The organism is Bradyrhizobium macuxiense (assembly GCF_007993935.1).
Lineage (GTDB): Bacteria > Pseudomonadota > Alphaproteobacteria > Rhizobiales > Xanthobacteraceae > Bradyrhizobium > Bradyrhizobium macuxiense_A.
The window spans coordinates 57,672-114,466 of record NZ_VITY01000017.1 but is presented as its reverse complement, the minus strand read 5'-3'; the positions used below and the strand labels follow the sequence as shown (position 1 = coordinate 114,466).

Here is a 56,795-nt window from a genome sequence, read left to right as displayed (position 1 = left end):
ACGGGCCAAGGAGTGGGGATTGGTGCGCGACGTCGTCGACGACGCGAAGCTGCTCGACGAGGCAAAAGTGCTCGCCGGTCGCCTCGCCGATGGCCCGACGCGGGCGCTGGTCGCGACACGGCAGCTGCTCGAGGAGAGCGAGCACGCGAGCTACGCCGAGCAGTTCCGCCGCGAGATCGAGCTGCAGTCGATCATCCGCGAAAGCGCCGACGCACAGGAAGGCCGCAATGCCTTCGTCGAGAAGCGCAAGGCCCAGTTCACGGGGCGCTAGAGTTTGGCCGCGCCGATACTACCCGATCGCAATCGCGATCTTGCCGAAATGCGCGCCGCTCGCCATGTGAGCGAACGCGTCCTTGACCTCATCGAACGCGAACACCTTGTCGATCACGGGCTTGACGCCGTGCATGCTGATGCCGTCGCACAGCGCCTGCAGATCCTCGATCGAGCCGACGGTGACGCCCTGCAGCCGCTGCTGCTGCATCACCATCAGCGGCAGCCGCGAGTCGGACGAGGCAGGACCTGCGAGCACGCCGATGAAGGCGATGGTGCCGCCAATTCGTGTTGCGCGGATCGACTCGTTCAACGTGCCGACGCCGCCGACCTCGACCACGAGATCGACGCCGCGCCCGGTCAGCTCGCGCGCCTTCTTGCCCCAGTCGGGCGTGGTCTTGTAGTTCAGCGTGACATCGGCGCCGAGCTGTTTCAGCCGCGCGATCTTGGCGTCGCTGGAAGAGGTGGCGATGACGCGGGCACCGCACATCTTGGCGAATTGCAGCGCGAACAGCGAGACGCCGCCGGTGCCCTGGGTCAGCACCGTCTGTCCCGGCTTGATGTCGCCGAGCTTGACCACCGCGCTCCACGCCGTGAGGCCGGCGCATGGCAGCGCCGCAGACTCGATGTCGCTGAGATGGTCCGGCGTGCGCACCAGCGCGTGCGCCGGGAAGACCCGGTACTCGGTCAGCACGCCGTCGACGCTGCCGCCGAGTGCTGCGCGCATCCGCGCCTCGCTCGGCTCGCCGCCGAGCCAGCTTTCGAAGAAGCTGCCGGTCACACGATCGCCGGGTGCGAAACTTCTTACTCCGGGGCCGACCGACTCGACCACGCCGGCGCCGTCGGAGACCGGTACCAGCGGAAATTTCTGCCGCGAGCCGTAGCCGCCCTTGACCGTGAGCAGGTCGCGATAGTTCAGCGTCGCCGCCTTCAGCCGCACCAGCACTTCGCCGTGGCCGGCCTGCGGAACCGGCTTGTCGACCAGCGCAAGCGCGTCGACGCCGCCGGGGCCTTGCAACTCATAGCATTTCACGGGACGTCTCCTGGATGTTTTTGTCCTGGGCAGCGGTTCCGGCGCTGCCGCACCTGCACCGAGCATATGTCATGGCTGCCGCGGGTGGCCATAGCGCGGTGCCCACGCCCGAACAACTTGGCGCTGCCGAAGATTACCGCCAATCTGTGCCGTTGATGAAGTGACCGGGCGGAGGTGACCATGGCTGCCTTGCTTGAGACGAAACGCGATCCGATCGCCACGCTCGCACGCAGCGTGGTCCGCGTGCTGCTCGCCGCTGCGTTGACTTGTTGCGGTATCGTGATAGCGGCCGCCGACGACAGCCTCTACCGTGCGCAGACCGTCGTCACCGGCCAGGGCGAGCCGAACCGCATCATCGGCTTCGGTGCATGTCTGGAGGACGTCCTGATCAAGGTTTCCGGCCAGCCGATGCTGGCAAGCGACCGCCGTCTCGCAGGCTACAAATCCAGGGCGAAGGAGTTCGTCAGCAGTTTCGACTATCACGACCAATATGCCGGCAAGCCGCATCATGACGAGCAGGGCACCCGCGACCGGCCCTACGACCTGACGGTGGCGTTCGACGAGACCAAGATCGACGGCATTCTCGGCAAGCTCGGGCTCAGGCCGTGGCGATCGCAGCGCCCGGTGCTCGGCGTCTTCGTCGAGATGCAGCACGGTCCGAAGGACACCATCGTGACATCAGACGGGACGCAGTCCGATTTGCAGCGCGATGCACTCGCGGCTGCGGCCGGCAAGCGCGGCATGCGCTTCGTGCTGCCGGATACGGCCGCGTTGACGCGCGCCAGCGTCACGGCCGCGGAGCTCCTGAAGGTGCCGCCCGCAAAGCTGAGTTCGATCGTGGCGCCGCAGGGCGGCGAGGCCATTCTGATCGGACGGCTGCTCTGGGATGACAACGATCTCGGCTGGGCCACGCAATGGCGGACGGCCTGGCACGGCCGGGACTACAAATGGCAGTTCCGCGGCGTCACCTTCGATGAAGCCTTCCGCCGCGGTATCGGCGGCGCCGCGCAGGTGCTGTCCGGCAATGGCGATCCGGGGCGATCGAAATGAGCCGCGCGGTCTAGCCGGCGTAACCAAGCGTCTGCGACGGGTATTCCCCGAACATCGCGCGGTAATACTGCGAGAAACGTCCGAGCTCGATGAAGCCCTGTTCGATCGCAACCTTGGAAACGGTGGTCTGCTCCGGCCGGCTTTCGCGCAGGATCGAACGGATCATGCAAAGCCGCTTGTAGCGCAGGAACGTCACCGGGCCGACGCCGAACACCTCGTGGAAGGCGCGGTGCAGGCTGCGCCGCGACAGCCGAAGCTCGGTGCAGATTTCCGAGACATGGACCGGACGGGCGCCCGCGGCGTGCAGGTAGTCCTCGACGTCGCGCACCAGCTTCATCGCCGACGGCAGATAGCTGGTTCCGTCCGGCGGCAGCGACGTGACAACCGTCGCGGTCACGCAGTCGATGATCGCGCGCTTCCAGAATTCGGCCGACGCCTCCGACAGCGCGTCCGGATACTGGGCGAGATGCGCGATGATCTGCGGCAGCCGGTCGGCGGCGCTCATGCCGATGGCGGGGTCGGCACGAAAGTGGTTCTTGGCCTGCCATGCTTCGGCATCGGCGAGCCGCGGCTCGCCGCCGAACAGGTCGGGAAGATCGGCCATGTCGAAGCGGATCGCCGCATAGGAGGAGGCCTTGTGAAAGACCCCGTCATGCTCGACCGATGGAGGGATCACCAGCACGTCGGCCGGCTGCATGTCGAATGCCCAATGCGTGACCCGATCCGTCGCGTTCAGCAGCATTCCGATGATCAATTTTGGATCGGTCGAGATGCGCTGGGTCCGGACCCCGACATTGAAGGCGCCGATGCTGAGCGAAAAATCGCCGATCCCGACATGGGACAAGGTGCCGCGCAGCTTGCCGCGCTCGAGCTGCATGACTTCGACATGCGAGCCTTTGACGGCGTCGTGAAGTCCCTCGAAGCCGTCAAGCTCGCCGGTGTGAACCGACAGGTGCTTGCCCATATCCACGCGTCCCACGGCTGAATCGTGAATGGGATTCTTGCCGGTTTTGCTCGGGAAGGCAACGCGGACGACAGCGCGGAATTGAAGGGGCGGGGACGCTGTTTTGGCAGACCGCGCGCACCTTCGGGGCGGGACTGGCACAAAGTGCATATCGCCCGCTGCACGGTGGGCAATCGTTTGATCTTAAAGCGAAATGCGCAGCTTCTGGCAGCGGCGCGCCGGCGGTCAGGCCGCCATCAAGTGCTCGAGCGCAACCGCTTGCTCGCGGGTCTGGAATGCAATGGCGGTGTGCGTGAAACCGGTCGAGGCCTGGGTCTGCGCGATGTGATTGAGCACCTCGTTGCCCTTGACCACATGAAGGTCCATGCCGGGGCCGGCCGGGAAAATGCCGAGCACGACGTCATAGGCATCGACGATGGCCTTCAAGGCGCCGCCCTTGTCTTCCGATGCGTCGATGAAGATACGAACATCCGCGGCGATACTACGAAGTTCGTCAAAGTCGATCACTGGAAGTCTCCCATACGCAACGCACTGATCGATCCTAGCTACAACTTGCTTACTGAAACATAAATTACGCCCGGTTCCCTCGCGCACTCACCGCCACGTGACGCGTATTTCGAGCTGCGCGCTCGCCGTCTCGTCGGCCTACCGCTTTCAGGCGCCGCTCGGCGGCCTCCGTTTCGCAATCCGCTTGACCGGTGCGTGCGCCGGCACGGCATCTCCGGACTGGTCGGCCATGTGAGGAATGCGGTGCTCGATGTGATCGACGACACTGAAGAAAGCATCGAGCATCCTGGCGTCGAGGCCGGCCGTGAGGTTGCTGTGCCGGCGCAGGATTTCGTCGAGGCTGCGGTCGAGCAGCGCCACGCCCTGAGCCGTCAGGCGGATCTCGGTCCGGTTCCGGGCACTGCCCCTGACCGGGGTCAGTTCGATCAGACCCTTTTTCTTCAGCGAGGTCGTCTCGCGGCTGACGACGGCCTTGTCGAGCTGCGCATTGGTCCAGATGTCGTAGGCGCTTGCGGGCTCGTGCTCCCTGAGGAAGGACAGCACCCGCCATTCCGCGAGCGACACGCCATAGGCCTGCGGGAAGAACGCGTTGGCGTTGGCGCGGAGCTTTGCGACCAGGCTCGACAGCACCGTCGGCACGTAACGCTCGAAATCGATCACCAGTTCGGAGCGGGCGTCCTCTTGCGGGGCGCGACGCGGGGCAGTCGCCTTGGTTCGGCTTGTGGCAGTCCGGCTTTTCATTCTTTTACGAGCTGAGAGCGGGCGATCAAGACCAGGACCGCCGCGAGGAGGAGGACGCCTGTTACCACGAGGAACCCGATGGTGAAACTGCCCGAGGCGTCCTTGGCGCGTCCGATCACGATCGGGATTGTCGCGCCTCCGATGCTGCCGATCATGCCGACCAGGCCGATCGCGCCCGGCGCGCTCTGCCGCGACATGTAGGATTGCGGGATGGTCCAGAACACGGCCTGCGTGCCGTAGACGCCGACATTGGCGACCATGAACCCGATGATGATCCAGATGGGCGATGTCGAGAAGGCGGCGATGGCAAAGCCCGCGGCGGCGATCACGAAAGTCGTCGCCGCATAATAGAAACGCTCGCCGACATGATCAGAGTGCCGCGACAGCGCGATCATGCCGATCAGGCCGGCGATCGGCGGGATCGCGGTGACGAAGCCGACCTGTGAATTCGGCAGGCCGAACGACTTGATGATCTGCGGCAGCCAGGGGAACAGCGACGCCAGCCCGCAGAACAGGCCGAAATTGCACAGGCCGAACAGCAGCACCATCGGCTTGGTGATGGTCCTGAGCACGCCCTCGGCATGCACCACCCCGGTTGCCTTGGCGTCACGCTCCAGCGCGCCGGTCAGCCAGTTGCGCTGCGCCGTCGACAGCCATTTCGCCTGCTGCGGGCGGTCGGTCAGATAGAAGATGCCGACGATCCCCAGGATGATGGGCGGCACGCCTTCGAGGATGAACAGCCATTTCCATCCGGAGATGCCGAACGTTCCATTCAGCTCGAGGATGGCGCCGGAGATCAGCGAGGCGAAGATATAGGAGATCGGCACCGCATAATTGAACATCGCATTGTAGCGGGCGCGGTAGCTGAACGGAAACCAGAGGCTGAGCAGCAGCATGACGCCGGGAAACAGGCCGGACTCGGCAAAGCCGAGGAAGCCGCGGAATGCGTAGAGGCTGAGCGGGCCCTGCGTGAAGGCCATCAGCACCGTGGCGATGCCCCACAGGATTGCGATCCGCGTCAGCGTGATGCGGGCGCCGTACTTGCTGAGGATCAGATTGCTCGGAATCTCGAAGATCGAGTAGGTGAAGTACATGATGCCGACCGCGATGCCGAACATCTCGGCATTGAGCCCGAGCTCCTTGTTCATCTGCAGCGCGGCAAAGGAGATGTTGCCGCGGTCGAGAATGGCGAGAAAGTACATCGCCATCACGAACCACATCAGGCGCAGCGCAACCTTGCGGATCGTGATGCGTTCGATCTCTGCATCAGCGGTCGTTATCGCCGCCTTGTCCATCACGACTTCGGTCATCCCAGTTTCCCCCGATTTTTGGTTTTCTCGTTGGTTGGATTATGCGGGCAGGCAGACTTCCAGCCTGTCGCCTGCCGCGCGGACCGGATAGGTCTGAATGTCGATCTCGACCGGGCTTGACAGTGCCTCACCGGTCCGGATGTCGAAGCGGCCCATATGCAGCGGGCATTCGATCTCGCAGCCGTCCAGCATGCCGTCGGACAGCAGCGCCTCCGCATGGGTGCAGATATTGCTCGTGGCGTAATATTCATTGCCGACGCGATAGAGCGCGATGTGATGATGGCCGATCTCGATGCCGTACGGCTCGCCTTCGCTCAGCGCGCTGAGTGCGGCCGCGTCGTGCCAGGTTCCCTGATCCGTCATGTGTTCTCTCAGATGCTGTAGAAATCGAGCACGGTCGGAACCCGGTCGTTGACCAGCGTGATGACCTTGCGCGCGATCTTCCAGGTGTCGCCTTCACGTCTCAGGGTGTGCTGATAGCGCCCGTGACGCAGATGCTCCTTGGCGACGCGCGGGTCGTAGACGTGAATCGAGAACACCGAGTGACAAATGATTTCGTCAGGGCCGGTCTCGGAGGCTTCGAGGTTCGAGATCTGATGTACGGTGCGCGGCAGCGGCAGCGCGGTGATCGATTTGCGCGACTCGATGCGCGCGATCCGCTCCTCCAGCCCGCGCCGTGCATCGTGATAGAGCAGCGAGACCTGCGTGTTGGGGTCATTGGTGGTCGTGTATTCGTCGAGCCATGCCGGCACCCAATAGACGGCATCCTCACTGTACATCGCGACCCAATCGGCCCATTCACCGGTGTCGAGCAGGCGGGCCTCGCGGTAGATGGTAGCGGCAGCGATCGCGTGGACATCTGCTTGTTCGATTGCGCTGCCAGCCATCACACCGTCTCCCCCGCAGCGCGCTGCAACAGCCTGCGCCATTCGCGATAGCCGGGGTGGAAATTGGTCTCGCCGCCGAAGCTCGGGGGGCCGAACGACCATTCGGACGGGGTTACGCCGAGCTCGCGCGTATGCGCGCTCTCGCCGCGGCCGACGTCCGCGACGCCGCGCAGATAGCCTTGCGTCGGCGCTGCGGTGGTCGCCTCATAGCCGGTCTGGCAGAATTCATACATGACGTTGTCGTCGGAGCTCGCGAGCCCCGAGGCGTTGAAGAAGTCCTCGTAGTTGCGAATGCGCATCGTCCGTGCCGCGGCGCTTTCGCCGACCGGTGCCAGGCAATGCGACACCATCTCGGTCTTGTCCGGCGCCAACGGCCGCCAGGTCCGCACCTGCGCCGACAGGATGTCGATGACCTGCAGGTTCGGAAAGATCGTGAGGTTGCGTTGCCGAAGCATCCACTTGGCGCGGGTGCTGCCGACGCGCTGACGCACGGCATCGAGGCGCGCCGGATCCATGCCGAGCGGACGGCCATAGAGCTGCGTGCGCTTGATCGACCAGTTGACGGCGTGGCCATGGTCGAAGCTGAAGCTGCCTTGCCCTTCCTGCTCGCCCTCCGGCTCCGCGGTAAAGCCCGCGTCCGGTCCGGCGGTCGTGTTGCGCTTCTTCAGGATGTCGACGTAGGAGCTGTGGGTGGTTGCGAAATGATAGTAGTCGAGGCCGTTCTCGAACTGCAGCTTCCAGTTGGCGTCGAACGTGTAGGTGCTGGCGCCGGGCACGAATTCGACTTCACCGCTGTCACTCTGATCGATGATGAGGTCGAGGAAGGCGCGGGTGTCGCCGAGAAAATCCTCCAGCTGCGGAACGTCGGCCGAGAGGCTCGCGAACAGGAAGCCGCGATACGAGCCGAGCCGTGCGACCGGGAGCAGATCGTGGTTCTGGTTGGAGAACGACGGCGGATACTGTCCGCTCGCTTCCTCCGTCACCGAGATGTTGCGGCCGCTCGAATCGTAGGCCCAGCCGTGATAGCGGCAGACGTGAAACTTCTGACGGCCCTGCTTGAAGGGGCAGACGATCGTTCCGCGATGCCGGCAGGTGTTGAGGAACGCACCGACCTTGCCCTCGGCGCTTCGCATCACGAGAATCGGATGCCGGCCGATATGGGTGGTGACGAAGTCGTTGGGGCGGGCGATTTGGGATTCGAGGCCGACGAAATTCCACGTGGCCTCGAAGATATGGCGCAGCTCGGCGTCGAACACCTCGGGATCGGTGAAGATCCGGCGATCGACTTCGAAGATGCATTCGCTGGGCCGGTCGTCAATCAGCCGGGAAATCTCCCGCAGCCGAGCCGCGTGGTTCTGCGAAGCAGCGTTCATCACGTCCTCCCTTCGACTTGCCGCCGGCTGTGCAAGGCAAACCCCAAGGTCGCCCGCAGAGCGATTGCCGCGTCACGGCTCTCGTCCGTCCTTGGGGAAACAGCCGGCTTGATCGCCAATCTTGGAATGACTCTATAGTTGTCATGACAACTATGGTCAAGACGTTTGGTCGACCGGAAGGGCGGAGCGGGAGAGCGTTCAGACCTTGCGCGACGGCGCGGTCAGGATAATTCCCTCATCGATCAGCGCGCGGCAGATCTTCTTCAATACGGTAATCGCCTCGCGCGTTGCGCGGCTGACCGGCCGGCCGCGCGGCAGCGCCAGCACGCGGTCGGCGTGCATCCATGGCAACAGCGCTGCCGACAGCGCTCCGGTAGTCACCTCCTGGTGAATGCCGGAGAACGGCAGCAACGCGTAGCCGAGGCCCGAGGCCACCATGCGCTTCATCGGGGTGCTGTTGTCGACCCGCACCGCGCAGAGCATGGTCGGCGGGAACGGGTTGCGGCTGAGCGGCGCCACGGCGGATGGCAGGGCATCGAACTCCTTGCGGGTCAGCCTGCCGCGCTTCAGCAGCGGATCGCGCGGCGGTCCGATCACGAACACCTGCTCGACGACGAGCATCTCATAGTCGAGGTGATCGTTGGGGGACGGGGTCGTCACGATTGCCAGATCGAGCTCGCCCCGCAACAGGCGTTCGGACAGGTTCTCGGTCAGTCCCTCACTCAACTCGAGCCGTACGCGCGGAAACTGCTTCACGAATGTCTGGGCCAGCGGCGCGTAGATGACATCGCCGAGGCTCGGCGGCGCGCCGATCCGCACCGTACCGCTGGGCTCACGATTTTCCGTGCGCACCTCGGCCTTGATGTCGTCGATCGCGCCGAGCAGCCAGCGCCCGCGCGCGAGCAGCACCTTGCCGGACTCCGTGACGGAGACGCCGCGTGCGCCGCGTTCGAGCAACGCGCCGCCCAGTTCGTCCTCGAGCTCCTTGACGTGGCGGCTGAGCGCCGACTGGGCAACGTTCAGCGTGCTGGCTGCGGCGGCAAAGCCGCCGCGCTCGGCGACGGCGACGAAATAGCGGATCTGTCGCAGGTCCATGATGCCGGCTCCATCTCAAATCGAGATGGAAACCATATCAAACATATTCTTGTGAGATAGCAAAAAGAGAGCAGTCTCCGCTCAACGATCAAACCGAGGAGACACGAGCATGGGCATCGCCAGCGACGAGGCACGCCAGACGTCCGTATTCATCGCCGGCGGCGGGCCGGTCGGCCTTGCGATGTCGCTGCTGCTCGACCGCTTCGGCGTCGACTGCGTGGTGGTCGAGAAGAGCCCGACGACGACGGATCATCCCAAGTCGCGTGGCTGCTGGGTCCGCACCATGGAGATCTTCCGGCAGTGGGGCATCGAGCAGGCGATCCGCGATCGCGGCCTGCAGGACAATTCCGACATGTTCGTGTTCCTCGACAGCATCGCAGGTCACGAGTTCGGCCGCACCCGTCCCGAACCGAATGTCGGTCATACGCCGGCCTGGAAGAGCCTGGTCGCCCAGGACGCGGTCGAGGAAGAGATCCTGCGCGTGGTCGAGAAGTCCAAACACGCCACGGTCCTGTTCAACACGTCCTGCGAATCGTTCGAGGAGACCAACAGCGGCGTCAACGTCACGACCCGTTGCGAGAAGACCGGCGAGGTGACTCATTGGACGGCGACCTATTTGATCGCCGCCGACGGCGCCGGCAGCCAAACCCGGCGCAGCGCCGGGATCGACATGGTCGGGCCGTCGACGCTGGCGGTGATGTCGAACGAATATTGGCGGGCCGATCTGTCGCGGCTGCCTATCGCGCGCGAAGCCGCCGGCTTCATCATCGTCCCTGAAAGGCCCGACCTGCCGCGCGCCGGCATCCTGAACACCAACGGCCGGGATCGCTGGCTGACCGTGACGCAGATCGGCCTGACCAAGGACGATCGCGAGCGGCCGTGGACCGACCAGGAGTTCATCGAGATCGCGCGCGGCCATGTCGGCATTCCGGATCTCGATGTCACGCTTCTGAACCGTTCGATCTGGCGCGTCAGCATGCAGGTCGCCGAGACCTTTCGAAAGGGCCGGGTGTTTCTGGTTGGTGACTGCGCGCACCGGTTTCCGCCGACCGGCGGGTTCGGTCTGAACTCCGGCGTTCAGGATGCGCATAATCTCGCATGGAAACTCGCCTTCGTGCTGAAAGGCCTCGCGGATGAAAAGCTGCTCGACAGCTATTCCAGCGAACGCCGCCCGATCGCGCAGTCCAACGCCAATTTCAGCTACGGCAACCGGCTGCGCTTTGGGCTGACCGACGATGCCGTGCGATCGCGCAATCCGGACCGGATCAAATTCTGGATCAACGACATGGACAATCATCTGCACAGCATCGGCCAGAACCTCGGCCACAATTACGAAGAGGGCGCAGTGATCCCCGACGGCACCGTCGCGAAGGCGTTGAACTCCCGCTACTACACGCCGACCGATCGCCCTGGCGCGCGCTTTCCGCATATGTGGCTCGAGCCGTCGCGCAAGAAATCGACGCTCGACTGGTTCGACAAGGAATTCACCGTCGTCACCGGTCCGCTCGGCAGCGAGTGGCTGGAGGCGGGCAAGCAGGTATCCGAGAAGACCCGCCTGCCGCTCTCGCTGAAGCAGTTGCCGTCAGCCGACCCGGCGGACGGCTTCCAGCTCGGCATGCGCGGCGCCGTGCTGGTGCGCCCCGATGGACATGTGGCGTGGCGGATGCCGTGGCTGCCGTCGGATCCGGCGAAGGAGTTGGCCGGCGCGCTCTCGACGTTGCTGCATTGACGGGGGCTCCGATGCAATCATTCGAATCGAACGGCGTCGTTACAGCATATGAGAAATCCGGACGCGGCGAACCGATCGTGCTGCTGCATGGCGGTGAGGCCGATCACTCGATGTTCGATGGCCTTGCACCGGTGCTGGCGGCGCAGTTCACCGTGATCGCCTACGACCAGCGCGACTCCGGCGCCACCAGGAATCCCCCGTCGTCCTATTCGCTGGCCGATCTGGCCGACGATGCCGCCGCCTTGATCCGAGGGCTCGGCTACGATCGTGCCCATGTCTTCGGAACCTCGCTGGGTGGGCAGATCGCGCAAGTGCTGGCAGCGCGCCATCCCGGCAGCATCGACCGCCTGATCCTGAGCAGCACCTGGAAGGTCAACAGGAGCCCGCTGGACGTCAACGCGGATGCCTTCCGTGCCCTCGCGTCGTACCGCGGCGACACTGCAGGCAACGCACCAAAGATTGCGGAGTTCTTCTTCCCGCCGGCGTACCTGCGCGCCCGGCCCGAGCTGATCGAGATCTTCCGTGGCTCCAGCCGCGACGAGGGCCAGAAGGCGCGCCGCGGCGCGCTGCTCGCGCAACCTGTCGCCGCCGACCTGGCCGGTTTCGATCGCCCGACGCTGCTGCTCGTGGGCGGCGAGGACCGGCTGATCCCGAATGCGGAGACATTCGCACTCGCCCGCGATCTTGCCCACGTCGAAACCAGGACGATCGCAAACGCGGGCCACGTTGCCTCGATCCAGGCCCCCGAGCGGGTGGCGGAGGCGGTGGCGGCATTTCTGAATTCAAAAAAGAAGGCGGCTTGACAACAACAGGGGGAGACCATGGCAGAGCAAACGAACGCGGTGCCGTTCGACGAAGCGCCGGTGACGACGCGCTATTGGCTATCGATCATCATCTTCGCCATCTCCGGCGTGGTCGATTTCTTCGATTTCTTCGTGGTCGGGTTTCTGGTCTCGGTGCTGGCGCCGAAATGGCACCTGACGTTCGGGCAGACCTCGATCATGCTGATGAGCGCCGGGATCGGGGCGATGCTCGGGGCGTTCGCCGCCGGGATCCTCGCCGATCGTTTCGGGCGCAAGCCGCTGGCGGTGGCGGGCGTCATGCTGTGCGGCCTGACCTCGGGCGCGATCGCGTTCATTCCGGAGGACGGCTGGATTGCGTTCGCGGTCCTGCGCTTCTTCGTGGGCTTCGGCCTTGCCGCGGGCGCGGCGGCGGCGGTTCCGGCCATCGTCGAATTCGCTCCGACCCGTCATCGCACGCTGGTCACGAGCCTCGTGGTCGTGCCGGTTGCCTTCGGCGTGCTGTCGGCGTCGGTGACGGCGAGCTTCCTGTTGCCGCTGGTCGGCTGGCGCGGACTGGCGGCGGTCGGCTTCCTGCCGATCATCCTCGGAATTCTGACCATGATCATCATGCCGGAATCGCCGCGCTGGCTGATCAGCAAGGGCTGCGTGCGCGAAGCCCAGGCGAGCATCCGGAAACTCTATCGGGTCGGCGGCGATGAATTCGCGTTGCCCACGCTGCCGCAGGCGAGTTCCGCAACATTTGCCGATATCTTTGCCGAGCAGCGGCGCTTCTGGTTGACGGTGCTGATCTGGTTCGGCGCCAGCACCGCGAACTACGGCGTGTTCCTGTGGGGGCCGACCATCGTCGCGCTGCTGCTTGGCGTCGCGCCGCAGGAGGCGGCCAAGATGTTCATCTATGTCAGCCTCGCCGGCGTCCTCGGCCGAACCGGCTTCGCCTTTCTGGCGCATCGGATCGGCCGCAAGCCGTGTGGCCAACTGATGGGCTATGGCACCGCGGTTTCGCTGGCGCTGGCCGCCTATTTCCACAACGACTTCGCCGGCTCGGTGCCGCTGTTCCTGGTCTTCCTGATCGTCGGCGCCGTGTTCTTCGATGGTGGATTTTCCAACATCGGGCCGTATCCCGCGGAGATCTTTCCGGTTCAGCTGTCGGGACGCGCGGTCGGCCTTGCCCAGCTCTCGAACGGGGTCGGCAAGATCGTCGGGCCGCTGTGTCTTGCATTGATCGCCGGGGCCGACAATCTCGTGCATCCAAGCGCGACCGCCGCGGCGGTGATGCCGGCGTTCTGCTTCCTTGCCGGCGCGGGCCTGTTGATCGGGCTCGCCTTCACGTTCCTTGGCGTCGAGCCGCACGGCCGCCCGGTGGCCTTGTTCGGCGAGAACGCAGGCGCCACACCGAAATCGTTGGCCGCGAAAACCGCAAGCTGAGAAGACGAAGGATCATACCATGGACAACGCGTTCGACACCATCGCAACAACGGCGCCGTTCGATACCGCGAAGCTCGATCGGCTGATGGATGAGGCGCGGCTCGACATCCTGATCGCAACCTCGCGTCACAACGTGCAGTATCTGCTCGGCGGATATCGTTTCTTCTTCTTCGACGTCATGGAGGCGATTGGCACGAGCCGCTATCTGCCGGTGTTCGTCTACCAGAAGGGACGCCCTGAGAACTCCATCTACATCGGCAACCGCATGGAGAAGTTCGAGCAGGAGCTCGGACGGATATGGACGCCGCTTGTCAAGACAGGCAGCTGGGGAACGATCGATGCGATGGCCCTCGCGATCGATCATGTGAGAAGGCTCGGCGGTGCGGCGAGGCGTGTCGGTATCGAGGCGGGCTTCCTGCCGGCCGATGCGAGGGATCATCTCCGTGCTGGATTGAACGATGCCGAATTCCACGAGGCCCATTTCATGCTCGAACGCCTTCGCGCCGTGAAATCTCCTGCCGAACTCGATCTCATCAGGGAGGCTTCCGAACGCGTCGTCGATGCCATGATGGCGACGTTTAGAAGCTGCGCGCCAGGCATGACCAAGAACGATGTCGTCGCCCGCCTGCGCCGTGAGGAGCAGGAGCGCGATCTCGTCTTCGAATACTGCCTGATCGCCGCCGGCAAGAGCCATAACCGCGCGCCGTCGAACCAGCGTCTTGCGGAAGGTGACGTGATTTCGATCGATTCCGGCGGAAACTACCGGGGCTATATCGGCGACCTCAGCCGCATGGGCATCCTGGGTGAGCCCGACAGCGAATTGCGGGAGCTGCTGCAAGAAATCGAGGACATCCAGCAGGTGGCGCGGCGCGCGATCCGGCCGGGCGCCATGGGTGGCGACATCATTGCGGGGGGCGAGGCTGCGGTCAAATCGTCGCCGCATCGCGCGGTGCTCGACTTCACCGCCCACGGCATAGGGCTCGTCAGCCACGAGGCGCCGCGCCTCACCGCAACCGGCCCGGTGCCTTATGCGCCGTATGACGCCGACCGGCCGCTCGAGCGCGGAATGGTGATCTCGATCGAAACCGCGCTGCTGCATCCGGCGCGCGGCTACATCAAGCTCGAGGACACGCTGATCGTCACCGAGTCGGGCTGGGAAGCACCCGGCGACCATGGCCGGGAATGGAATTCATCGCGTCTCATGGCGTGAATCGGTCAGCGCCTGGACGGCATGTTTGGATGGGCCACCGATTGGCTGTGGCGTTGGAGGCGTACGTCGGCCTATTTCGGAATATTAGAAATATATCCCTGAGTTGCCCGACGTGTCAAGTTGCCGGCCGCCACCAGTTGCTTTGCATGGGGTTGTTTTCGATATTTTGGCAACGCCCCCCTGCCGGCGGTCTTTGCTTCACTCGCGCCTCCGGTCATGCGATGCTTCGAGCTGGATGCAGCGGCGGTTCCGTGCCGTCTGCTCGCCAGGTCGGCGCCGACGATGGGCAGGTGCAACCGATAAGGATTGCGTCCCATCGACAGAAGCGACCCGATGACCGCCAACGCGCTCCGCGACTATGCCCAAAGCATCCTGACCGCCCGGGTCTACGACGTGGCGGTCGAGACGCCGCTCGATCCGATGCCGCGGCTCTCGGAACGCTTGTCGCGACGTGTGTTGCTGAAGCGGGAAGACTTCCAGCCGATCTTCTCGTTCAAGCTTCGCGGCGCCTACAACAAGATCGTCAGGCTGCCGGACGCGCAGCGCAGGCTGGGCGTGATCTGTGCGTCGGCGGGCAATCACGCGCAGGGCGTGGCGCTGTCCGCGCGCAAGCTCGGTATTCCCGCGACGATCGTGATGCCGCGGACGACGCCCGCCATCAAGGTCGAAGCCGTCCGCCGTCTGGGCGGCGACGTGGTCCTGCATGGCGACACCTTTGACGATGCGCAAACCAAGGCCAGGGAGATCGAGGTCGCGCGCGGCCTGACCTTCGTGCATCCGTTCGACGATCCTGATGTGATCGCCGGCCAGGGCACCGTCGGGATGGAGATCTTGCGGCAGCATCCCGATCCGATCGAGGCGATCTTCGTGCCGATCGGCGGGGGTGGGCTGGCGGCCGGCGTCGCCGCCTTCGTGAAGTTCCTCAATCCGTCGATCAAGGTCGTCGGTGTGGAGCCGGCAGATGCTGCGTCGATGGCGGCGGCGCTCGCCAAGGGAAGCGTCGTCGCGCTGGATCAGGTCGGACTGTTCGCCGATGGTGTTGCCGTGCGCAAGGTGGGAGCCGAGACATTCCGGCTCTGCCGCGACCTGCTTGACGAGGTCGTCACCGTCGATACCGACGCGATGTGCGCGGCGATCAAGGATGTCTTCGACGACGTGCGATCGGTTGCCGAGCCCTCCGGGGCTTTGGCGCTCGCGGGCCTCAAGGCCTACGCCGAGCGCGGCGCGCTGAGCGACGGCAGCCTGATCGCCGTGAACAGCGGGGCCAATCTGAATTTCGACCGGCTGCGCACCATCGCCGATCGTGCCGAGGTCGGTGAGCATCGCGAGGCCTTGCTTGCGGTCACCGTGCCGGAGAAGCCGGGCAGCTACCGGCGCTTCATCCGCATCCTCGGCTCGCGCGCCATCACCGAGTTCAACTACCGCTTCAACGAGACGACCGCGCCGGCGCAGCTCTTCGTCGGCATCGCGCTGAGCCGCGGCGAGGCCGAGAAGCGGGAGGTCATGGAGTTGCTGCGCCGCGAGGGCTATCCGATCCTGGACTTAAGCGAGAACGAGATGGCCAAGGACCATGTGCGCTACATGGTCGGCGGTCGCGCACCGCTGCTCAGGGACGAAGTGATCTACCGCTTCGAGTTTCCGGAGCGGCCCGGCGCGCTGCTGAAATTCCTCGAAAGCCTGGCGCCCGACTGGAATATCTCGCTGTTCCACTACCGCAACCACGGCGCCGACTACGGACGCATCCTGGCCGGCATCGAGGTCAAGCCGCAGGAGCGCGCCCGGTTCGTCCAGGCGCTGGATACGCTCGGCTATCCCTACTGGAACGAGAGCGAGAATCCGGCGTATCGGCTGTTTCTCTCCGCCGAGCAGGGGTGAAGATCCACTCGCAGTGATTCAAATCCTGCCAACGACCAGCTTGAGCGAGCCGGCAATTCCCGTCGCGATCACAAGGATCACCGCCATCCCGATCATGCCGGCGTTGAACGAACCTGTCGCGTCCTTCAGGAAGCCGACCATGTAGGGACCGACGAAGCCGCCGAATGCACCGACGGAATTGATGAACGCGATGCCGCCGGCGGCTGCGGCGCCGGTCAGGAAGCTCTGCGGGATGGTGTAGAACACCGTTCGCGCCGAAATGGTGCCGACCAGCGCCAGCGTCAGGCAGGCGAGCGCCGGAACGAGCGAGCCGAAGACAACCGAGAGCGCAAGGCCAAGGGCGCCGAGGATCAGCGCGGCCATGAGATTGTAGATCTTCTGGCCGTTGCGATCGACGAGACGCGCCCAGAACAGCATGCCGATCGTCGCGAACAAATAGGGGATCGCCGAGAGCCAACCGACCTGCATGTTGCTCAAGCCGTGGCTCTTCAGGATCAATGGCAGCCAGATGCCGATGCCGTAGGAGCCGATCGTGAAGGCGAAGGTGATCGCGGTGAGCATCAGCACACGGATATCCTGCATGGCGGCCCACAGATCCTTTTTGGGCTTGTCGTGCTTGTTGCCGGCGAGCGCGGCGAGAAGCGCGTGCTGCTCCTCAGGCGTGAGCCAGCGGGCTTGCTCGGGCGTGTCGGCGAGCAGCCCGAGACAGAGAATTCCGAGCAGGCAAGCCGGAAGACCTTCGAGCAGGAACATCCATTGCCAGCCTGCGAGCCCCCAGAATCCGTCCATGCCGAGCAGGGCCGCCGAGATCGGGCTGCCGAGCAGCGAGGAGAGCGGCGTTGCGGCCATGAACAGGGCAAGCACGCCGGTCCGGTGCTTCTCCGGAAACCAGATCGAGAGGTACCAGATCACGCCCGGAAAGAAGCCGGCCTCGAACACGCCGAGCAGAAAGCGGATCGCGTAAAAGCTGTAGGGTCCGACTGCGAAGGCGGTCGCCGCGGCCGCCAGGCCCCAGGTGATCATGATGCGGGCGAGCCAGCGCCGGGCCCCGAACCGGTACATCATCATGTTGCTGGGGACTTCCAGCAGGCAGTAGCTGAAGAACAGGATGCCGGCGCCCCAGCCGAATTGCGTGGCGCTCAGGCCGATAGCCTTGTTCATTTGCAGCGCAGCAAAGCCGACGCTGGTGCGGTCGAGATAGTTGAAGAGATAGGCGAGGCCGAGCAGCGGGACCAGGCGCCAGGTGTTTTTGGAAAGGGCGCTCGCGAGCAACCCTGCGTCCGGATGGTCTTCCGTCGACGATCCGTTAGCCGAGATCTCGGTCATCCGCTGATCCTCCCCTGCATTCCCGGCCGGTTACCCTGACGGGTACCGGCTGTGTTAGGGTCAGGGATGCCAGAAAGAGCGGACAGCGGTCCAATCGCTAATGTTCAGGAATCGATAACCGGGAGGAAGAGGTGGACCTTCGCGACCTCACCTATTTCGAGGTGATTGCCGATCTCGGGCATATGGGCCGGGCCGCGGACAAGCTCGGCCGCACGCAGCCCGCGCTGACCAAATGCATTCAGCGCCTCGAGGAAGCCGTGGGTGCCGACCTGTTCGAGCGGACCGGGCGCGGGATCACCCTCACGCGCGTCGGTGAAGTGCTGCTGGCACGTGCCCGGCGGATGCGCGAGGCGATGGAGGAGTCGCTGCGCGAGGTTACCGATTTCGCCGCCGGTGCGGCCGGTCGCGTCAGCATCGGCTGCGGTGCGACGATGGGCGAATACCTGCTGCCGCAGATTTGCCGCGCCATCATCGCCGATGCGCCGGGCCTCGCGATCGAGGTGCAGATCGGAATGAGCGGCGTGGTCAGAGCGGCGCTGCGCGAGCGCACCCTCGATCTTGCGATCGGCCCGATCCTTCCATCCGACGAGCAGGAGTTCAGCCACGAGGCGTTCGGCATGGACGACGTCGTCGTCGTCGCGGCAAAGGACCATCCGCTGTGCGGCAAGCGGCTCACCATCGAGGACCTCGTCGCCGCGAAATGGGTGCTGCCGGCCCGCACCGTCGCGATGCGGCAATGGCTCGACAACGTCTTCGAAGCGCATGGTCTTGCGCCGCCGACGGTCCAGATCGAGACCAATTCGATCACGACGCTGCCCAAGCTGATTGCCGACACGGCGTTGCTCAGCTTCACGTCCACGCGGAACCTGCATCCGCTTCGGTTGGGCAGCCAGCTCGACCGCCTGATGATTGACACCACCACGATGCGAAGGCCGCTCGGCTTCGTCACCCGCCGCGATGGCTATTTGTCGCCGGCCGCGCAGCGGGTGGTGAGCCTGCTCAAATCCAGAGGGCGTGACTTCCTCGAACAGGTCACGCTGCCCGGCATGACGGACGCCGCAACCACCATCCCGGCCATCGTGGTCAGCCGGGCCGAGCGAGCCCATAAACGCGTGCGGCAGTCCCACTGAACAGGTTCGCGCGATCGCTCTCGCTGGCATGGCGCGTCAGGCGCTTGAACGCATTCCACACCGATCCATAGCCATAGGAGCCCTTGTCGACCGGAAAGTTGCTTTCGAACATGCACCGTTGTGCGCCGAATGCCTCGATGCAGGCTTCGATATAGGGCCGCCAGGCCTCTGCAAGGACTTCCGACGCCGGCGGGGCGTCGCGTGTCTCGAAACCGAATCCATTGATGCGCATGCCAAGGCCGCCGAGCTTGACGCAGACATTCTCGCATCTTGCGAGCTCACGGATCGCGCGCGTCCATTCGATGAAGATGTCATCGCGCCGATCCTTGTACGCGCCGATGCCCACGATCCCGCCGAGATGGTCGAGCACAACAGTGGTGTGCGGAAACGCACGCGCGAGCTCGGTCAGCTCAGGAATTTGCGGGTGGAACAGCCATGCGTCGAACACGAGTCCCAAAGGGGCCAGCCGCGCAAACCCGGCGCGAAACTCGGCGTCGCGGAGCAGGCCGGGCGGACCTGCACTCAGCGGATTCATCAGGCTTCGATCCGCATCCCACACCGAGATATGCCGGACGCCGCGAAACCGGTCCGGCGCGGCGGCGATGTGGGCCTCCAGCACCGGCGTTACATCGTCTCCGAGACGTAAGTCCGCGTGCCCGACGATCCCGGCGCAAAGCTGCCGCGGTCCGTAATTGCCGCTCGCGCTCATGGCCGCGATGCCATTGACGAACTCGGTTTCGCCGACGACGCGCATCGCGGCCGGTCCGTCGGCGCGGTACATCGCCTGGCACTGCATGAAGACGCTCGCCATGACGTTGTGGCCGCTGCCGGTGATATCGGCGAGGTACTCGTCGAACAGATATCGCCAGCCTTGCCGGTCCCAGAGATGATGGTGGGCGTCGATGATCGGCAGCTCGGGTTCGAGCGCCGCCTCAACGCCGCGCGCAAGCCAGTCCGGCCGCACGGCAAGATAGTTGCCGCCTCCGCCCGGCGACGCGATCACTTGGCGAAATCCCGTGGACCCGGTCCGGTGTAGCGATAGGGGATGCCGGGCGGCATCGGTCCCTTGATCCGGCCGCCTTGCTGCGATTGCTCCCAGGCATGTGCAAGGATGCCGACGGACCGCGAGAGGATGAACAGGCCGCGGCCCAGCGCAGGCGAAAAGCCCAGCTCCGAATAGATGACCGCGGTCGCACCGTCGATGTTCATGGGAATCTTGCGGCCCTTGCGCTGCTGCATCTCGGCCTCGACGCCGCGGCCGATCTCGGCGAACCGTCCGGACACCACGTTGTCCCTGCGGGCCGCGTCGACCAGTTCGAGCAGCCGTGGCGAGCGCGGATCGATCGGATGAAAGCGGTGCCCGAAACCGGGCACGATCTTTCCATTTGCCGCGGCGAAATCGTCGAGGCCCTGCTGGATGGCTGCCTTCAACTCAATGCCCGCGTCCTGGCGACGCGCGATATCGGCGTACAGCTCCATGCATTGCTCACCGGCGCCGCCGTGAATGTCGTCCAGCACGTTGATGGCCGAGGCCATCGCGCCGTTCAGGGGAAGGCCACAGGTCACGGCCATCCGTCCGATCGCGATCGACGGCGCCTGGGGACCGTGATCCACGGCGGAGACCAGCGCAGCCTCCAGCAGCGCGCCTTGCTCTGCCGATGGGAGATCACCCTTCAGCATCAGCCAGATCATTTGCGGGAACGAGACCCGGCCGATCAATTGCTCGATCGGGAAGCCGCGAAACCGGATCACGCCCGGCTTCATGTCGATGATGTCGGTCGACCACCATTGGGTGGCCTTTTGCAGCAGGTCTGCGGAGCCTTGATCGGTCATGGCATCTGTCCTCGATTGCGTCTTAAGTGCTTGACGTCTCGGCGCGCGCCTTCAGGTCCGGCATCTTGACGGTCTCCTTCACGGTCGGCCGGTTGTCGAAGGCGACGACGCCGCGCTCGCCGAGCGCTCGGATCTCGTCGCGTGTGAAGCCGAGCTGTCCGAGCCATTTCTCGGTGTCCTGACCGAGGCTCGGCGGCGGCGATGGTTCCGGATAGTCGGTCTCGAGCCGGAAGCCCGGGCGGGTGACCCGCATCGTCTGGCCGCCGGAGACCTCAGCCTTCAGGCTCTCGACGAACTTACGGCCGACGATCTGCGCCTCGTTCAGCACCTGCGGCACGCTCAGAACGCATCCGGCCGGCACGCCCTTGGCGTTGAACAGCGTTTCCCATTCGGCGGCAGACTTGGCGGCGAGAGCGACCTCGAGCTCGCGCTTCAAGGCGACGCGGTAATCCTTGCGTGACTGCCGCTCGCGAAACAGCGGATCGGTCTTCAGCTCCGGCCTTCCGACGATGTCGCAAAGCGCTTCGAACTGCTTCTGTTCGTTGGCCGCAATGTTGAGCGGTCCGCAGCCCGTCGCGAACGTGCCGGAGGGAGCCGCCGTGAAATTCTCGTTGCCGATCGGCTGCGGATCGACATTGCCGTTGAGGTGGTTGGATACGACCCAACCCATCGCGGCCAGAGTCGATTCGAGCAGCGAGACGTCGATCTTCCGTCCGCGCCCGGTCTGTCGCTGTTCGACGAGGGCGGCCGTGATCGCAAAGGATGCGGTGAGGCCCGCAATGGTGTCGGCGATCGGAAAGCCGGTGCGCAGCGGTGCGGTTTCGGCATCGCCGGTGACGCTCATGACGCCGGAAAGCCCTTGAACGATCTGATCGTAGGCCGGCCGACCGGCCCATGGGCCGTCCTGGCCGAAGCCCGAGATCGCGCAATAGATGATGCGCGGGTTGCGCTTGGCGAGCACCTCATAGCCGAGCCCCAGCCGCTCCATGACCTTCGGCCGGAAATTCTCCAGCACCACGTCGGCGGTTTCGACGAGGCGCAGGAAGATCTCCTTGCCTTCGTCGGCCTTGAAATCGATCGCGACGGACTGCTTGTCCGCGTTCACGGCGACGAACGACAGGCCCATCAGGTTCTTCGCCATCGCCGGATCGGCGCCGAGCCGCCGCGCGAGATCGCCGCCCTTTGGATTTTCGACCTTGATGACCTCGGCGCCGAGGCGTGCGAGCTGATAGCCGCAGAACGGCCCGGCAAGCACGTTCGAAAGGTCGAGGGTACGAATGCCGGCGAGGGGCAGTGTCATAGGTGTTCTCCGGATGATGCTTGATTGATCAGACCAGCCCGAGCCAGTGCCACCAGGTCGCGGCGCACAGGGCATAGAGCAGGCAGGCGGCGATGCAGACGATGACGCCGACCCGCGGGAAATCCTCGACGCGCAGCCGGCCGGTGCCGTAGACGAGGATGTTCGGCAGCGTGTTGTAGAACATCAGCAGCGGGTAGCCGCCGATGATCATGCCGGCCGGCAGCGCCAGCGCGACCGGATTGACGCCCGCGGTCGTTGCCATCGCCAGGATGATCGGCAACAGCGCAGTCGCCATGGCGGTCGTGCCGACGAACATGATGTGCATGAATTGCACGATGAACATCACGACCACGATGACGACCAGCGCCGATGCACCGGCGAGGCCAAGCGCATGGAAGATCGAATTCGCCAGCCAATTCGCGGCGCCGGTCTTGAGAAGGATATCGCCGAGCGACACGCCGCCGCCGGCAATCAGCAGCACCTGCCAGGACACACCCTTGTTGGCATCGCTCCAGTCGATCACGCCGAAGCGCGGCAGGAACAGCAGGCAGGCTCCCATCAGGCACACCACAGTGGTGTCGAGCCCGGTCAGACCTTGCGTCGCCCACAGGCAGGTCACCAGCACGAACACCGCCAGGGCGCGCCATTCGGCTGACGACATCCGTCCCATCGCGGCGAGATTCTGCGAGATGCGGGCGTCGGCCTGGTCATGGCCGGCCTTGAACTCCGGCGGAAAGACGCGCTGGATGACCCACCAGGTGAACATGGTCATCACCAGCGCCGGCGGGAATCCGTAGAGCAGCCATTCGGCATAGGTGATGGTGTGGCCGCTCATCTTGGCGACGAACTCGACCGTGACGGGATTTGGCACCGTCGCCGTCAACACGCCGGCACCGATCGTCGCGTTGGTCATCGTGAGGGTCAGGAGCAGATTGATGGCGAATGGCGAGCGGGCTGTCGCACCGAAGATCGTCAAGATGCTAAGGCATTCCGGCAGCAGGATTGCCGTGCGTGCGGTCGACGACGGAACGAGAAAGGCGAGCGCAATATTGACCAGCGTCACGCCGAGCGTGATCCGCGTCGGCGCGCTGCCGAACCGCGCCAGGATGATGTAGGTGATGCGCTCGGCAAGCCGGGTCTTCACCATGGCGGTCGCGAGGATGAAGGCGCCGACGATCAGATATACGGGCGAGGCGGCAAAGCCCTCGAGCGCGGTTCGAAGCGGCGCCGTTCCGCTCAGCACCGCGAGCGGCACCACCATCAGGCTGGCGATCGCCAATGGGATCGCCTCGGTCAGATAGAGCACGAAGATGCCGCCAAACAGCGCCAGTGCCTTGTGTCCCTGCAAGGACAGCGTCTCCGGGGTCGGGCTGAACCAGATGGCGGTGGCGACGACAAGGGCGACGGGAACGCCGATTGCCTTCAGCGTGGCCTCCAGCGATCGCGGCGCGCCTTCGCTGGTCTCCGCGTGAGCGTGAGATGACACGTGTTTTCTCCCTGTCGAAGCATGCGGCGATGGATCGGTGCCATCACGGATTTGGAGGCCATGCTTCGCGGTGGGAGTAGCCTGCGGGTCGAACCAGCGTCCAATTGCAAGTTTTCAGGAGACGATAACCGGCGGGAATGTGCGTGGCCGGCGAGGCCGCCGCCCTTGCAATCAGGCGCCTGGTTGCGGCGACGTCAGCCTGACGGACGACGTTAGCCGGTGGATCAGCGATCGGCAGTGAGCTGCCGGCGATAGCGCTCGGCGTCCCAGTTCAGCAGCGCATGCTCATTCTCCGCCGTCAGGTAGTTGACCCGTGCAGTCAGGGGCAATCGGCAGGTGACCAGCGCGAGACAGCTCAGCATGGCTTCGGCGCCGTCGCTCGCGTCCTCGCGGATGAGGCTGCCGACATCCGGAATGAGAAGCGCAACCGGCGGCGGCAAGCCGTTCGCGATGATTTGCGCGGTCATGACGCTCAGACTCTCGTGATGCTCCAGGACCGGCAGGGCAGGGCCTAGGAAGACGACGTGATCAGGATAGAGCGAGCCGCCGGTCGCGATCGCGCGGCTGTAGCGGTCGGTGGCAACGTCGTGGCTGCGCGGATCTCGCGGCAGGCGATAGGTCGTGCCGACGCTGATGGTCCGGAGCGCGCCATGATCCGCAGCCGGCGCGCGACGCTGCTCCAGTGCGAGGCGTTGCTCGACCTCGGCGACCAAAGCCTCCGCCGCGTCGCAGGTGGCGGCGCCGACCACCAGGCCGTGATTGCCGAGGATCAGGACGTCGACGGCATCCTGCGCGATCGCCTCGCTGACCGCGCGCGCCAGCGGCAGCCCCGGATGATGATAGTCGAGATAGCGCCAGGCCAGGCCGTCCAGTCGCCGGGCAAACTCGTCGCGGGCGTCGGTGCGCACCGCCCATGCGATGGTGTTGACCGAATGGACATGCAGCACGATCCGGTGCGGCATCAATGCATGCAGCGAGGTCTCGATCGAGGCGCGCAGCGTCGTTCCGGCATTCGGCACGAGCGGCACGCGCTCGTCGCCCTGGGTCAGCGCCGCGCGCGCCGCCGACAATGCGACCGGCACGAAAATGTCCTTGTCCTCGGCATCGGCGAGCCAGGTGCCTGACGCCTTGACCCACAGCACGTCACCATCCTTGACCGACGAATTGCCGCCGGCGCCTTGCACCAGCAGGATATTCCGACCGACGCGTGCCGACATGCGGCGCAGTTCGTTCAGCGTTTGAGGCGGTCGCATCTCGGCTCTCACCAGGTCAGATGGTCCATGGTCCAATGCGGCATCCGCGCCGCTGCGCCGGCGGCGGTCTTGACCGCCTGCGGCAGATCGCGCGCCTGCGCAAGCGTCGCGCGGTGTGCGCCGGAGCCGATCAAGAGGGTCAGCATGCCGGCGGCGCGGCCACCGGCGATATCGTGATCGAGGGAGTCGCCGATCACGAGGATCCGTTCCGGCGGTGGGTGTCCCAGTTGATCGCGCGCGGCGGCGAACATCGGCGGATACGGTTTGCCGACGAACAGCACGGTGCCGCCGAGCGATTGGTAGAATGCGGCGAGCGCGCCGGGCGCAGGGATCAGGCCCGCGGCGCCGAACATCACGAGGTCGGGATTGGCGCACAGCATCGGCAGTTGCCGCGCGGCGGCCGCCGTCAGCAGCGTACGCCAGCGTTCTGGCTCGGCCGTATCATCGTCAAGGCCGCCGAGCAGGACGAAATCGGCCTCGTACACGGTCGAAGCGACAGTGAGGCCGGTGCCGTCGACGATCGAGCGGTCGCCGTCGCGCGAGATCAGGAAGCAGGCGGGTCCGAGCTCGGCGAAGGGCGCCTGCTCGCGCGCATGCAGGCCGCGCCAGGTGACCTCGCCCGATGACAACACGCCATCATACGCCTCCGGCGGCAGGCCGAGCGTGGCGAGGCGCCGCTGGTTGCTACCGGCGCGCTTGCCGGAATTGGAGAGGATCAGGATCCGCTTGCCGGCCTCGCGCAACCGCGCCACGCAGTCCAGCGCCGCAGGGAACACCGCCAATCCTTCGTGCAGCGTGCCCCACTGGTCGAGCAGCACATGATCGAAGCGGTCGGCGATGAGGTGAAGGCCGGCGATCGCGGTCGCATCGGCCTTCATGGCGGACCTCCGTTCAGCGCCAGCAGAGCGGCGCCGTAGCTGGCTTCGGTCTGCTCGGCGACCGAGACCGGAACTCCGAGCACGCGATGTCTGATCCTGGTCCATGCATCGTTCTTCGCGCCGCCGCCGATCCCGATGACGCGGCGCAGGCGCGGTGCGCCGAGCCGCGCGAGCTGCCGGTAGGCGAGGGCTTCGACCGAGGCGATGCCTTCGAGCAGGCCCTGGAAGAAGCGGCAATCTTCCGCCGGGCGCGGCGTGATCCGCGCGGCCAGCCCGGGATCCGCGATCGGGAAGCGCTCGCCGGGCTTTGGCAGCGGATAGTAGTCGAGCCCGGTCGGTGCATCAGGCTCCACCTGCGGTGTCAGCCGCTCCATCTCGTCGGCGGTGAAATGCAGCAGCAGTGCGGCGCCGCCGGAGTTCGAGGCGCCGCCGGCGAGCCAGCGTTCGCCGAGCCGGTGCGAATAGACGCCCTGATCGGCCGCGAAGATCGGTTGGGTCGCGAGTTGCTTCACCACCAGCGTGGTGCCGAGCGAGGTGACGGCGTCGCCCGGCTGGTCGGCCCGCGTCGCGATGAAGGCCGCAACGCCATCGGTGGTGCCCGCCGCGACGTGCGCCGTGGCGGGCAGCCCGAGCGAGCGCGCGATCTGCGGATCCATCTCGGAAAATGGCGTTCCCGGCACCAGCACTTCGGGAAGCAGATCGTCGCGCACGCCGAGCTGATCGAGCCAGGACGGCCAAGCGCGCGCGACCGGGTCGTAGCCGAGCTTCAGCGCGTTGTTCTCATCGCTGATGCCATGATGGTTCGCGAGCCGTCCCGCGATCCAGTCTGCCTGGTGCACCGCGTGGCGCGCATCGCCGACATAGCCGTCGTTCTGCAGATAGAGCAGCTTGGCGAGCGCGCTGCTCGCGCCATGCGCGCCGCTTTCAAGCGGTGCGATCGCCGCCACGCGCGCGGCCTCATGCGTGGCGCGCGCGTCGTTGTACATCAGCCCCGGCGAGCAGGGGCGGCCGGCCGCGTCAACCAGCAGCAGCGTGCCTGATGTTCCGTCGACGACGATGCGCGTGACATCGCCAAGAGGAACAGTCTCGCCGAGCTTGCGGATCGCGGCGATCGCGGCCTGCCACCAGAGTTCCGGTGTCTGGTCGATGGCGTTGCCGTCGACGCGCGGCGCAGGCAGCGCGATCGAAGCGAAGCCGCGAATGCCGGCCTGCGGATCGATTGCACAGGCGCGGACGCCGCCGGTTCCGACATCGATGCCGAGATACAAACCTCCCATCCGACTTCACCGCTCTCTCGTGCCCGCGCGTCGACGTTGGTTGCGCTGCAGCACGTTTAGGGGATTGACGCCCCGTTCGGCCTCTGCAATTTTTTGCAGGACGTGAAGAATTTTGCAAGCGGACTTTTCCGGACATGGCCACTCCGCCCGACAGGCTGCCGACGATCGACGGCGAGGCGTCGCTCGCGACCCGCGCGGCGTGGCTGTATTTCGCGGCCGGGCTGACCCAGTCGGAGGTCGCCGACCGTCTCAACATCCAGAGCACCAAGGCGCACCGCCTGATCGCGCGCGCCAGCCGCGAGGGCATGATCCGCGTCTTCGTCGAGGGGCCGGTCGCCGAATGCGTCGCGCTGGAGAACGATCTCACGCAGCGCTTCGGCCTTGCGTTCTGCCGCGTCGCGCCTGATCTCGGCGAGAGCGATCTGCCGCTCAAGGCGCTCGCGCTGGAAGGCGCGAGCTTCCTGCGCCAGATCCTGGAGCGCGGCGACGACAAGGTGATCGGCGTCGGCCATGGCCGCACGCTCGCCGCCGTGGTCGAGCAGATGCCGCAGACGCCGGCGCGTGACGCGCAATTCGTGTCGCTGCTCGGCGGACTGACGCGGAAGTTTGCCGCCAATCCGTTCGACGTGATTCATCGCCTCGCCGAGCGCACCGGCGCGGAAGCCTATCTGTTGCCGGTGCCGGTGTTCGCCAATTCGGTCGCCGATCGCGCCGTGCTGATGCAGCAATTCGGCATCGCGGACGTGTTCGCGCTGGCGCGCCAGGCCTCGCTGCTGTTCGTCGGCATCGGCCAGGTCAGCCATGACGGCTTTCTGGTGGCGAGCGGCATGATCAAGCCGGACGAGGTGGCCGAGCTGAAGCGGGTCGGCGCCTGCGCCGATCTGCTCGGACATTTCTTCAGCGCCGACGGAACGGTGCTGGACACCGATCTGTCGGCCCGCGCCACCTCCATGAGCATGGCCGATCTCAGGAAGCACCGCATCGTCGCCATCGCCGGCGGTCCGGCGAAGGTGACCGCACTGCGCGGCGTGCTGCGCAGCGGCGTGCTGCACGGCCTCATCATCGACGAAGCGACTGCGAAGGCGCTCGCCACCGACAAGCCGGAGACCACATCCGGCAAGACAAGAAGCAAGACCCGGAAGGACAAATAAAACAAGCGTCAACAAGGAGAGGAAATACATGTTCGATCGCGAGAAGAATCTGTTCGACTCCTACGCTGCCAAACGCATCAGCCGCCGCGATCTCCTCGACGGCGCCGCCAAGCTCGGCATTGCGGGCCTTGCCGCAAACGCCGCCTTCGCCTCCTCGATGTCGAAGGCGATGGCCGCCGACTTCAACTGGAAGGCGCAGAGCGGCAAGAGCGTCAAGCTGCTGCTCAACAAGCACCCTTATGTCGATGCGATGATCGGCGACATCGAGGCGTTCAAGTCGCTGACCGGCATGAACGTCACCTACGACATCTTCCCGGAGGACGTCTATTTCGACAAGGTGACGGCGGCGCTGTCGTCGAAGTCGGACCAGTACGATGCCTTCATGACCGGCGCCTACATGACCTGGACCTACGGTCCGGCGGGCTGGATCGAGGATCTCAACACCTACATCAAGGATCCCGCCAAGACCAATCCGGCGTTCGCCTGGGACGACGTGCTGCCGGGCTTGCGCGCCTCCACCGCATGGGACGGCGTCGCCGGCTCCGAGCTCGGCTCGGGCAAGGCCAAGCAGTGGTGTATCCCGTGGGGCTATGAGCTCAACAACATCACCTACAACCGCAACGTCTTCGACAAGGTCGGCGTCAAGCCGCCGAAGAACCTCGACGAGATGCTGGAGGTCGCGGCCAAGATCACCAAGGACGCCGGCGGCCCCTACGGCGTCGGCGTGCGCGGCTCGCGCTCCTGGGCGACCATCCATCCGGGCTTCCTGTCGGCCTATTCGAATTTCGGCCAGAAGGACTTCGTGATGGAGGGCGGCAAGCTGAAGGCCGCGATGAACACCAAGGCCTCCAAGGATTTCCACGACAAATGGGTGAAGATGATCCAGACCTCGGGCCCGAAGAACTGGTCGACCTACACCTGGTACCAGGTCGGCACCGATCTCGGCGCCGGCGCCTCCGGCATGATCTTCGACGCCGACATCCTCGGCTACTTCATGAACGGCGGCGACAACAAGGAGAAGGGGCATCTCGGCTACGCGCCGTTCGCCGCCAATCCGGCTGCCAAGGCGCCGACCCCGAACGTCTGGATCTGGTCGCTCGCGATGTCGACCTTCTCCAAGCAGAAGGACGCCGCATGGCTGTTCATGCAGTGGGCGGCTTCCGTCGAGCATGATCTGTTCGGCGCGCGCAAGATGGACTTCGTCAATCCGGTGCGCACCTCGGTGTGGAAGGACAGCGAGTTCCGCGACCGCATCGCGAAATCCTATCCCGGCTATCTCGAGCAGCACGACATGTCGTCGCCCGGCGCCAAGATCTACTTCACGGCGCAGCCGCTGTTCTTCGACCTGACGACGGAATGGGCCGCCTCGCTGCAGAAGATGGTGGCGAAGGAGGTCAGCGTCGACGAAGGGCTCGACAAGCTCGCTGACAGCATCAACCGCCAGCTCAAGCAGGCCGGTCTCGGCTGACGGGTCTACTGTGCGGTGCTTGATCCCCGCACCGCACCCATCCGCCGGCTCGGAGCCTTGTCCCATCCGAGCCGGCGGCGTTTGCCAGCGGAACGCGATCTCCTATCATCATGAGCATGGTCCAACTTCTCCAGACGAACGCGCAGGCAGCGCCGGCCAAGCCAAGGCCGCGCGTGCGCCTCTTGCCCTATCTGCTGAGCCTGCCGGCGCTGCTCGTCTGCGTGGCGATCCTGGTTCCATTCGTGACCGCGGCGGTGTATTCGCTGCAGCGCTACCGGCTGAACCTGCCTTATCTGCGCGGCTTCATCGGTGCCGGCAACTACATCGACTTTCTGTCCGATCCGGCGTTCTGGAATACGTTCCGGATCTCGATCACCTATACCGCGGTGACGGTCGTGCTCGAGCTGCTGCTCGGGCTCGGCATCGCGCTGCTGCTGCGGCGGCCGACCCGCTTCCATAATGCGGTGTCGATCATGCTGCTGCTGCCGCTGATGACGGCGCCGGCGATCGCCGCGCTGATGTGGAAGCTGATGACCAATCCGAGCTTCGGCATCCTGTCCTATCTGGTCGGCCTGTTCGGCGTCACCGACTTCAAATGGGCCTCCGATCCATCGAGCGCGCTGTTCACGGTGGTGCTGGTCGACGTCTGGGTCTACACGCCCTTCATCATGATCCTGCTGCTGGCAGGCCTGCGCTCGCTGCCGCGGCAGCCGTTCGAGGCCGCGGCGCTCGACGGCGTGCCGGCGAGCTTCGTCTTCTTCCGCATCACCTTGCCGATGCTGGCGCCCTACATCATCACGGCATCGCTGTTCCGCCTGCTGGATTCGATCCAGCAGTTCGACATCATCTACGCGATGACACAGGGCGGGCCGGGCGACCGGCTGATGGTGTTCCAGGTGCAGGCCTATCTGGAATTCTTCCAGTACACCAATGTCGGCAGGTCGGCGGCGCTGTTGATGATCCTCTGGCTGATCACCAACATCCTGTCGAACATCTTCATCAAGAACTGGCTGCAGCTGCGCGCGCGTGCGCACGGCCACGCGTGACGGGGAGCGGCGCGATGGAACATTCCAGCCTTGCCGGTCGCATCTTCCGCGGCGTGGCGCTCACGCTGATCCTGATCTTCTTCATGTTTCCGATCGTCTGGATCTTCCTGATGTCGTTCCAGACCAACGAACAGATCTTGAGGATTCCGCCGCGGATCCTGTTCGAGCCGACGTTTGCGAACTACGAGGCGCTGATCTCCGGCCAGTTGCGCACCGCGGCCGGCAATCTACAGATCTCCTTCATGCGCAATCTCTTCAACAGCGTCGTGCTGTCGAGCGCGGCGGTGCTGCTGGCGCTGCTGCTCGGCGTGCCGGCGGCCTACGCCTTCGCGCGCTTCAAATTCCGCCTCGGCGAGAGCATCGCCTTCACGCTATTGTCGTTCCGCTTCGCGCCGCCGCTGCTCGTGCTGCTGCCGCTGTCGCTGTACTACCAGGAGCTCGGCCTCAACGACACCTACTTCGGCATCGTCTGGGTCTATCAGCTGATCGCACTGCCGTTGATCCTGTGGATCGTGCGCGGCTATTTCGAGGATATCAGCCCTGACATCGAGCATGCCTACCGGCTCGCCGGGCATTCCTGGCGCGAGGCCTTCACCCGCATCGCGGTGCCGCTGGCAGGGCCGGGCATCGCCGCGGCGGGGTTGCTGTCGTTCATCTTCTGCTGGAACAATTTCGTCTTCGCGCTGATCCTGGCCTCCGCCGACAAGCAACCGGTGACGGTCGGCGCGCTCGCCTTCGTCACCGCGTCGGGAATCCAATACGGTCAGATCGCGGCGGCGATCGTGCTGTCGGTGACGCCGACCTTGTTGCTCGCGCTCTATGCGCAGCGCTATCTGGTCGAGGGTCTGTCGCTCGGCGCGGTGAAGGGCTGATCCAATGGCGCGTCTTGAAATCAATTCGGTGAGCAAGGCATTCGGTGCGGCGCGGCCCGCCGACGGATTGTCGCTGGCGGTCGAGCCCGGCGAGATCGTCGCCGTGTTTGGTCCATCCGGCAGCGGCAAGACCGTATTGTTGCGCATGATCGCGGGCATGTTCGAGCCGGACGACGGTGACATCCTGATCGGCGGCCGCTCAGTCGTCGGCGCCCCGCCGGAGCGGCGCGGCATCGGCATGGCGTTCCAGAATTTTGCCCTGTTCCCGCACATGACCGCCCGCGACAATATCGCAAGCGGCCTGCGTGCCAGCGGCAACGAAGTTGCCAGACGTGTTGCCGCGATCAGCAAGCTGCTCAAGATCGAGCACGTGCTCGGCCACGCGCCGCGCGAATTGTCGAACGGGCAGAAGCAGCGCACTGCGCTGGCCCGGGCGCTGATCGGCAATCCGGATGTGCTGCTGCTCGATGATCCCCTGCGCAATGTCGATGCCAAGCTGCGCTACGAGATGCGGCTCGAGCTGCCGAACCTGCTGCGGCGTGGCACCGCCGCCGTGCTCTACGTGACCCAGGACTATCGCGAGGCGATGGCGATCGCCGACCGCATCGCCGTGCTGATCGATGGAAGGCTCGCGCAGGTCGCGACGCCTGCCGACATCTATGCCCAGCCCGCCTCGGTTGCGATCGCGCGGCTGTTCGGCGATCCGACCATCAATCTCGCCGAGGTATCTCCAGTCGCGGAGCACGGCATGCTGTCGGCCGAGGTTGCCGGCGCCAGGATGCGGCTCGCTGCGGCCGATGGCACAGCGTCGCTCGGTTCATGCTGGCTTGGCGTCCGGCCGGAGGATCTCGCGGTCTCATCCGCGTCCAGCGACGGCGCCATCCCGGCGCGCATCCTCGCGATCACGCCAATGCACGAGAAGGCGGTGCTGCTGCTTCGTCTCGCCGATGGAACGGAGTGGCTGGCGGCGCTGCCGCCGGATGCGCCGCAGGGTGCGGCCGACGATGGCGTTTTCGTCCGCTTCGCGAGCGATGCCGCGATGCTGTTCGATCGCGCGACCGGGCTGCGGATCGGGGCCTCGCCCCGGCTCAAGGCGGCATAGGAGCCGATGGTCATGGACATGCTCGAGCTTCGAGGCATCGACAAGGTCTACCGTAGCCGCGGTAAAGAGCCGGTGCACGCGGTGCGCGCGCTCGACATGGCGGTCGAGAAGGGCGAGATCGTCGCGCTGTTGGGCTCGTCGGGCTGCGGCAAGACCTCGACCTTGCGCATGATCGCAGGCTTCGAGGACGTCTCGGCCGGATCGATCGCGCTCGGCGGGCGGCGGATCCACGAGCTGCCGCCGGCGCGGCGCAAGGTCGCGATGGCCTTCGAGGGCTATTCGCTCTATCCGCCGCTCACGGTCCGCGAGAACATCGCCTTCGCGCTGAAATCCGCCCAGCTGCCGCGAGCCGAGGTGGCGCGTCGGGTGGACGAGATCGCCCGCCTGGTCGAGATCGAGGACATCCTCGACAGTTATCCGCGCGCCATCTCCGGCGGCCAGCAGCAACGGGTGTCGCTGGCGCGGGCGCTGGTGCGCGATGCCGATCTCTATCTGCTCGACGAGCCGATGGGACAGCTCGAGCCGCAGCTGCGCGCGGTGCTGCGCGGCCGCATCAAGAGCCTGCTCGCCGAGCGCGGCATGACCGCGATCTTCGTCACCCACGACCAGACCGAAGCCAGCGCGCTGGCCGACCGCATCGCCGTGATGGAAGGCGGCATATTGCAGCAATTCGCCAGCGAGAAGGAGCTGAAGGGCCGGCCCGCCAATCTGTTCGTCGCGAGCTTCATCGGCGAGCCGCCGATGAACCTGCTCGACGCCAGCGTGACGCGGTCGGATGGCGGCTTCCGCCTGTCGGTCGGAACCGAGATGGGCTTCGACATCGGCGGCGCCGGCCTGGACAGCGAGGCGGCGAAGGTGCTTGCCGGCACGCCGCAGGTGCGGATCGGCATTCGTCCGCAGAAGATCGCGGTCGGGACCGGCGACGTCAGGGTGAAGGTCGTCTCCAACCAGTGGCTCGGCGATCAGTCGCATGTCGCCGGCGATTGCAACGGCCGCATGCTGATCGCGGTGACGCCGGGCCGCGTCGCCGCGCGGCCGGGCGATATCGTGCCGTTCGCGCTGGAGCCGCGTCACCTGCATATCTTCGGCAGCAATGGGGCCTGTATTCGCCATGCGGAGGTGTCCTGACCATGGCCGCTTCCGCAAGTCGCGACGTCATCATCGGCATCGATGCCGGCACCTCGCTGATCAAGGCGGTGGCGTTCACGCTGGCCGGCGAGCAGCTTGCCGACGTCTCGCGGCCGAACGCGTATAGCAGCCTGGCCGGCGGCCATGTCGAGCAGGACATGGCGCGGACCTGGACCGATACGGTCGCGGTCATTCGTGCGCTCGCGAAGTCGGTGCCTGATCTGTCCGCACGCATTGCGGCGATCGCGGTGACCGGGCAGGGCGACGGCACCTGGCTGATCGACGACGACGGCCGGCCGGTTGCGCCGGCGCTGCTGTGGCTGGACTCACGCGCCGGCCGGCTGGTCGAGCAGATCCGCGCCAGCGAGCGCAACGCGCCGCTCTATCGCCGCACCGGCTCCGGGCTCAACGCCTGCCAGCAGGGGCCGCAACTGGCGTGGCTGCAGGCGCACCTGCCTGAGGCGATCGCCCGGGCGACGACGGCGTTCCATTGCAAGGACTGGCTCTATTTCCTGCTCACCGGTGAGCGCGCCACCGATCCGTCCGAAGCCACGTTCTCCTGCGGCGAATTCCGCAAGCGCGGCTTCGATGCGGAGACCGCGCGGTTGATCGGGATCGACGGCCTGACGCATCTATTCCCGCAAGTCGTCGACGGCGCGGTCACGACACATCCGCTGACCGCGGCCGCCGCCATCGAGATCGGCCTGCCGGAAGGTGTGCCGGTCTGCCTTGGCTATGTCGACGTGATCTGCAACGCGCTAGGAGCCGGGCTGTATGACCCGTCGCCCGATGTCGGCTGCACCATCATTGGCTCGACCGGCATGCATATGCGGTTGGTGTCGAGCGCCGACGCGGTGACGCTGAACCGCGAGGCCACCGGCTACACCATGCCGTTCCCGGTGCCGGGTCACTATGCCCAGATGCAGTCCAACATGGCGGCGACGCTGAACATCGACTGGATGCTCGATCTCGCCTGCGACTTGCTGGCGGCGGAAGGCGTCACGCGGACGCGCGCTGAGCTGATCCGCCGGCTCGACGATCAGGTGCTGCGCGCCAAGCCCGGCGAGGTGCTGTTCCATCCGTTTATTTCCGATGCCGGCGAGCGTGGCCCGTTCGTCGCGCATGAGGCCAGCGCGCAATTCTTTGGCCTGCGCTCGCGCCACCGCTATGGCGACCTGATGCGCGGCGTGATGGAGGGCCTGGCCTTCGCCGCGCGGGATTGCTACGCCGCGATGGGGTCGCTGCCGCGTGATGTCCGGATCACCGGCGGCGCGGCGAAGAGCCGTGCGCTCGGCGCCATCCTCGGCGCCGCGCTGGATTGCGACGTCCGGATCTGCAGCCGCGCCGAGGCCGGCGCGGCAGGTGCGGCGATGATCGCCGCGGTCGCGATCGATGCCCATCCCGACATGCGCGCCTGCGCCGAGCAATGGGTCACGCCGCATCTGAGCGCCCCGCAATCGCCTGACGCCGCGCTGGCGAAGCGCTATGCCAGCATCTTCCCGACCTATCTCGATGCAAGGCTGGCGTCGCGGCCGGTCTGGAAGCAACTCGCCGCGCTGCGCGCCGGAGGCGACCATGCCTAAGTCCATCGCCATTATCGGTGACCGCTTCATGCTGCCGTCGATGTTCGCCGAACATATCCGGACCGCCTGCGGCAATGGCGTCGACATCCGTTCCCTGGAGCAACCCTGGCCGGACGAGCCGATGGAGCATGGCTACGCTGGCTCGAAGCTCGATGGCCTGAAGGAATTCATGGGGCAGCCGGACGAGATCGTCGACTTCATCGGCGATGCCGAGCTGCTGGTCACCCATCTGGCGCCGATCTCGCGGTCGATGCTGGAGCGGCTGCCGAAGCTGAAATTCATCGCGGTGTCGCGGGGCGGGCCGGTTAATATCGACATGCAGGCGGCGCGCGACCATAACGTGCTGGTGGTCAACACGCCCGGCCGCAATGCGAGCGCGGTGGCGGAGTTCACGATCGGCGCCATTCTCGCCGAGACACGCCTGATCCGCAGCGGTCATGAGGCGCTGCGTGGCGGCGAATGGCGCGGCGATCTCTATCGCGCCGACCGTACCGGGCGCGAGCTCGGCGAGATGACGGTCGGCATCGTCGGCTACGGCGCGATCGGCAGCCGCGTGGCCAAGCTGCTGAAGGCGTTCGGCTGCAGGATCCTGGTCGCCGATCCCTATGTCCAGCTCAGCGCCCAGGATCGCAACGACGGCGTCGAGCATGTCGCGCTCAGTGAATTGCTCGGCCGCGCCGACGTCATCACGCTGCACGCGCGGGTGACGCCCGAGACCACTCGCTTCATCGGACGCGACGCGCTGGCGCGGATCAAGCAGGGCGCGTTCCTGATCAACACCGCGCGCGGGCCGCTGGTCGATTACGAAGCGCTGCATGATGCGCTGGCATCGGGGCATCTCGGCGGCGCCATGCTCGACACCTTCGCGGTCGAGCCCGTCCCCGCAGACTGGCCGCTGTTGCAGCTCCCCAACGTCACGCTGACGCCGCACATCGCCGGCGCCTCCGTGCGTACCGTCACCGTGGCCGCCGAGCAGGCGGCCGAAGAGGTTCGCCGCTTCCTGGCCGGCGAGCCGCCACGCAATCCGTGCTGAAGAAGCAATCTGCGCTGAAGAAGAAAGGCAGTCCGAATGACCCGTGAGGAACGACAATTGCGCGAGGCAATCATCGCCAAGTGCCGATGGATGAATGCGTCGGGTCTCAACCAGGGGACATCAGGCAACATCTCCGCCCGCTACAAGGACCGGATGCTGATCACGCCGTCGGCGACCCCCTATGATTCGATGAAGCCGGAGATGATCGCGTCGATGCCGCTCGAAGGTGACTACGGCGCATGGGAAGGGCCGCTGCAGCCGTCCACCGAATGGCGCTTTCATCTTGATATCACACGCGCCCGGCCCGATGTCGGCGCCATCGTCCATACCCACTCAACCTATGCGACCGTGCTCGCGATCGCGCGTAAACCGATCCCGGCTTGCCACTATATGATGGCGGCGTTCGGCGGCACCGACATCCGCTGCGCCGGCTACGCGCGCTACGGCACCAAGGAATTGTCCGACCATGCGATCGCGGCGCTGGAGGGCCGCAATGGCTGCCTGCTCGCCAACCACGGCATGATCGCGCTCGGCGCCAATCTCGACAAGGCGATGTGGCTCGCGGTCGAGCTCGAGACCATCGCGCGGCAATACTACCTCTCGCTCGCGCTCGATTCGCGGATCATCCTGTCGGACGAGGAGATTGCCGACACCGCGAAGGGCTTCTCGACCTACGGCTTGCAGTCGCCGAAGCCGAACAAAGCCCGTGCGACGGCAAAGGCGGCGCCGCGCCGCGCCGAGAAACGGCGTAGCAGCAAACGATGACGGGCGCTGCGCCGGTCGCAGGCAGGGATCATGGGCTGGTCGATATCGCGGTGATCGGTGGCGGCATCAACGGCGCCGGCATCGCCCGCGACGCCGCCGGCCGTGGATTGAAGGTGCTGCTCTGCGAGAAGGATGATTTCGCCGAGGGCACCTCGTCGCGCTCGGGGAAGCTGATCCATGGGGGCTTGCGCTATCTCGAATATTACGAGTTCCGTCTGGTGCGCGAGGCGCTGATCGAGCGCGAGGTGCTGCTGGCGTCCGCGCCCCACATCATCTGGCCGATGCGCTTCGTGCTGCCGCATTCGCCGGAGCAGCGGCCGGCCTGGCTGGTCCGCACCGGGCTGCTGCTCTACGACCATCTCGGCGGCCGCAAGCAACTGCCGGCGAGCCGCAGCCTGGATCTGTCGCAGGCCCCGGAGGGCGCGCCGCTGCGTCAGGAGTTCCGGCGTGGTTTTGAATATTCGGATTGCTGGGTCGATGACAGCCGGCTGGTGATCCTCAACCTGATCGATGCCGCGCAGAACGGCGCCCGCATCCTGCCGCGGACGCGGGCGGTGCGCGCGCGCCGCGACGGCGAGCTCTGGCTGCTGGAAGTGCGGGGCGACGACGGCACGGAGCAGGTCGTGCGGTCGCGCGCGCTGGTCAACGCCGCCGGGCCATGGGTGCAGGATGTCATCCAGGGCGTGACCGGGCTGAACTCTGCCCAGAACGTGCGGCTGGTGAAAGGCAGTCACATCGTGGTGCCGAAATTCTGGGACGGGCCGCAGGCCTATCTGCTGCAAAATACCGATCGCCGGGTGATCTTCGTCAATCCCTATGAGGACGATCTCGCATTGATCGGCACGACAGACATTCCCTATCAGGGCCGTGCCGAGGACGTCGCGATCGGCGAGGACGAGACCGACTACCTGCTGCAGGTCTTGCGACGCTATTTCCGGACGCCGCCGCAGCCGAGCGAGATCGTGCACGCCTTCTCCGGCGTTCGGCCGCTCTACGATGACAACGCCGACAATCCGTCGGCCGTGACACGCGACTATGTGTTCGAGGTTCACGGCGCGGAGGGCGCGCCGCCGCTGCTCTCGATCTTCGGCGGCAAGATCACGACCTACCGCCGGCTCGCCGAGCAGGCGATGCAGCGCCTCGCGCCGTGGTTTCCAAAACTGTCGCCGGCCTGGACCGCGGATCGGCCGCTGCCCGGCGGCGACATTGGCGGCAGCTTCGATGATTTTTCCCGCGCGCTGGCGAGCGACTATCCCGATCTGCCGCAAAAGCTGATCCATCACTATGCCCGCCTCTACGGGACGCGCGCGCGCGAGTTGCTGGGCGCGGCCCGCATCGTGGCCGATCTGGGCCGGCATTTCGGCGGCGACTTCTATGAATGCGAGGCGGCGTATCTGCGCGCGAAGGAGTGGGCCAAGTTGCCTGCCGATTTCCTGGATCGGCGCACCAAGCACGGCCTGCATTTGACGCCGACGGAGCGGCTAGCGTTCGAGAGCTACATCTAGGACGGCATCTGCATCAAGGTGACCTGTTTCGATCTAGCCGGTCGATCCGGCTGTCCGTTCTTGTGCCGGTGCAGCGGAAAGCTCGTCGTGATCCCCACCCCTCTTGCAAAGGGAGACGATTGGCCGATCGAATCGGTCCGGATCGATTGGATCATCGCTGATCCCAATATCCGGTCGGCTGCAGTTAGGCGGGCGACAGCTCCGTGTCGCCTCCTATCGCCGAGGATAGTCCACGGAGTGATGTTCGTCACGGAAAAGTCGGGGATGGGAACGAGAATCTATGGCAGGGAGCTTGGACTTGCCGGTCAAGCTTGCGCGCCTGCTGTATATTTGGCGATGCATGGGGTGGCGCCGTCCCGGCCCCGGTGATGTCTGCGATGATTCCGGTGCCGCTTGAAGGAGGCTGGATGGTCGCGGTATTCCCGTTCACCGACCTCCGCTCGCCGAGTCTTTCGTTCGGCTTGACGGGCGCAATGGCTTCATCCGGAATAGCCGCTGCCGGCATTGGCTTACACAACTTTTTTTTGGCGAAACCAAATGATGATCAGCGCAGACGTGTCCAGCATACTGGATCGCATTCTCGATGCGGCAACCGACAACCTCAGGTTCGCGAAGATTCTGATTCAGATCGGTCTCGATCCCAATGACGTGACTTGGAACGCCATCTTCAGCCGCCTGCTGGAAATCTTTCTGCACAACATCACCCTGGCAAACATGTTCGCTTTGGTCGGTGCGGCCTTCTTTGTAGCCACTCTTCTGACGCAGACCATGGTCCCGCTCCGAGTCGCCAACATGATCGGTTGCGTATTCTTTGCCATCTTCGGTGCGCTCACTGGAGCCATCACAACGTTTCTGCTTTATCTCCTGATGGTTCCCATCAACGCCTACCGCCTTCATCAAATGCTCGCTCTGGTGAAGAAAGCGCGCACGGCAACGCAGGGCGACATGTCGATGGAATGGCTCAAGCCGTTCATGACCCAGCGCAAGTACCGCAAGGGCGAAATCTTGATGAAGAAAGGTGACGCAGCCAACGAAATGCTGCTGACAGTTACCGGCAGATTCCGGGTCATTGAAATCAACGTCGATGTTCCGCCGGGCCGCCTGATGGGCGAACTCGGTTTCCTCACGCCTGACAACCGCCGGACCGCGACCATCGAGTGTATCGAGGACGGACACGTTCTAACCATCACTTATGAAAAGCTGCTCGAGATCTACTTCCAGAACCCGCAGTTCGGCTATTATTTCCTTGTCTTGACGAGCCAGCGCCTCCTGGAAAATCTCGCGCGGGCCGAAGCCATCATCGCGCAGAACAAGATCGCGGTGCAGGCCGCCTCCGCGAGCTGACGGCGGAGCAGCACGAGCAATGGCGAGCGTCAGGCGTTCCGCGCGGTCAGGTCAAAAAGCCGTCTATGACGGCCAAACCGGATGGCGGATCTTCCAGGTACTGTCGCATCGACTCATCCTGCGAGTTGGTCTGACGCCCTCGCGAACGAACGAAAAGTACACGTATCTGGTGCGTTCGTCGCGCGACGGGCAACGAGGACCCAGTACGGCACTGATACTCTTGGTGGGCCCGGCAGGACTCGAACCTGCAACCAGACCGTTATGAGCGGCCGGCTCTAACCATTGAGCTACAGGCCCCGCCGCCTTGCGGGCCGCGGGAGCGGCCGGCAACGGTGCGGGCTCCGTTTACAGGCTGCGTCGGGTTTCGGCAATGCCGCCCCGGTCCGCCCATGACGGCCATTCGCGCCTCAGTCCACCGAGACGCCGGCGAACTCCACCACCTTGCGCCATTTCTCGGTCTCGTCGGCCACCAGTTTGCCGAATTCGGCCGGGGTCATCGGCTTCGGGATGCCGCCTGCCTCGGCGAGGCGCGCCACGAGCTTGGGGTCCTTCAGGGCCTCGCCGACCGCCTTGTTCAGCGCGTCGACGATCTCCGGCGGCGTGCCCTTCGGCGCGGAGATGCCGTAGAAGCCGACCGCCTCGAAGCCTGGCACCGTTTCGGCGATCGCCGGCACGTCGGGCACGCTGGGCCAGCGCTGCGGCGAGGTCACGCCGAGCGCGCGGACGCTGCCGCCGCGCGACTGCTCCAGCGCCGACGGCAGATTGTCGAAGATCAGCTGCACCTTGTTGGAGATGATGTCGGGGAAGGCGATGGCCGATCCCCGATACGGCACATGCTGCATGTCGCACTTGGTCATCGCCTTGAACAGCTCGGCCGACATGTGCACCGAGGTGCCGTAGCCGGACGAGGCGTAGGCGATCTTGCCCGGATTGGCCTTGCAATAGTCGATGAACTCCTGAACCGTCTTCACCGGCATCGCATTCGAGACCACCAGCATGTTGGTGAGCTGCATGATGCTGGCGACCGGGGTGGTGTCGCGCAGGAAGTCGTAGGGCAGCTTCTTGTAGAGCGAGGTCGAGATCGCGTTGTTGGGTGCGACGAACAGCAGCGTGTAACCGTCCGCCGGCGAGTTGATCGCGGCGGCGGCTGCGATGTTGCCGCCGGAGCCGGTGCGGTTTTCGACCACGAATTGCTGGCCGAAATGATCTGACAGCCACTGGCTCATGATACGCGCGACGATATCGACCGGGCCGCCGGCGGCAAACCCGATGATCCAGCGCACCGGACGGTTCGGATAGTCGGACGCGGACGAGGGCGCCACCGAGGCAATGCAACAAATCAAACCGAGCAAGGCAGCACGTGCGAACCGGAACATCATCTCTCCCGTCATTTTCTTGTGACTGTTGCCGTCATGGTTTCACAAAACGCTGCCTTTGCCTACGACCCCGCCCGTGCGACGATAGTTGGACTCGTGTGCAATGCTTGAGGCCCGGGATGAAATTCGCTGTTATGTTCTGCGCCGGCGCGCTGCTGCTCGCGAGCGGTGCGGCGGCGCAAGAGGGGAGCAAGACCATTTCCAGAACCACGATCAGTTTCGCCACGGCGACGCCGGGGGGCGGCTTTCCGCTCTATGGCAATGCGCTTGCCGAGGTGATGAACGCAGCCGATCCGACGCTGTCGATCGAGCCGCGCAACACCAAGGGCTCCAACGAGAACATTCCGCTGCTCGAGGCCGGCAGCGTCGACATCGCAACCGTTGCGGGCGAGCCGTCCTATGAAGCCTTCATGGGCATCGGCCGGCCGAAGGCGACCAAGCTGAATATCCTCACCGCGATGTACTCGAGCCCCGGCATGTTCGTGGTCCGCGCCGACAGTCGCTACAAGACGATCCAGGATCTGGTCGGCCAGCCCGTCGCGTTCGGCGCCAAGGGCTCGGGCCTGCCGATCCTGTCGCGCTACATCCTCGACGGCATCGGGCTGAAGCAGGACGAGGACTTCAAGTCGATCTATCTCGATCGCGCCGGTGATGGTCCTGCGATGGTCGAGGACGGCCGCGCCGCGGCGCTGTGGGGCGCCGGCATCGGCTGGCCCGGCTTCAGCAAGATGGCCGAGAGCGCGACCGGCGCGCGCTTCATCGCACCGACCGCGGACGAGATCGCGCGCATCCGCGCCAAGCACACTTTCCTGAAGCCGCTGACGATCGCGGCCGGCAGTTATCCGAAGCAGACGGAAGCAATCTCTTCGGTCGGCTCCTGGAGCTACATCCTGGTGCGCGAGAGCCTGCCCGACGATGTCGCCTACCGGCTGGCGAAGACGCTGCACGGCGTCGAGGCTGATTTTTGCAAGAAGCTCGCCCAGGCCTGCGAGACCACGGCGGCGAACACCGTCGCCGCCGCACCCGACATCAATCTGATCCACCCCGGCGTGCTCAGATATTTCCGCGAGATCGGGGTGGCAAAGTGAAGAGGGCGAATGGCGAATGGAAGATCTGATTCATCGCCATCGCTATTCGCCACTCCCTGTTCGCTATTGGCCTATTTCTTCACCATCGAACACGCCGGGTCCGGCGGGCCGAACGCGTCCTCGCCCGAGATCTTGGCCAGGATCTTGTAATAGTCCCACGGATATTTCGACTCGGCCGGGGTCTTGACCTGGACCAGCCAGAGGTCGTGCACCATCAGATTGTCTTCGCGCAGTTTGCCATTGCGGGCGAAGAAATCCTCGACCGGCTTCTCGCGCATCTTGGCCGCGACCTTGAGCGGATCGTCGGTGCCGGCATCCTTGATCCCGTTCAGATAGGCGGTCACGGAGGAGTAGACGCCGGCCTGCCACATCGTCGGCATCCGGTTCATCTTGGCGAAATAGCGCTTCGACCACTCCCGGGTCTTGTCGTCCATGTCCCAGTAGAACGAGGTGGTCAGCAACAGGCCCTGCGCGGCCGACAGCCCGATCGAGTGGATGTCGGTGATCAAGGCCAGCAGCGCCGCCATCTGCTGGCCGCCGGCGAAGACGCCGAACTCGGCGGCGGTCTTGATCTCGTTGGTATTGTTCGGTGGTCCGCCGGCAATGCCGATAATCTTGGCCTTCGAGGCCTGCGCCTGAAGGATGAAGGACGACAGATCGGGCGTCGCAAACGGCGGCCGCACCGCGCCGAGCACCTTGCCGCCGTTCTTGGTCACGATCGCGGAGGCGTCCTTCTCCAGCGAATGGCCGAACGCATAATCGTCGGTGATGAAGAACCAGCTGTCGCCGCCGCGCTTCACCACCTCCTGCGCGGTGCCGACCGCGAGCGCGCGGGTGTCGAACACCCACTGCATAGCGTAGGGCGAGCAGAACTTGCCATGGAAATCGGTCGCGCCGGTCGAGTGCGTGATGAATAGCTTCTTCTTCTCGTTGGCGATGTTCTGCACCGCGAGGCCGACCGCCGAAACCGGCACGTCGACGATGAGGTCGACCTGATCGACGTCATACCAGCGCCGCGCGATGGTCGCGCCGATGTCCGGCTTGAGCTGGTGATCACCGACGATCACCGAGATCGGCTTGCCGAGCACCTTGCCGCCGAAATCATCGACCGCCATCTGCGCGGCGGTGACCGAGCCCTGTCCGGTCGGCGTCGAGGCCGGGCCGTTCATGTCGGTCAGCACGCCGATCTTGACGATGTCGTCGGATACCTGGGCTGATGCGGCCGAGGAGGCCAGCAGCGCGGCTGCGAGCGTCCCGAACACGGCTAGTCTGGTGGCGATCATTCTGTCTCCCTCCTGAACTGGCGCATTGGCCATTATGGTTGTCCCGGGCCTCTGGAACCCGGTTATATTGGTTTCTTTTGCAACTATATTGGGGGCTCCGTCAACGCGCCATCGGTCTAATGACGCAGGTCCGGACCGGTGCGAGGCGGTTTCTTTCGGGGTCGATTCGGTCCATAGCGGGCCATGGTCACTGCCCAGCGCCTCCCGGCTTCGCTCACCCCGCTCGATGCGGCGCTCGCGGCCGTGCTGCGCGACCTCGCGCCGGTCCGGCCGATCGAGCTGCCGCTGACCGAGGCCTTGCGATGCATTGCCGCCGAGATGCCGGCCTTGCGCGCCTGTCCGCCGCACGATGTCGCCGTCGGCGACGGCTGGGCGATGCGCGCCGATGACCTGGTCGGTGCGTCCTCCTATGCGCCGTTGCCGCTCGCCGCACTCCCGGTCTGGGTCGAGGCCGGTGCGGCGATGCCCGACGGCACCGACTGCGTGGTCGACGCCGATGCCGTCGATGTTTCCGGTCCGCTTCCGCAGGTGCTTGCCGAAGCCGTTCCGGGGCAGGGCGTCCGGCGTGCCGGCAGCGACATTGCCGCCGGACGTGCCGTGATCGCCGCCGGCGAGCCGCTGCTGCCGCGCGGTCTGCTGCTCGCACGCGCGGCCGGGCTGGACCTGTTGCGTGTACGACGGCCCCGGCTTCGCATCGTCAACATCTCCAACGGTGAGCTGACCGCGCAGCTGATCGCTGACACTGCGCAGTTCGCGGGCGCTGCAATCGCCTGCGCCGAGGCGGCGCCGGATGTGACCGCGATTGCCAACGCGCTCGCGGCAGATGATTGCGACCTGATCATCACGATCGGCGGCACCGGTGTTGGGCATACGGATGCGATGGTCAACGTGCTGGCAACGCGCGGCACGCTGATCGCGTACGGCATAGCCCTGCAGCCCGGCCGCACCGCGGCGGTCGGCCGGATCGATGCAACGCCGGTCGTCGCCTTGCCGGGCGCGCCGGATCAGGCTTTCGCGGCCTGGTGGGCGATTGCGCTTCCCCTGCTCGATCGCCTGTCGGGCCGGCGCCCGCGCAAGACGCTGGCGCTGCCGCTGGAACGCAAGATCGCCTCCGGCGTCGGGATAGCTGAGGTCGTGCTGCTGACGCGTCAGGAGGGGAGCTGGGCCACGCTTGCGATCGCCGATCTGTCACTCGACGCCATCGCACGCGCCGAAGCCCTGCTGATCGTGCCCGGCGGCGCGGAGGGCTTCGCTGCGGGCACGGTGGTCGATGCCTATATGTTGCGGGAGTGAGTTCCCGAGATGACTAATATTTTCACGCCGAAACCCAATCCCTCCGTTGAGCAGGACCAGTTCCTGACCATCCTGTCGCGCGAGGAGGCGATCGCGCGCTTCGAGGCGGCGCTGTTCCCGCGCCCATTGCCGTCGGAGACGCGGCTGCTCGCCGATGCGCTCGGCCGTGCGCTGGCGGATGACGTGACGGCGCCGATCGACGTGCCGCCGTTCGATCGCTCCAATGTCGACGGCTTTGCGGTGCGCTCGGCCGATCTTGCGCGCGCAGGCGAAGGCGCGCCGGTGCGCCTCGCTCTGAACGACGAGACCATCGCCTGCGGCACCGCGCCGACCCGGACTGTGGTTCCGGGCACCGCCACCGCGATTGCGACCGGCGGCCCGGTGCCGCGCGGCGCGGACGCGATCGTGATGGTCGAGCACACCCAGCCGGTGGGCCAAGGGGGCGGCAACGGCGCCATCGAGGTCCGGCGTGCGGTATCGCCCGGACAGTTCGTGTCCTATGCCGGCTCCGACATCGCGCGTGGCGAGGCGCTGCTGCGCGCGGGAACGATCATCGGCTCGCGCGAGATCGGCATGCTCGCGGCCTGCGGCATCGCCGAAGTTGCGGTGGCACGCCGTCCGCGCGTTGCGATCCTCTCGACCGGCGACGAATTGGTGCAGCCGGGCGAGGTGCTGCGGCCGGCCGCGATCTACGACACCAATGGTGCGATCGTCACCGCGGCGATTGCCGAGAACGGCGGTGACGCGGCGTTCCTCGGCGCCATCACGGACAATGAGGCCACGCTGGAAGCCGCGATGCGCGAGGCACTGGCGGACAGCGACATGCTGGTGCTGTCCGGCGGCACCTCCAAGGGGGCGGGCGACGTCTCGCACCGGATCATCGCAAGGCTCGGCAAGCCCGGCATCATTGCGCATGGCGTGGCGCTCAAACCCGGCAAGCCGCTGTGTCTTGCGGTCTGCAACGGCAAGCCGGTGGTAATCCTGCCGGGCTTTCCGACCTCGGCGATGTTCACCTTCCACGACATGATCGTGCCGGTGCTGCGGCGGTTGGCCGGCCTGCCGCCGCGCTCCGATGCCAAAGTCGCGGCGAGGGTGCCGGTGCGCATCGCCTCCGAGCTCGGGCGCACCGAGTTCGTGATGGTGTCGCTGGTCGAAGGCACTGATGGCCTGATCGCCTATCCCGGCGGCAAGGGCTCGGGCGCGATCACCTCGTTTGCACAGGCCGACGGCTTCCTCAAGATCGAGGCGCTTGCCGACCAGTTGCCGGCCGGCAGCGAGGCCGAGGTGACGCTGTTCACGCCGCATGTGCGGGTGCCCGATCTCGTCATCGTCGGCAGCCATTGCACCGGGCTCGATCTCGTCACCGCGCCGCTGGCGCATGCCGGCCTCGTGGTGCGTTCGATCGCGGTCGGCAGCCTTGGCGGGCTCGCGGCCGCCAAGCGCGGCGAATGCGATCTCGCCCCGATCCATCTGTTCGACGACAAGACCGGGACCTACAACACGCCGTATCTGGCCGACGGCCTCGAGCTGGTGCCGGGCTGGCGGCGCATGCAGGGCTTCGTGTTCCGCCAGGACGACACGCGCTTTGCCGGCCTGAGCGCAGCGGAGGCGGTGCGCGCCGCGCTCGCCGATCCCGCCTGCATCATGGTCAACCGCAACCAGGGCGCCGGCACGCGTATCCTGATCGATCGCCTGCTGGCAGGCAGCCGGCCCGACGGCTACTGGAATCAGCCGCGCTCGCACAACGCCGTTGCGGCCGCGGTGGCGCAGCATCGCGCCGACTGGGGCATGACCATCGCGCCGGTCGCGCACGCGTCCGGGCTCGGTTTCATTCCGCTGGCCGAAGAGCATTACGACTTTGCGCTGGTGACGGCGCGCAAGCAACGGCCCGCGGTGCAGGCCTTTCTCGACGCACTGGCATCGCAGGAGGGCCGCGCTGCGCTGACGGCGGCGGGGTTCAGGCCGGCGTAGTGCTCCGCATCCACCGCTGTCGTCCTGGCGAAAGCCAGGACCCATAACCACCGCATTGGATTGCGAACGGGATCGTGGCGCGGCCTCGCGACATGGAGGCTCCGGCTCAGTGCCGCATGGCGGTCTCCACGAACTCCAGCACGGAGCGCGGGACCTCCTCATATTCGACGAAACGGCGCCGAAGCTCGTCGGCGATGTCGGTCGTCACGTCGCGGGACCAGCCCTCGTTGGTGTTGAAGGCCACGATGCGGACCGGATGGCTGTATTGGTCATCCAGCAGACGCCGGATCAGTGTCTTCCGGTCGGCGCCTTCTTCGTCGGTTTCGCACCAGGCACGGCCAAGCCGGCCGAAATCGTTCAGCACCAGATAGGTGTCGTGGTCGATTTGATGCGGCACGATCGAAGGCGAGCGCGGCATACGTGATCCTCCGGGGACGCATTTTATCGTGTTCCGGTCGCGCGGCGCATTGGAAACTTCGAGGTATATCCGTTGGATAGAGGGATGGCGCGCGACATGAGACGGAGGCGATGGTGCGCTTGGAGCAAACCGTCCCGTCGTAGGTTATCCATTATCGCCGACGTGAGCTGTGTCGCAGGCGGCGTGGCTGAGTGGGGCTTCCGCTCAGGGAGCGGTGCGATGTTGAGAAGGCTTCGTTTTAGGAACACAACGCTGGAAGAGGTGCTGGCGGTCGCCACGCAGCGTCCGCGGAAGCGGCTCCGGGCGCGTTTCCAGCCTCCGAGGGAGAGCCGGTCGGCAAGGCCTGCCAAGCCGGGGCGTCCTGTCAACTCGTAGCAGGGGCGGGTGTGCTCAGGAGCCTAGCCGGATCCAATCCGCCGGCGAGGCTGGCATGACATTGCGTCAAGGCTGATATAAGCAGCGCAGACGCTATGTGGCTTCGGAGACGCGGATGAAAGTGATTGGCCTCGCAGGGTGGAGCGGCGCCGGAAAGACCACCCTGCTGTCGCGGGTGATCCCCCATCTGCTGGGCCGGGCCCTGCGCGTCTCCGTGATCAAGCACGCGCATCACGAATTCGATGTCGACGTGCCCGGCAAGGACTCCTGGGTGCACCGGCAGGCCGGCGCGACCGAGGTGCTGGTGTCCTCGACCCGGCGCTGGGCGCTGATGCACGAGCTGCGCGGCGCGAGCGAGCCGCGGCTGCCGGAATTGCTCGCCAAGATGGCGCGCGTCGACCTGGTCGTGGTCGAGGGATTCAAGCGCGAGCCGGTCAGCAAGATCGAGGTGTACCGCGCCGCCAACGGCAAGCCGCTGCTGTTCCCCGACGACCCGCGCGTGGTCGGGATCGCCAGCGATGTTGCCGTTGAGACCACGCTGCCGGTCGTGCATCTCGACGACATCGAGGACGTGGCCGAATTGATGCTGCGTTCGGCGATTCCGGTCGACGATGTGCTCGCGTCGGCCTCGGCCGAAAACTGACCAGGGTGGGACCGTGCCGCCGTTGACGATGCGCAGCCGCTTCGCCATGGTCGCGCCATGACGACGACCAAACTCGATCTCACCGGCCTGAAATGCCCGCTGCCCGCGCTGAAGACGCGCAAAGCCCTCCGGAGCGTAACGGCGGGAGATTTCCTTGAGGTGCACTGCACCGATCCGCTTTCGGTGATCGACATCCCGGCCCTGATCCAGGAGACCGGCGACAAGGTCGAGATCACCGAACGAAGCGATGTCCGGATCGTTTTCCTGATCGAGAAGATGAATGGAGCGATAGGTATTTCAAATGCTGCAGCGCCGCGTACGCGCTAGATGCATCTTGATATCTACCATTTGCCTATCGACACCTATTTTCCATTCTGCGCGAATTGATAATCTCCGCCGGATCGCGGAGGTGGAGTTGTGCCCGGATCTGGGCACATCGGCGGACAACGGCCGGCCTGCGTCCAGTTCAGGCTGCACGGCTTGGCATATCCGATCGTATTGGGGGTTAACATTCCCGGAATGCGCGTGGTTGGTCCCGGCGCATCGAGGGAATGTGCGGCGCAGCTGCCTGACGGCGGCCGCAAGGGCTGAGACGGGATCGAAGACGCAGATGCGCCTGACGTAATGGCGGCTGCAGGGGAGGTATCAATGACCGCAGTGAGCAGCGCCGGACGCGTATCCGCGGCAGGCGCAGGTTTCCTAGACAAGGAACACACGATCGCGACCGCCGGCTTCAACCGTTGGCTGGTGCCGCCGGCCGCGCTGTGCATCCATCTGTGCATCGGCATGGCCTATGGCTTCTCGGTGTTCTGGCTGCCGCTGTCGCGCGCGATCGGGCTGACCGCGCCGAAGGCCTGCCCCGACATCTCGCTGGTCCAGGAGCTGTTCACGACCACTTGCGACTGGAAGGTCGCGAGCCTCGGCTGGATGTACACGCTGTTCTTCGTGCTGCTCGGCGTCTCCGCCGCGATCTGGGGCGGCTGGCTCGAGAAGGTCGGTCCGCGCAAGGCCGGCTTCGTCGCGGCGTTGTGCTGGGCCGGCGGCCTCGTGATCGGCGCGCTCGGCGTCTACACGCACCAGCTCTGGCTGATGTGGCTCGGCTCCGGCGTGATCGGCGGAGTTGGCCTCGGCCTCGGCTACATCTCGCCGGTGTCGACGCTGGTGAAATGGTTCCCCGACCGCCGCGGCATGGCGACCGGCATGGCCATCATGGGCTTCGGCGGCGGCGCGATGATCGGTGCGCCGCTGGCGGACAAGCTGATGAACTATTTCAAGACCCCGACCTCGGTCGGCGTCTGGGAAACCTTCCTCGTCATGGGGGCGATCTACTTCGTGTTCATGATGATCGGCGCGTTCCGCTACCGCATCCCGCCGGCCGGCTGGCAGCCCGAAGGCTGGACTCCGCCGGCCAAGGCCAATGCGATGATCTCGACCAAGAACGTTCATCTCGACAATGCGCACAAGACGCCGCAGTTCTGGCTGATCTGGTGGGTGCTCTGCCTGAACGTGTCGGCCGGCATCGGCGTGATCGGCATGGCCTCGCCGATGCTCCAGGAGATCTTTGCCGGCAAGCTCATCGGCCTGCCCAGTGTCGGTTTCAACCAACTCGATGCCGGACAGAAGGCGCAGATCGCGGCGATCGCCGCCGGCTTTGCCGGCCTGTTGTCGCTGTTCAACATCGGCGGCCGCTTCTTCTGGGCGTCGCTGTCGGACAAGATCGGCCGCAAGAACACCTACTACACGTTCTTCATTCTCGGCATCGTGCTCTACGCGCTGGCGCCGACCTTTGCAGCGATGGGATCGAAACTGCTGTTCGTGCTCGGCTTCGGCATCATCTTGTCGATGTACGGCGGCGGCTTCGCCACCGTGCCGGCCTATCTCGCCGATATGTTCGGCACCCAGTTCGTCGGTGCGATCCACGGCCGGCTGCTGACGGCATGGTCGACCGCGGGCATCATCGGTCCCGTGGTCGTGAATTATCTGCGTGAGTTCCAACTGGCTGCCGGCGTGCCGCGCGACCAGCTCTACAACACCACGATGTACATCCTGTGCGGCATGCTGATCGCGGGCCTGATCTGCAATTACCTGATCAAGCCGGTCGATCCGAAGTGGCACATGAGCGACGCCGAGGTCGCCAAGCTGCAGGACGCGAGTGCGAGCGCGGCCGCGGCCGGACCGCACGGCTCCTACGGGATCGGGTTTGGCGGGCTCGACGCCAAGGCCGCGTTGTTCTGGCTGTTCGTGGGCATTCCGCTGGCCTGGGGCATCTACATGACGCTGCTCAGCGCGGTCAAAATTCTCTGATCGCGACAATCATCGCCGCAGGTTGCCGATGCTCCGGCGCCTGCGGCGTTGGCCTTATTCAATGAAATGAGATTGGGGGATTTCAATGTTACGCACCCGGATATGTCTTGCCGCCGCGCTGCTCGCCCTGGGACTTCATACCGCGTCGGCCCAGACCGCAGCGCCAGCCGCGCCGGCACCGGCCGCCACGACGGCCAAGCCGTCGAAGATGAAGCTGACGATGGAGAAGCTGAAGGCGATGAAGGCGCAGTGGCGCGCCAACAAGCCCAAGCTGAAGGCCTGCCGCAAAGAGGTGAAGCAGAAGGGCCTGACCGGCGACGACCGCTGGTTCTACATTTCAGATTGCATGGGCAAGAGCTGAGCGCCGTCGCTCTGAGCGCGACGAGGATCGAGTTGAGAGAGCGCGCCGTGCGGCACCCCTCTCCCTAACCCTCCCCCGCAAGGGGGGAGGGAACCCTTCGGCCGGTGCCTCCCCAACACGTACGCGGCAGATGCCTTCAAACGAAGTTGGTGCTCATAGCGCTTCGCATGCATGAGAGATTCATGCAGCTACCCAGACATCGCCTGTGCTTTTTGCGCGACGTAACGTCAGGTGAGCACGCTGGTCAGGCTCCCTCCCCCCTTGCGGGGGAGGGTTGGGGAGAGGGGTGGCCCCGGGCGAGATGTTTGAGCCTTGCGCGGCAACCATCACTCCGCCGCGGCGGGCGTCGCCTTGGCGGGTTCGAGCGCGGCGGCGATCGCCTCGTCGACCCGTTCGAGCCAGATGAACTCCAGCTTGGCGCGGGCGCCCGCGGGGATGTCGTCGTAGTCGCGCTTGTTGCGCGCCGGCAGCATCACCCGGGTCAGGCCCGCGGCCGCGGCGGCGACCACCTTCTCCTTGATGCCGCCGACCGGAAGCACGAGGCCGCGCAGCGAGATCTCGCCGGTCATCGCGGTGTCGCTGCGCACGGTGCGGTCGGTCAGCAGCGAGGTGAGGGCGGTGAACATCGCGACACCTGCGCTCGGGCCGTCCTTCGGCGTCGCGCCGGCAGGCACGTGGACGTGGATGTCGCTCCGCTCGAAGATCGCCGGGTCGATGCCGAGCTGCGATGCACGGCCCTTCACCAGCGTCAGCGCGGCCTGCACGCTCTCACGCATGACGTCGCCGAGCTGTCCGGTGATCGTCAGTCCGCCGCGGCCCGGCGTGCGCGAGGCCTCAATGAACAGGATGTCGCCGCCGACCGGGGTCCAGGCAAGGCCGGTGGCAACGCCGGGGATGCTGGTGCGCTGCGCGATCTCGTTCTCGAACCTGGGCTGGCCGAGCAGCGACACGATGTCCTTTGGCGCGATCGTGACGTGGCTGGTGCTGCCTTCGGCGATCTGCACCGCGACGTTGCGCAGCACCTTGCCGATCTCGCGCTCGAGGTTGCGGACGCCGGCCTCGCGGGTGTAGCTCTTGATGATCAGCCGCAGCGCGTCCGGATCGATCTCGACCTGCTCGGCCTTGATGCCGTTGGCCTCGAGCTGGCGGCGCACCAGATAGCGCTTGGCGATCTCGAGCTTCTCGTCCTCGGTATAGCCGGCGAGGCTGATCAGCTCCATGCGGTCGAGCAGCGGGCCGGGGACGCCGTCGAGCATGTTGGCGGTGGCGATGAAGACGACGCGCGACAGATCGAACGGCACGCCGAGGTAATTGTCGCGGAACGTGCTGTTCTGCTCGGGATCGAGCACCTCTAACATCGCCGCCGACGGATCGCCCTGGATGCCGCGGCCCATCTTGTCGATTTCGTCCAGCATCATCACGCAATTGCGCGCCCCGGCCTTCTTGATCGCCTGGATGATGTTGCCGGGCAGCGCGCCGATATAGGTGCGGCGATGGCCGCGAATCTCGGCCTCGTCGTGCACGCCACCAAGGCTGACACGAACGAACGGCCGCGACATCGCGCGCGCGATCGATTGCCCGAGCGAGGTCTTGCCGACGCCGGGCGGCCCGAGGAAGCAGAGGATCGGCGCCTTGCCGCCGGGCGCGAGCTTGCGCACCGCGAGATATTCGATGATGCGGCTCTTGATCTTCTCGAGGCCATAATGGTCCTGGTCGAGGATCTTGCGCGCCTCGGCGATGTCGATCGGCTTTTCCTCCGGAATGCTCCAGGGCAGGTCGATCAGCCAGTCGAGATAGCTGCGCACCATGCCGGATTCGGCCGCGGCCTCCGGCATCCGCTCGTAGCGGCGCAATTCCTTTTGCGCCTGGCCCTCGGCTTCCGGCGGCATCTTGGCTTCTGCGATCGCCTTGGTCAGCTCGGCGACTTCAGCCGCCTTGCCGTCGCCTTCGCCGAGCTGGCGCTGGATGGTCGCCATCTGCTCGCGCAGGATCGCCTCGCGCTGCCGCTCGTCGAACACCGCCTTGGTCTTCTGCCCGATCTCCTGGCTCAGCCGCAGCACCTCGATGCGCTCGGCGAGATGCCGCGAGACCTTGTCCATCCGCGCCACGAGGTCAATGGTCTCGAGGATGTCCTGCTTCTCCAGCGGCTTGATGTCCATGTAGGAGGTCGCAAGATCGGCGAGGGTTGCCGGCGACGTCGTGCCCTGAAGCGCTGCGATCAACTCGGGCGGCGTCTGCGGCAAGAGCTGCGCGGCCTCCAGCGCCTGGCGCTGCAAATTGAGGAAGCGCGCCTCGATCTCGGGCGAGGTGGTGGTCGGCTCCGGGATCTGCAGCACGCGCGCCGCAAGGAACGGCGTGCCGGGCAGGTAATCGAGCACGCGCATGCGCTGCACGCCCTGGCAGACCAGGTGATGGCTGTCGTCGGCGCCGGTGATGTAGCGCACGATGTTGGCGATGGTGCCGACGCGATAGAGTCCGTCGGGGCCGGGATCGTTGGCCTCGGGATCACGCTGCAGCAGGATGCCGATCGGCCGCTGCTCGCGCACCGCCTGCTGGGCAGCGGCAATCGAGGTCGCGCGGGCGATCGTGATCGGGATGATGACGTCCGGAAACAGCACGGTGTTGCGCACCGGGACGATGATCGTCGCGTCGCTCGGGATCGGCGCCGAGCTCGCCGGGCTTGAAACGTCTGAAGCAGCCATGGCGAAATCCTCTAGCTCGATTTTCCGAGCCGCAGGCCGACGCAGCCATGCGCGACAAAGCGGCTGATGGTGTAGCGGCCGGTCGGCAGCGCGATGCGCCGCTCGAAGCGGCCCTGCGGCAGCTCGAGGCGCAGGATGCGGGCGTTGCGCAGCTCGGAGGGCAGGATGCGGCGGCCGGAGATCACCAGCGTGCCGCCATCGAGCGCGGCCTCGACCTCGTCGGGATCGACGCCCGGCAGCGCGACCAGGATCAGGATCTCCTCCTCGGTCTCGATCACGTCCATCGGCGGTTCCCAGCTCGGCTCGCTGGTGCCCGCGCTCGGGTGCAAATTGAGGAAGCTCTGGTGCAACCGTTCGGCGCGGGCGAGCGCCTCGATCGCATCCGTCAGCATCCAGTTGATCTGATCCTTGGGCCGCATCGGCACTCTCCACGTCGCATTGGGAGGCAACGTTACCGGTCTTGCAGCCGACCGTAAACCGGTGGCTCCGGGCGCTGCCGAGCGGCGGCAGGATTGTCCAAAAATGTCACGATTTGCCGCATGGCTGCGATGCGCCGCAGCGATTTGCGTGGGCCGGGTTGGCTCAATGTCGGTCGCGGCCTACAGCCAGCCTGAACGCCGGAATCGCCAGAACAGCGCGACGCACGCGGCCAGCATCAGGCCCATCACGACGAAATAGCTGTACTCCCATTGCAGCTCCGGTATGTACTTGAAATTCATGCCGTAGATGCCGGCGACGGCGGTCGGCACCGCGACGATCGCCAACCACGAGGCGAGCTTCTTGGAGATCGCGGTTTCCTGGGCCTGACCGACCAGCAGGCTTGCTTCAAACGCAAAGGCGAGCACCTCGCGCAGCGAGTCGATCCGCTCCTGGATGGTGCGGACATGGTCGGTGACGTCGCGGAACAGCGGACGCATCGTGACGCGCACCATCGGCAGGTCGTCGCGCTCCAGCCTGCGGCAGACTTCGACGAGCGGCCCGACTGCGTTGCGCAGCCGCAGCAGGTCGCGTCGCAGCAGGTAGAGCCGTTCGATCTGGGCTCGCGTCATCGCGCTCGCCAGCACCTCGGCCTCCATCCTCTCGACCTCGTCCTGGATGGTCTCGAGCACCGGCGAGTAGTTGTCGACGATGAAATCGAGGATGGCATAGAGGATGTAGTCCTCACCGCGGGCAAGCGCGCGCGGGCAGCTCTCGCAGCGTTCGCGGACCGGCGCGTAGGATGTCGAGGCGCCGTGGCGCACCGAGACGATATAGCCCTCGCCGACGAACAGATGCGTCTCGCCGAACGAGATGTTCTCGCCCTCGAGCTGCGCGGTGCGCGCCACGATGAACAACGCGTCGCCGTATTGCTCGATCTTCGGCCGCTGATGCGCGTGATCGGCGTCCTCGATCGCGAGGTCGTGCAGCTGGAATTGCCGCTGCAGGCTTTTCAGCAGCGTCATGTCGGGTTCGTGCAGGCCGATCCACACCACGTGATCCGGCTTGTTGCGCCAGCCTGCGGCCTCGTCGATCGCGATATTGGCGACGCGTCGGCCCTCGACATAGGCGCCTGCCGCGATCACGCCATCGGAGTGGACGGGCCCGGCGGTTGCGACATTTGGCGATACGAGGTCCATGGTCTTCACCCTCGACGCGGCCATCGGAAACGACAATTCGCAATCGAAAAGGCTAGCACCGAATAGAAGCTGGTCAACACGCGCCGGGACGTCGCGTTCCGCCTTGCCGGGCTCGTCACGACGGGTTGCCAGGGGCTGGCCGGTCTTTATGCGGCTCCTATGCCGCACCGCGGCGTGCCCTCTCGAATTCCTACGGCCGTCCCAGCATCTTTTTGCCATGACGAGGTGCGCTGTCGCGCGCCGCCGACAGGAAGGTGGGACATGAGCTCGCTCCGTTTACACGACGTCCGGCCGCGCGGTTCGACCGGTGCGGTCGGTCCGGTCCTGAAGCGGACGGTCCGGCGGATCGGCGTGGCCTTCAGGACTGTTCACCGCGCGATTGCCGCCGCCAAGATCCATCGGCTGCGCAACGAGCTGCTGCTGCATCGTGGCCATGAGGATTGGGCGCGGACCCATCTCAATGCTGACATGCCCGGCGTCGATGCCGAGGGATATCCGCGGGCACCGGCCGTGCTCGGCGAGAAGTGGGACTATTGAGATGCGCGCAGCGTCGTTTATGGCCGCCGTGCTGCGTCGGGCCGCAGAGGGGCTGCTCAAGTTCCTGGCCTGGATCGGCGAGGAGCCGATCAGCGGGTACCGGCCCGAGGCGCATTACATGCGCGGACCGGGGCCAGCCTGGCGGGCCAAGCATCGCGGGCATTAGCAAGCCCGATCACGTCGCTTCACGTCGCGGCGCCAGGTGATCGAGCAGGTTCATCGGCAGCGGGAATACCACGGTTGAGGAGCGCTCGCCGGCGATGTCATGCAGCGCCGCGAAATAGCGCAGCTGCATCGCCTGCGGCTCCTGGGCGAGGATCCGGCCGGCCTCGACCAGCTTCTCGGCGGCCTGCTGCTCGCCCATCGCGTTGATCACCTTGGCGCGCCGCAACCGTTCTGCTTCGGCCTGCTTGGCGATCGCCCGCACCATGGTCTCGTTGATGTCGATGTCCTTGATCTCGACCGCGGTGACCTTGATGCCCCAGACGTCGGTCTGCTTGTCGAGGGTCTCCTGGATATCGGCGTTCAACTTGTCGCGTTCGGCCAGCATCTCGTCGAGCTCGTGCTTGCCGAGCACCGAGCGCAGGGTGGTCTGGGCGAGTTGGCTGGTCGCGGCCATGTAGTCGCCGACCTTGATGATGGCGCGCTCGGGATCGACGATGCGGAAGTAGAGCACGGCGTTGACCTTGACCGAGACGTTGTCGCGGGAAATCACGTCCTGCGGCGGCACCACCTGCACCATCACCCTGAGATCGACCTTCACCAGCTGCTGCACCACCGGAATCAGGATGATCAGCCCCGGGCCCTTCACCCCGGTGAAACGGCCGAGCGTGAAGATGACGCCGCGCTCGTACTCGCGCAGCACCCGCACCGCCTGGGTCAGGAAGATGATCACGAGCAGCGCGACCGCCCCGTAGGTGAAATAATCAAGCATCATGCTGTACCTCCTTCGCCGGCGGATGCCGGCGCACGCCGCACGACCAGCGTCAAATCGATGATGTTGGCGACCTCGACCGTCTCTCCCGCCTTGAACGTCTCGGTGCCGCGCGCTTGCCAGCGCTCGCCATTGGTGAAGA

53 protein-coding genes and 1 tRNA gene (2 of these 54 cut by a window edge) are annotated in these 56,795 nt (G+C 65.5%); 28 read left to right on the top strand and 26 right to left on the bottom strand.

From position 1 onward, the window contains the following. Positions 1–271: the end of an enoyl-CoA hydratase-related protein gene (locus tag FBZ93_RS34440; RefSeq protein ID WP_146991863.1), read on the top strand. Its footprint begins 503 nt before the window's first position; only the last 271 of its 774 coding nucleotides appear in the window; its start codon lies beyond the left edge, outside the window; its stop codon occupies positions 269–271. Positions 272–289: 18 nt separating this feature from the next. Here FBZ93_RS34440 and FBZ93_RS34435 read toward each other — a convergent pair whose 3' ends face one another. After that, complete coding sequence (locus FBZ93_RS34435) at positions 290–1,303, bottom strand: zinc-dependent alcohol dehydrogenase family protein (RefSeq protein ID WP_146991862.1); 1,014 nt, start codon at positions 1,301–1,303, stop codon at positions 290–292. A gap of 180 nt (positions 1,304–1,483) precedes the next feature. Between FBZ93_RS34435 and FBZ93_RS34430 the strand changes: the two genes are divergently transcribed. Beyond that, positions 1,484–2,353 (top strand): DUF2066 domain-containing protein, encoded by an 870-nt coding sequence (locus FBZ93_RS34430; protein WP_146991861.1) that lies wholly within the window; start codon positions 1,484–1,486, stop codon positions 2,351–2,353. Positions 2,354–2,363: 10 nt separating this feature from the next. Here the strand turns inward: FBZ93_RS34430 and FBZ93_RS34425 are convergent, their stop codons facing one another. The 8 genes from FBZ93_RS34425 to FBZ93_RS34390 all read right to left on the bottom strand — a co-directional run bounded on the left by FBZ93_RS34425 (position 2,364) and on the right by FBZ93_RS34390 (position 9,230). Further along, positions 2,364–3,317, bottom strand: a complete 954-nt coding sequence (locus FBZ93_RS34425) for a helix-turn-helix domain-containing protein (protein WP_146991936.1) — start codon at positions 3,315–3,317, stop codon at positions 2,364–2,366. Between the two features lie 225 nt (positions 3,318–3,542). Next, positions 3,543–3,824, bottom strand: coding sequence for a hypothetical protein (locus tag FBZ93_RS34420; RefSeq protein WP_074127324.1), 282 nt, complete (start codon positions 3,822–3,824; stop codon positions 3,543–3,545). A gap of 147 nt (positions 3,825–3,971) precedes the next feature. Further along, complete coding sequence (locus FBZ93_RS34415; RefSeq protein ID WP_146991860.1) at positions 3,972–4,565, bottom strand: MarR family winged helix-turn-helix transcriptional regulator; 594 nt, start codon at positions 4,563–4,565, stop codon at positions 3,972–3,974. Then, positions 4,562–5,875: an MFS transporter gene (locus FBZ93_RS34410; protein ID WP_146991859.1), complete on the bottom strand. Its 1,314-nt coding sequence runs from the start codon at positions 5,873–5,875 to the stop codon at positions 4,562–4,564. The genes FBZ93_RS34415 and FBZ93_RS34410 overlap by 4 nt, the downstream gene beginning before the upstream one ends. A gap of 39 nt (positions 5,876–5,914) precedes the next feature. Beyond that, positions 5,915–6,238, bottom strand: coding sequence for a non-heme iron oxygenase ferredoxin subunit (locus tag FBZ93_RS34405; RefSeq protein ID WP_146991858.1), 324 nt, complete (start codon positions 6,236–6,238; stop codon positions 5,915–5,917). A gap of 8 nt (positions 6,239–6,246) precedes the next feature. Beyond that, positions 6,247–6,762, bottom strand: a complete 516-nt coding sequence (locus FBZ93_RS34400) for an aromatic-ring-hydroxylating dioxygenase subunit beta (RefSeq protein ID WP_146991857.1) — start codon at positions 6,760–6,762, stop codon at positions 6,247–6,249. Then, complete coding sequence (locus tag FBZ93_RS34395; RefSeq protein ID WP_146991856.1) at positions 6,762–8,135, bottom strand: aromatic ring-hydroxylating oxygenase subunit alpha; 1,374 nt, start codon at positions 8,133–8,135, stop codon at positions 6,762–6,764. The genes FBZ93_RS34400 and FBZ93_RS34395 overlap by 1 nt, the downstream gene beginning before the upstream one ends. A 198-nt stretch (positions 8,136–8,333) precedes the next feature. After that, positions 8,334–9,230: a LysR family transcriptional regulator gene (locus FBZ93_RS34390; RefSeq protein WP_146991855.1), complete on the bottom strand. Its 897-nt coding sequence runs from the start codon at positions 9,228–9,230 to the stop codon at positions 8,334–8,336. Between the two features lie 109 nt (positions 9,231–9,339). Between FBZ93_RS34390 and FBZ93_RS34385 the strand changes: the two genes are divergently transcribed. From FBZ93_RS34385 to ilvA, 5 genes are all read left to right on the top strand, one after another. Beyond that, positions 9,340–10,959 (top strand): FAD-dependent monooxygenase, encoded by a 1,620-nt coding sequence (locus tag FBZ93_RS34385; RefSeq protein WP_146991854.1) that lies wholly within the window; start codon positions 9,340–9,342, stop codon positions 10,957–10,959. A 77-nt stretch (positions 10,960–11,036) separates the two neighbouring features. Beyond that, a complete protein-coding gene (locus tag FBZ93_RS34380) occupies positions 11,037–11,762 on the top strand; it encodes an alpha/beta fold hydrolase (protein WP_167529341.1) in 726 nt (241 codons plus the stop codon). 18 nt (positions 11,763–11,780) lie between these two features. Next, positions 11,781–13,187: an MFS transporter gene (locus FBZ93_RS34375; protein ID WP_146991852.1), complete on the top strand. Its 1,407-nt coding sequence runs from the start codon at positions 11,781–11,783 to the stop codon at positions 13,185–13,187. Between the two features lie 19 nt (positions 13,188–13,206). Beyond that, positions 13,207–14,397: a M24 family metallopeptidase gene (locus FBZ93_RS34370; RefSeq protein ID WP_146991851.1), complete on the top strand. Its 1,191-nt coding sequence runs from the start codon at positions 13,207–13,209 to the stop codon at positions 14,395–14,397. A 333-nt stretch (positions 14,398–14,730) separates the two neighbouring features. Next, positions 14,731–16,272 carry a threonine ammonia-lyase, biosynthetic gene (ilvA, locus tag FBZ93_RS34365; RefSeq protein WP_146991850.1) on the top strand — a complete coding sequence of 514 codons (1,542 nt, stop codon included), beginning with the start codon at positions 14,731–14,733 and terminating at the stop codon, positions 16,270–16,272. Between the two features lie 18 nt (positions 16,273–16,290). Here the strand turns inward: ilvA and FBZ93_RS34360 are convergent, their stop codons facing one another. Continuing rightward, positions 16,291–17,598 (bottom strand): MFS transporter, encoded by a 1,308-nt coding sequence (locus FBZ93_RS34360; RefSeq protein WP_146991849.1) that lies wholly within the window; start codon positions 17,596–17,598, stop codon positions 16,291–16,293. Positions 17,599–17,729: 131 nt separating this feature from the next. Between FBZ93_RS34360 and FBZ93_RS34355 the strand changes: the two genes are divergently transcribed. Beyond that, positions 17,730–18,728, top strand: a complete 999-nt coding sequence (locus FBZ93_RS34355) for a LysR family transcriptional regulator (RefSeq protein ID WP_146991848.1) — start codon at positions 17,730–17,732, stop codon at positions 18,726–18,728. On the opposite strand, the gene FBZ93_RS34350 is transcribed toward FBZ93_RS34355, so the two are convergent. From FBZ93_RS34350 to FBZ93_RS34320, 7 genes are all read right to left on the bottom strand, one after another. Then, entirely contained in the window at positions 18,682–19,731 is a 1,050-nt protein-coding gene (locus tag FBZ93_RS34350; protein ID WP_208764097.1) for an amidohydrolase family protein, read from the bottom strand. The genes FBZ93_RS34355 and FBZ93_RS34350 overlap by 47 nt on opposite strands. Then, on the bottom strand, positions 19,728–20,561 hold the full coding sequence (locus FBZ93_RS34345; RefSeq protein WP_146991847.1) for a citryl-CoA lyase: 834 nt from the start codon (positions 20,559–20,561) through the stop codon (positions 19,728–19,730). The genes FBZ93_RS34350 and FBZ93_RS34345 overlap by 4 nt, the downstream gene beginning before the upstream one ends. A 22-nt stretch (positions 20,562–20,583) precedes the next feature. After that, positions 20,584–21,861, bottom strand: coding sequence for a CaiB/BaiF CoA transferase family protein (locus tag FBZ93_RS34340; RefSeq protein WP_146991846.1), 1,278 nt, complete (start codon positions 21,859–21,861; stop codon positions 20,584–20,586). A 28-nt stretch (positions 21,862–21,889) separates the two neighbouring features. Beyond that, positions 21,890–23,347, bottom strand: coding sequence for an SLC13 family permease (locus FBZ93_RS34335; RefSeq protein WP_146991845.1), 1,458 nt, complete (start codon positions 23,345–23,347; stop codon positions 21,890–21,892). 224 nt (positions 23,348–23,571) lie between these two features. After that, positions 23,572–24,600, bottom strand: a complete 1,029-nt coding sequence (locus FBZ93_RS34330; RefSeq protein WP_146991844.1) for a class II aldolase/adducin family protein — start codon at positions 24,598–24,600, stop codon at positions 23,572–23,574. Positions 24,601–24,608: 8 nt separating this feature from the next. Then, the gene (locus FBZ93_RS34325) at positions 24,609–25,478 is read right to left on the bottom strand and encodes a TIGR01459 family HAD-type hydrolase (protein ID WP_146991843.1); all 870 of its coding nucleotides are present in this window, start codon (positions 25,476–25,478) and stop codon (positions 24,609–24,611) included. Beyond that, positions 25,475–26,755: an FGGY-family carbohydrate kinase gene (locus tag FBZ93_RS34320; RefSeq protein WP_146991842.1), complete on the bottom strand. Its 1,281-nt coding sequence runs from the start codon at positions 26,753–26,755 to the stop codon at positions 25,475–25,477. The genes FBZ93_RS34325 and FBZ93_RS34320 overlap by 4 nt, the downstream gene beginning before the upstream one ends. Before the next feature lie 134 nt (positions 26,756–26,889). On the opposite strand from FBZ93_RS34320, the gene FBZ93_RS34315 reads away from it, so the two are divergent. From FBZ93_RS34315 to FBZ93_RS34265, 11 genes are all read left to right on the top strand, one after another. After that, positions 26,890–27,906, top strand: a complete 1,017-nt coding sequence (locus FBZ93_RS34315; RefSeq protein ID WP_146991841.1) for a sugar-binding transcriptional regulator — start codon at positions 26,890–26,892, stop codon at positions 27,904–27,906. 28 nt (positions 27,907–27,934) lie between these two features. Next, on the top strand, positions 27,935–29,374 hold the full coding sequence (locus FBZ93_RS34310; protein WP_146991840.1) for an extracellular solute-binding protein: 1,440 nt from the start codon (positions 27,935–27,937) through the stop codon (positions 29,372–29,374). Between the two features lie 116 nt (positions 29,375–29,490). Next, the gene (locus FBZ93_RS34305) at positions 29,491–30,420 is read left to right on the top strand and encodes a carbohydrate ABC transporter permease (RefSeq protein ID WP_208764096.1); all 930 of its coding nucleotides are present in this window, start codon (positions 29,491–29,493) and stop codon (positions 30,418–30,420) included. A 14-nt stretch (positions 30,421–30,434) separates the two neighbouring features. Next, positions 30,435–31,292 (top strand): carbohydrate ABC transporter permease, encoded by an 858-nt coding sequence (locus FBZ93_RS34300; protein ID WP_074127298.1) that lies wholly within the window; start codon positions 30,435–30,437, stop codon positions 31,290–31,292. 4 nt (positions 31,293–31,296) lie between these two features. Next, entirely contained in the window at positions 31,297–32,394 is a 1,098-nt protein-coding gene (locus tag FBZ93_RS34295) for an ABC transporter ATP-binding protein (protein WP_146991838.1), read from the top strand. Positions 32,395–32,406: 12 nt separating this feature from the next. Further along, a complete protein-coding gene (locus FBZ93_RS34290; protein ID WP_433995468.1) occupies positions 32,407–33,522 on the top strand; it encodes an ABC transporter ATP-binding protein in 1,116 nt (371 codons plus the stop codon). A gap of 2 nt (positions 33,523–33,524) precedes the next feature. Then, positions 33,525–35,105, top strand: a complete 1,581-nt coding sequence (locus tag FBZ93_RS34285) for an FGGY-family carbohydrate kinase (RefSeq protein ID WP_146991837.1) — start codon at positions 33,525–33,527, stop codon at positions 35,103–35,105. Then, positions 35,098–36,138, top strand: a complete 1,041-nt coding sequence (locus FBZ93_RS34280) for a 2-hydroxyacid dehydrogenase (RefSeq protein ID WP_146991836.1) — start codon at positions 35,098–35,100, stop codon at positions 36,136–36,138. The genes FBZ93_RS34285 and FBZ93_RS34280 overlap by 8 nt, the downstream gene beginning before the upstream one ends. Positions 36,139–36,174: 36 nt before the next feature. Continuing rightward, complete coding sequence (locus FBZ93_RS34275; protein ID WP_167529340.1) at positions 36,175–36,903, top strand: class II aldolase/adducin family protein; 729 nt, start codon at positions 36,175–36,177, stop codon at positions 36,901–36,903. Then, positions 36,900–38,408, top strand: coding sequence for a glycerol-3-phosphate dehydrogenase (locus FBZ93_RS34270; protein ID WP_146991834.1), 1,509 nt, complete (start codon positions 36,900–36,902; stop codon positions 38,406–38,408). Before FBZ93_RS34275 ends, FBZ93_RS34270 begins: the two co-directional genes overlap by 4 nt. A 537-nt stretch (positions 38,409–38,945) precedes the next feature. Then, the gene (locus FBZ93_RS34265; RefSeq protein WP_146991833.1) at positions 38,946–39,752 is read left to right on the top strand and encodes a Crp/Fnr family transcriptional regulator; all 807 of its coding nucleotides are present in this window, start codon (positions 38,946–38,948) and stop codon (positions 39,750–39,752) included. A gap of 221 nt (positions 39,753–39,973) precedes the next feature. Here the strand turns inward: FBZ93_RS34265 and FBZ93_RS34260 are convergent. Continuing rightward, positions 39,974–40,049: transfer RNA gene (locus FBZ93_RS34260), tRNA-Ile, on the bottom strand. Between the two features lie 110 nt (positions 40,050–40,159). Next, on the bottom strand, positions 40,160–41,128 hold the full coding sequence (locus tag FBZ93_RS34255) for a Bug family tripartite tricarboxylate transporter substrate binding protein (protein WP_246667769.1): 969 nt from the start codon (positions 41,126–41,128) through the stop codon (positions 40,160–40,162). Between the two features lie 119 nt (positions 41,129–41,247). Between FBZ93_RS34255 and FBZ93_RS34250 the strand changes: the two genes are divergently transcribed. Next, entirely contained in the window at positions 41,248–42,216 is a 969-nt protein-coding gene (locus FBZ93_RS34250; protein ID WP_146991831.1) for a TAXI family TRAP transporter solute-binding subunit, read from the top strand. Between the two features lie 71 nt (positions 42,217–42,287). Here FBZ93_RS34250 and FBZ93_RS34245 read toward each other — a convergent pair whose 3' ends face one another. After that, a complete protein-coding gene (locus FBZ93_RS34245; RefSeq protein WP_146991830.1) occupies positions 42,288–43,499 on the bottom strand; it encodes an ABC transporter substrate-binding protein in 1,212 nt (403 codons plus the stop codon). A 183-nt stretch (positions 43,500–43,682) separates the two neighbouring features. On the opposite strand from FBZ93_RS34245, the gene FBZ93_RS34240 reads away from it, so the two are divergent. Further along, complete coding sequence (locus FBZ93_RS34240; RefSeq protein ID WP_146991829.1) at positions 43,683–44,792, top strand: molybdopterin-binding protein; 1,110 nt, start codon at positions 43,683–43,685, stop codon at positions 44,790–44,792. Between the two features lie 9 nt (positions 44,793–44,801). Next, positions 44,802–46,763: a molybdopterin biosynthesis protein gene (locus tag FBZ93_RS34235; RefSeq protein WP_146991828.1), complete on the top strand. Its 1,962-nt coding sequence runs from the start codon at positions 44,802–44,804 to the stop codon at positions 46,761–46,763. 106 nt (positions 46,764–46,869) lie between these two features. Here the strand turns inward: FBZ93_RS34235 and FBZ93_RS34230 are convergent, their stop codons facing one another. Beyond that, positions 46,870–47,181, bottom strand: coding sequence for a hypothetical protein (locus tag FBZ93_RS34230; RefSeq protein ID WP_050426338.1), 312 nt, complete (start codon positions 47,179–47,181; stop codon positions 46,870–46,872). Positions 47,182–47,671: 490 nt separating this feature from the next. Here FBZ93_RS34230 and mobB point away from each other — a divergent pair, with 490 nt between their 5' ends. The 4 genes from mobB (at position 47,672) to FBZ93_RS34210 (ending at position 50,864) form a co-directional block, all read left to right on the top strand. Continuing rightward, entirely contained in the window at positions 47,672–48,199 is a 528-nt protein-coding gene (gene mobB / locus FBZ93_RS34225; protein ID WP_146991827.1) for a molybdopterin-guanine dinucleotide biosynthesis protein B, read from the top strand. Between the two features lie 57 nt (positions 48,200–48,256). Beyond that, entirely contained in the window at positions 48,257–48,526 is a 270-nt protein-coding gene (locus tag FBZ93_RS34220) for a sulfurtransferase TusA family protein (protein WP_146991826.1), read from the top strand. A 321-nt stretch (positions 48,527–48,847) separates the two neighbouring features. Further along, positions 48,848–50,503: an OFA family MFS transporter gene (locus FBZ93_RS34215; RefSeq protein ID WP_146991825.1), complete on the top strand. Its 1,656-nt coding sequence runs from the start codon at positions 48,848–48,850 to the stop codon at positions 50,501–50,503. 85 nt (positions 50,504–50,588) lie between these two features. Continuing rightward, the gene (locus tag FBZ93_RS34210; protein ID WP_146991824.1) at positions 50,589–50,864 is read left to right on the top strand and encodes a hypothetical protein; all 276 of its coding nucleotides are present in this window, start codon (positions 50,589–50,591) and stop codon (positions 50,862–50,864) included. Positions 50,865–51,190: 326 nt separating this feature from the next. On the opposite strand, the gene lon is transcribed toward FBZ93_RS34210, so the two are convergent. The 3 genes from lon to corA form a co-directional block, all read right to left on the bottom strand. Then, positions 51,191–53,566 carry an endopeptidase La gene (gene lon / locus FBZ93_RS34205; RefSeq protein WP_146991823.1) on the bottom strand — a complete coding sequence of 792 codons (2,376 nt, stop codon included), beginning with the start codon at positions 53,564–53,566 and terminating at the stop codon, positions 51,191–51,193. 11 nt (positions 53,567–53,577) lie between these two features. Next, on the bottom strand, positions 53,578–53,985 hold the full coding sequence (locus FBZ93_RS34200; protein ID WP_146991822.1) for an Hsp20/alpha crystallin family protein: 408 nt from the start codon (positions 53,983–53,985) through the stop codon (positions 53,578–53,580). Positions 53,986–54,165: 180 nt separating this feature from the next. After that, positions 54,166–55,182 carry a magnesium/cobalt transporter CorA gene (corA, locus tag FBZ93_RS34195; protein WP_146991821.1) on the bottom strand — a complete coding sequence of 339 codons (1,017 nt, stop codon included), beginning with the start codon at positions 55,180–55,182 and terminating at the stop codon, positions 54,166–54,168. Positions 55,183–55,443: 261 nt separating this feature from the next. Between corA and FBZ93_RS34190 the strand changes: the two genes are divergently transcribed. Then, on the top strand, positions 55,444–55,719 hold the full coding sequence (locus FBZ93_RS34190; protein WP_146991820.1) for a hypothetical protein: 276 nt from the start codon (positions 55,444–55,446) through the stop codon (positions 55,717–55,719). Position 55,720: 1 nt separating this feature from the next. Continuing rightward, positions 55,721–55,885, top strand: coding sequence for a hypothetical protein (locus FBZ93_RS40890; RefSeq protein WP_167529334.1), 165 nt, complete (start codon positions 55,721–55,723; stop codon positions 55,883–55,885). 9 nt (positions 55,886–55,894) lie between these two features. Here FBZ93_RS40890 and FBZ93_RS34185 read toward each other — a convergent pair whose 3' ends face one another. Both FBZ93_RS34185 and FBZ93_RS34180 read right to left on the bottom strand, forming a co-directional pair. Next, positions 55,895–56,656: a slipin family protein gene (locus FBZ93_RS34185; protein WP_050426346.1), complete on the bottom strand. Its 762-nt coding sequence runs from the start codon at positions 56,654–56,656 to the stop codon at positions 55,895–55,897. Then, positions 56,653–56,795, bottom strand: partial view of an NfeD family protein gene (locus FBZ93_RS34180; RefSeq protein ID WP_146991819.1) — the 3' portion only. The gene runs 1,255 nt beyond the window's last position; the window shows 143 of its 1,398 coding nt (coding positions 1,256–1,398); the start codon falls outside the window, past its right edge; the stop codon is at positions 56,653–56,655. Before FBZ93_RS34180 ends, FBZ93_RS34185 begins: the two co-directional genes overlap by 4 nt.

Bases quoted from the DNA above. Each gene is read 5' to 3' on its own strand.
- FBZ93_RS34430 (WP_146991861.1), top strand. From the start codon at position 1,484: ATGGCTGCCTTGCTTGAGACGAAACGCGATCCGATCGCCACGCTCGCA.
- FBZ93_RS34425 (WP_146991936.1), bottom strand. From the start codon at position 3,317: ATGGGCAAGCACCTGTCGGTTCACACCGGCGAGCTTGACGGCTTCGAG.
- FBZ93_RS34415 (WP_146991860.1), bottom strand. From the start codon at position 4,565: ATGAAAAGCCGGACTGCCACAAGCCGAACCAAGGCGACTGCCCCGCGT.
- FBZ93_RS34410 (WP_146991859.1), bottom strand. From the start codon at position 5,875: ATGACCGAAGTCGTGATGGACAAGGCGGCGATAACGACCGCTGATGCA.
- FBZ93_RS34405 (WP_146991858.1), bottom strand. From the start codon at position 6,238: ATGACGGATCAGGGAACCTGGCACGACGCGGCCGCACTCAGCGCGCTG.
- FBZ93_RS34400 (WP_146991857.1), bottom strand. From the start codon at position 6,762: ATGGCTGGCAGCGCAATCGAACAAGCAGATGTCCACGCGATCGCTGCC.
- FBZ93_RS34395 (WP_146991856.1), bottom strand. From the start codon at position 8,135: ATGAACGCTGCTTCGCAGAACCACGCGGCTCGGCTGCGGGAGATTTCC.
- FBZ93_RS34390 (WP_146991855.1), bottom strand. From the start codon at position 9,230: ATGGACCTGCGACAGATCCGCTATTTCGTCGCCGTCGCCGAGCGCGGC.
- FBZ93_RS34385 (WP_146991854.1), top strand. From the start codon at position 9,340: ATGGGCATCGCCAGCGACGAGGCACGCCAGACGTCCGTATTCATCGCC.
- FBZ93_RS34375 (WP_146991852.1), top strand. From the start codon at position 11,781: ATGGCAGAGCAAACGAACGCGGTGCCGTTCGACGAAGCGCCGGTGACG.
- FBZ93_RS34370 (WP_146991851.1), top strand. From the start codon at position 13,207: ATGGACAACGCGTTCGACACCATCGCAACAACGGCGCCGTTCGATACC.
- ilvA (WP_146991850.1), top strand. From the start codon at position 14,731: ATGACCGCCAACGCGCTCCGCGACTATGCCCAAAGCATCCTGACCGCC.
- FBZ93_RS34360 (WP_146991849.1), bottom strand. From the start codon at position 17,598: ATGACCGAGATCTCGGCTAACGGATCGTCGACGGAAGACCATCCGGAC.
- FBZ93_RS34345 (WP_146991847.1), bottom strand. From the start codon at position 20,561: ATGACCGATCAAGGCTCCGCAGACCTGCTGCAAAAGGCCACCCAATGG.
- FBZ93_RS34340 (WP_146991846.1), bottom strand. From the start codon at position 21,861: ATGACACTGCCCCTCGCCGGCATTCGTACCCTCGACCTTTCGAACGTG.
- FBZ93_RS34330 (WP_146991844.1), bottom strand. From the start codon at position 24,600: ATGCGACCGCCTCAAACGCTGAACGAACTGCGCCGCATGTCGGCACGC.
- FBZ93_RS34325 (WP_146991843.1), bottom strand. From the start codon at position 25,478: ATGAAGGCCGATGCGACCGCGATCGCCGGCCTTCACCTCATCGCCGAC.
- FBZ93_RS34320 (WP_146991842.1), bottom strand. From the start codon at position 26,755: ATGGGAGGTTTGTATCTCGGCATCGATGTCGGAACCGGCGGCGTCCGC.
- FBZ93_RS34315 (WP_146991841.1), top strand. From the start codon at position 26,890: ATGGCCACTCCGCCCGACAGGCTGCCGACGATCGACGGCGAGGCGTCG.
- FBZ93_RS34310 (WP_146991840.1), top strand. From the start codon at position 27,935: ATGTTCGATCGCGAGAAGAATCTGTTCGACTCCTACGCTGCCAAACGC.
- FBZ93_RS34305 (WP_208764096.1), top strand. From the start codon at position 29,491: ATGGTCCAACTTCTCCAGACGAACGCGCAGGCAGCGCCGGCCAAGCCA.
- FBZ93_RS34300 (WP_074127298.1), top strand. From the start codon at position 30,435: ATGGAACATTCCAGCCTTGCCGGTCGCATCTTCCGCGGCGTGGCGCTC.
- FBZ93_RS34295 (WP_146991838.1), top strand. From the start codon at position 31,297: ATGGCGCGTCTTGAAATCAATTCGGTGAGCAAGGCATTCGGTGCGGCG.
- FBZ93_RS34290 (WP_433995468.1), top strand. From the start codon at position 32,407: ATGGACATGCTCGAGCTTCGAGGCATCGACAAGGTCTACCGTAGCCGC.
- FBZ93_RS34285 (WP_146991837.1), top strand. From the start codon at position 33,525: ATGGCCGCTTCCGCAAGTCGCGACGTCATCATCGGCATCGATGCCGGC.
- FBZ93_RS34280 (WP_146991836.1), top strand. From the start codon at position 35,098: ATGCCTAAGTCCATCGCCATTATCGGTGACCGCTTCATGCTGCCGTCG.
- FBZ93_RS34275 (WP_167529340.1), top strand. From the start codon at position 36,175: ATGACCCGTGAGGAACGACAATTGCGCGAGGCAATCATCGCCAAGTGC.
- FBZ93_RS34270 (WP_146991834.1), top strand. From the start codon at position 36,900: ATGACGGGCGCTGCGCCGGTCGCAGGCAGGGATCATGGGCTGGTCGAT.
- FBZ93_RS34265 (WP_146991833.1), top strand. From the start codon at position 38,946: ATGATGATCAGCGCAGACGTGTCCAGCATACTGGATCGCATTCTCGAT.
- FBZ93_RS34255 (WP_246667769.1), bottom strand. From the start codon at position 41,128: ATGTTCCGGTTCGCACGTGCTGCCTTGCTCGGTTTGATTTGTTGCATT.
- FBZ93_RS34250 (WP_146991831.1), top strand. From the start codon at position 41,248: ATGAAATTCGCTGTTATGTTCTGCGCCGGCGCGCTGCTGCTCGCGAGC.
- FBZ93_RS34245 (WP_146991830.1), bottom strand. From the start codon at position 43,499: ATGATCGCCACCAGACTAGCCGTGTTCGGGACGCTCGCAGCCGCGCTG.
- FBZ93_RS34240 (WP_146991829.1), top strand. From the start codon at position 43,683: ATGGTCACTGCCCAGCGCCTCCCGGCTTCGCTCACCCCGCTCGATGCG.
- FBZ93_RS34235 (WP_146991828.1), top strand. From the start codon at position 44,802: ATGACTAATATTTTCACGCCGAAACCCAATCCCTCCGTTGAGCAGGAC.
- FBZ93_RS34230 (WP_050426338.1), bottom strand. From the start codon at position 47,181: ATGCCGCGCTCGCCTTCGATCGTGCCGCATCAAATCGACCACGACACC.
- mobB (WP_146991827.1), top strand. From the start codon at position 47,672: ATGAAAGTGATTGGCCTCGCAGGGTGGAGCGGCGCCGGAAAGACCACC.
- FBZ93_RS34220 (WP_146991826.1), top strand. From the start codon at position 48,257: ATGACGACGACCAAACTCGATCTCACCGGCCTGAAATGCCCGCTGCCC.
- FBZ93_RS34215 (WP_146991825.1), top strand. From the start codon at position 48,848: ATGACCGCAGTGAGCAGCGCCGGACGCGTATCCGCGGCAGGCGCAGGT.
- FBZ93_RS34210 (WP_146991824.1), top strand. From the start codon at position 50,589: ATGTTACGCACCCGGATATGTCTTGCCGCCGCGCTGCTCGCCCTGGGA.
- lon (WP_146991823.1), bottom strand. From the start codon at position 53,566: ATGGCTGCTTCAGACGTTTCAAGCCCGGCGAGCTCGGCGCCGATCCCG.
- FBZ93_RS34200 (WP_146991822.1), bottom strand. From the start codon at position 53,985: ATGCGGCCCAAGGATCAGATCAACTGGATGCTGACGGATGCGATCGAG.
- corA (WP_146991821.1), bottom strand. From the start codon at position 55,182: ATGGACCTCGTATCGCCAAATGTCGCAACCGCCGGGCCCGTCCACTCC.
- FBZ93_RS34190 (WP_146991820.1), top strand. From the start codon at position 55,444: ATGAGCTCGCTCCGTTTACACGACGTCCGGCCGCGCGGTTCGACCGGT.
- FBZ93_RS40890 (WP_167529334.1), top strand. From the start codon at position 55,721: ATGCGCGCAGCGTCGTTTATGGCCGCCGTGCTGCGTCGGGCCGCAGAG.
- FBZ93_RS34185 (WP_050426346.1), bottom strand. From the start codon at position 56,656: ATGATGCTTGATTATTTCACCTACGGGGCGGTCGCGCTGCTCGTGATC.